The 56,414-nt window shown below is 70.0% G+C and carries 49 protein-coding genes, 1 tRNA gene and 1 riboswitch (1 of these 51 only partly in view); of the genes, 34 read left to right on the forward strand and 16 right to left on the reverse strand.

Annotation, left to right across the window (positions count from 1 at the left end):
• Positions 1-122 precede the first annotated feature (122 nt).
• The gene (locus BWO91_RS06665) at positions 123-974 is read left to right on the forward strand and encodes a sulfurtransferase (RefSeq protein WP_079001949.1); all 852 of its coding nucleotides are present in this window, start codon (positions 123-125) and stop codon (positions 972-974) included.
• 85 nt (positions 975-1,059) lie between these two features.
• On the opposite strand, the gene hrpA is transcribed toward BWO91_RS06665, so the two are convergent.
• Positions 1,060-4,935, reverse strand: coding sequence for an ATP-dependent RNA helicase HrpA (gene hrpA / locus BWO91_RS06670; RefSeq protein WP_079001951.1), 3,876 nt, complete (start codon positions 4,933-4,935; stop codon positions 1,060-1,062).
• 201 nt (positions 4,936-5,136) lie between these two features.
• On the opposite strand from hrpA, the gene BWO91_RS06675 reads away from it, so the two are divergent.
• From BWO91_RS06675 to BWO91_RS06725, 11 genes are all read left to right on the forward strand, one after another.
• The gene (locus BWO91_RS06675; RefSeq protein WP_139205399.1) at positions 5,137-5,799 is read left to right on the forward strand and encodes a hypothetical protein; all 663 of its coding nucleotides are present in this window, start codon (positions 5,137-5,139) and stop codon (positions 5,797-5,799) included.
• 3 nt (positions 5,800-5,802) lie between these two features.
• Positions 5,803-6,114 carry a transcriptional regulator gene (locus tag BWO91_RS06680; protein WP_071261138.1) on the forward strand — a complete coding sequence of 104 codons (312 nt, stop codon included), beginning with the start codon at positions 5,803-5,805 and terminating at the stop codon, positions 6,112-6,114.
• The gene (locus tag BWO91_RS06685) at positions 6,111-7,022 is read left to right on the forward strand and encodes an ABC transporter ATP-binding protein (protein WP_079001953.1); all 912 of its coding nucleotides are present in this window, start codon (positions 6,111-6,113) and stop codon (positions 7,020-7,022) included. The genes BWO91_RS06680 and BWO91_RS06685 overlap by 4 nt, the downstream gene beginning before the upstream one ends.
• Entirely contained in the window at positions 7,022-7,777 is a 756-nt protein-coding gene (locus BWO91_RS06690) for an ABC transporter permease (RefSeq protein WP_079001954.1), read from the forward strand. The genes BWO91_RS06685 and BWO91_RS06690 overlap by 1 nt, the downstream gene beginning before the upstream one ends.
• A 200-nt stretch (positions 7,778-7,977) precedes the next feature.
• Positions 7,978-9,477 carry an aromatic amino acid lyase gene (locus tag BWO91_RS06695; RefSeq protein WP_079001955.1) on the forward strand — a complete coding sequence of 500 codons (1,500 nt, stop codon included), beginning with the start codon at positions 7,978-7,980 and terminating at the stop codon, positions 9,475-9,477.
• Between the two features lie 217 nt (positions 9,478-9,694).
• On the forward strand, positions 9,695-10,564 hold the full coding sequence (locus BWO91_RS06700; protein ID WP_079001957.1) for an ABC transporter ATP-binding protein: 870 nt from the start codon (positions 9,695-9,697) through the stop codon (positions 10,562-10,564).
• On the forward strand, positions 10,561-11,271 hold the full coding sequence (locus tag BWO91_RS06705) for an ABC transporter permease (RefSeq protein WP_064296511.1): 711 nt from the start codon (positions 10,561-10,563) through the stop codon (positions 11,269-11,271). The genes BWO91_RS06700 and BWO91_RS06705 overlap by 4 nt, the downstream gene beginning before the upstream one ends.
• Entirely contained in the window at positions 11,268-12,074 is an 807-nt protein-coding gene (locus tag BWO91_RS06710) for an ABC transporter permease (protein WP_064296510.1), read from the forward strand. Before BWO91_RS06705 ends, BWO91_RS06710 begins: the two co-directional genes overlap by 4 nt.
• A gap of 89 nt (positions 12,075-12,163) precedes the next feature.
• Complete coding sequence (locus BWO91_RS06715; RefSeq protein ID WP_064296509.1) at positions 12,164-13,099, forward strand: ABC transporter substrate-binding protein; 936 nt, start codon at positions 12,164-12,166, stop codon at positions 13,097-13,099.
• Positions 13,100-13,231: 132 nt separating this feature from the next.
• Positions 13,232-14,011 (forward strand): DUF1684 domain-containing protein, encoded by a 780-nt coding sequence (locus BWO91_RS06720; protein ID WP_079001959.1) that lies wholly within the window; start codon positions 13,232-13,234, stop codon positions 14,009-14,011.
• A 21-nt stretch (positions 14,012-14,032) separates the two neighbouring features.
• Positions 14,033-15,979, forward strand: coding sequence for a thioredoxin domain-containing protein (locus tag BWO91_RS06725; RefSeq protein WP_079001961.1), 1,947 nt, complete (start codon positions 14,033-14,035; stop codon positions 15,977-15,979).
• Between the two features lie 34 nt (positions 15,980-16,013).
• Here BWO91_RS06725 and BWO91_RS06730 read toward each other — a convergent pair whose 3' ends face one another.
• Together BWO91_RS06730 and BWO91_RS06735 are read right to left on the reverse strand one after the other, a co-directional pair.
• Positions 16,014-16,475, reverse strand: coding sequence for a rhodanese-like domain-containing protein (locus tag BWO91_RS06730; RefSeq protein ID WP_153303409.1), 462 nt, complete (start codon positions 16,473-16,475; stop codon positions 16,014-16,016).
• Positions 16,476-16,547: 72 nt separating this feature from the next.
• Positions 16,548-17,921: an L-serine ammonia-lyase gene (locus BWO91_RS06735; protein ID WP_071261125.1), complete on the reverse strand. Its 1,374-nt coding sequence runs from the start codon at positions 17,919-17,921 to the stop codon at positions 16,548-16,550.
• 179 nt (positions 17,922-18,100) lie between these two features.
• Here BWO91_RS06735 and BWO91_RS06740 point away from each other — a divergent pair, with 179 nt between their 5' ends.
• On the forward strand, positions 18,101-19,114 hold the full coding sequence (locus BWO91_RS06740; protein WP_079001964.1) for an ATP-binding cassette domain-containing protein: 1,014 nt from the start codon (positions 18,101-18,103) through the stop codon (positions 19,112-19,114).
• The gene (locus tag BWO91_RS06745; protein WP_064296503.1) at positions 19,111-19,926 is read left to right on the forward strand and encodes an ABC transporter permease; all 816 of its coding nucleotides are present in this window, start codon (positions 19,111-19,113) and stop codon (positions 19,924-19,926) included. The genes BWO91_RS06740 and BWO91_RS06745 overlap by 4 nt, the downstream gene beginning before the upstream one ends.
• Before the next feature lie 24 nt (positions 19,927-19,950).
• Here BWO91_RS06745 and BWO91_RS06750 read toward each other — a convergent pair whose 3' ends face one another.
• The 3 genes from BWO91_RS06750 to BWO91_RS06760 form a co-directional block, all read right to left on the reverse strand.
• On the reverse strand, positions 19,951-23,226 hold the full coding sequence (locus BWO91_RS06750) for a BTAD domain-containing putative transcriptional regulator (RefSeq protein ID WP_079001966.1): 3,276 nt from the start codon (positions 23,224-23,226) through the stop codon (positions 19,951-19,953).
• Between the two features lie 101 nt (positions 23,227-23,327).
• Positions 23,328-23,819 carry a CoA-binding protein gene (locus BWO91_RS06755; RefSeq protein ID WP_430929548.1) on the reverse strand — a complete coding sequence of 164 codons (492 nt, stop codon included), beginning with the start codon at positions 23,817-23,819 and terminating at the stop codon, positions 23,328-23,330.
• 151 nt (positions 23,820-23,970) lie between these two features.
• Positions 23,971-25,260 (reverse strand): O-acetylhomoserine aminocarboxypropyltransferase/cysteine synthase family protein, encoded by a 1,290-nt coding sequence (locus BWO91_RS06760; protein WP_071261122.1) that lies wholly within the window; start codon positions 25,258-25,260, stop codon positions 23,971-23,973.
• 108 nt (positions 25,261-25,368) lie between these two features.
• Positions 25,369-25,432, forward strand: a riboswitch (guanidine-III (ykkC-III) riboswitch).
• Between the two features lie 14 nt (positions 25,433-25,446).
• Between BWO91_RS06760 and BWO91_RS06765 the strand changes: the two genes are divergently transcribed.
• Positions 25,447-25,770, forward strand: a complete 324-nt coding sequence (locus BWO91_RS06765; protein WP_079003866.1) for a DMT family transporter — start codon at positions 25,447-25,449, stop codon at positions 25,768-25,770.
• 28 nt (positions 25,771-25,798) lie between these two features.
• Here the strand turns inward: BWO91_RS06765 and BWO91_RS06770 are convergent, their stop codons facing one another.
• Entirely contained in the window at positions 25,799-26,818 is a 1,020-nt protein-coding gene (locus tag BWO91_RS06770; protein WP_071261120.1) for a YeiH family protein, read from the reverse strand.
• 13 nt (positions 26,819-26,831) lie between these two features.
• Positions 26,832-28,358, reverse strand: coding sequence for a dolichyl-phosphate-mannose--protein mannosyltransferase (locus BWO91_RS06775; protein ID WP_079003867.1), 1,527 nt, complete (start codon positions 28,356-28,358; stop codon positions 26,832-26,834).
• A 104-nt stretch (positions 28,359-28,462) separates the two neighbouring features.
• Between BWO91_RS06775 and rsmI the strand changes: the two genes are divergently transcribed.
• The 6 genes from rsmI (at position 28,463) to BWO91_RS06805 (ending at position 34,827) form a co-directional block, all read left to right on the forward strand.
• Entirely contained in the window at positions 28,463-29,320 is an 858-nt protein-coding gene (rsmI, locus tag BWO91_RS06780; RefSeq protein WP_079001970.1) for a 16S rRNA (cytidine(1402)-2'-O)-methyltransferase, read from the forward strand.
• 41 nt (positions 29,321-29,361) lie between these two features.
• Positions 29,362-30,942, forward strand: a complete 1,581-nt coding sequence (metG, locus tag BWO91_RS06785; RefSeq protein ID WP_079001972.1) for a methionine--tRNA ligase — start codon at positions 29,362-29,364, stop codon at positions 30,940-30,942.
• Entirely contained in the window at positions 30,939-31,844 is a 906-nt protein-coding gene (locus BWO91_RS06790; RefSeq protein WP_079001974.1) for a TatD family hydrolase, read from the forward strand. Before metG ends, BWO91_RS06790 begins: the two co-directional genes overlap by 4 nt.
• A gap of 75 nt (positions 31,845-31,919) precedes the next feature.
• Positions 31,920-32,771 carry a 16S rRNA (adenine(1518)-N(6)/adenine(1519)-N(6))-dimethyltransferase RsmA gene (rsmA, locus tag BWO91_RS06795; protein WP_071261112.1) on the forward strand — a complete coding sequence of 284 codons (852 nt, stop codon included), beginning with the start codon at positions 31,920-31,922 and terminating at the stop codon, positions 32,769-32,771.
• A 9-nt stretch (positions 32,772-32,780) separates the two neighbouring features.
• On the forward strand, positions 32,781-33,848 hold the full coding sequence (mgrA, locus tag BWO91_RS06800; protein WP_064296494.1) for an L-glyceraldehyde 3-phosphate reductase: 1,068 nt from the start codon (positions 32,781-32,783) through the stop codon (positions 33,846-33,848).
• Positions 33,849-33,888: 40 nt separating this feature from the next.
• Complete coding sequence (locus BWO91_RS06805) at positions 33,889-34,827, forward strand: 4-(cytidine 5'-diphospho)-2-C-methyl-D-erythritol kinase (RefSeq protein ID WP_064296493.1); 939 nt, start codon at positions 33,889-33,891, stop codon at positions 34,825-34,827.
• Between the two features lie 71 nt (positions 34,828-34,898).
• Here BWO91_RS06805 and BWO91_RS06810 read toward each other — a convergent pair whose 3' ends face one another.
• From BWO91_RS06810 to BWO91_RS06820, 3 genes are read right to left on the reverse strand one after another with little or no spacing between them, the layout of a single operon-like run.
• On the reverse strand, positions 34,899-35,693 hold the full coding sequence (locus BWO91_RS06810; RefSeq protein WP_056007527.1) for a hypothetical protein: 795 nt from the start codon (positions 35,691-35,693) through the stop codon (positions 34,899-34,901).
• Positions 35,683-38,094: an SDR family oxidoreductase gene (locus tag BWO91_RS06815; RefSeq protein WP_079001976.1), complete on the reverse strand. Its 2,412-nt coding sequence runs from the start codon at positions 38,092-38,094 to the stop codon at positions 35,683-35,685. The genes BWO91_RS06810 and BWO91_RS06815 overlap by 11 nt, the downstream gene beginning before the upstream one ends.
• Positions 38,091-38,993, reverse strand: a complete 903-nt coding sequence (locus BWO91_RS06820) for a hypothetical protein (RefSeq protein ID WP_079001978.1) — start codon at positions 38,991-38,993, stop codon at positions 38,091-38,093. The genes BWO91_RS06815 and BWO91_RS06820 overlap by 4 nt, the downstream gene beginning before the upstream one ends.
• A 79-nt stretch (positions 38,994-39,072) precedes the next feature.
• Between BWO91_RS06820 and BWO91_RS06825 the strand changes: the two genes are divergently transcribed.
• Genes BWO91_RS06825 through BWO91_RS06835 form a run of 3 tightly spaced genes read left to right on the forward strand, consistent with a single transcriptional unit; the run spans position 39,073 to position 42,232 of the window.
• A complete protein-coding gene (locus BWO91_RS06825; protein ID WP_079001980.1) occupies positions 39,073-39,870 on the forward strand; it encodes an SDR family NAD(P)-dependent oxidoreductase in 798 nt (265 codons plus the stop codon).
• Positions 39,867-40,571 (forward strand): lysophospholipid acyltransferase family protein, encoded by a 705-nt coding sequence (locus tag BWO91_RS06830; protein WP_071261107.1) that lies wholly within the window; start codon positions 39,867-39,869, stop codon positions 40,569-40,571. Before BWO91_RS06825 ends, BWO91_RS06830 begins: the two co-directional genes overlap by 4 nt.
• Positions 40,568-42,232 (forward strand): FAD-binding oxidoreductase, encoded by a 1,665-nt coding sequence (locus tag BWO91_RS06835; RefSeq protein WP_071261106.1) that lies wholly within the window; start codon positions 40,568-40,570, stop codon positions 42,230-42,232. The genes BWO91_RS06830 and BWO91_RS06835 overlap by 4 nt, the downstream gene beginning before the upstream one ends.
• A 109-nt stretch (positions 42,233-42,341) precedes the next feature.
• Here the strand turns inward: BWO91_RS06835 and BWO91_RS06840 are convergent, their stop codons facing one another.
• From BWO91_RS06840 to BWO91_RS06850, 3 genes are all read right to left on the reverse strand, one after another.
• On the reverse strand, positions 42,342-43,373 hold the full coding sequence (locus BWO91_RS06840; RefSeq protein ID WP_079001982.1) for a diacylglycerol/lipid kinase family protein: 1,032 nt from the start codon (positions 43,371-43,373) through the stop codon (positions 42,342-42,344).
• Positions 43,370-43,936 carry a TetR/AcrR family transcriptional regulator gene (locus BWO91_RS06845; RefSeq protein WP_121289883.1) on the reverse strand — a complete coding sequence of 189 codons (567 nt, stop codon included), beginning with the start codon at positions 43,934-43,936 and terminating at the stop codon, positions 43,370-43,372. Before BWO91_RS06845 ends, BWO91_RS06840 begins: the two co-directional genes overlap by 4 nt.
• Before the next feature lie 116 nt (positions 43,937-44,052).
• A complete protein-coding gene (locus tag BWO91_RS06850) occupies positions 44,053-44,928 on the reverse strand; it encodes a spermidine synthase (RefSeq protein ID WP_079001986.1) in 876 nt (291 codons plus the stop codon).
• A gap of 61 nt (positions 44,929-44,989) precedes the next feature.
• Between BWO91_RS06850 and BWO91_RS06855 the strand changes: the two genes are divergently transcribed.
• The 4 genes from BWO91_RS06855 (at position 44,990) to BWO91_RS06870 (ending at position 49,628) form a co-directional block, all read left to right on the forward strand.
• A complete protein-coding gene (locus BWO91_RS06855; RefSeq protein ID WP_071261101.1) occupies positions 44,990-46,789 on the forward strand; it encodes an ABC-F family ATP-binding cassette domain-containing protein in 1,800 nt (599 codons plus the stop codon).
• Positions 46,790-46,926: 137 nt separating this feature from the next.
• Positions 46,927-47,835 carry a MetQ/NlpA family ABC transporter substrate-binding protein gene (locus BWO91_RS06860; protein WP_064296485.1) on the forward strand — a complete coding sequence of 303 codons (909 nt, stop codon included), beginning with the start codon at positions 46,927-46,929 and terminating at the stop codon, positions 47,833-47,835.
• 103 nt (positions 47,836-47,938) lie between these two features.
• Positions 47,939-48,967, forward strand: a complete 1,029-nt coding sequence (locus tag BWO91_RS06865) for a methionine ABC transporter ATP-binding protein (protein ID WP_079001988.1) — start codon at positions 47,939-47,941, stop codon at positions 48,965-48,967.
• A 1-nt stretch (position 48,968) separates the two neighbouring features.
• Entirely contained in the window at positions 48,969-49,628 is a 660-nt protein-coding gene (locus BWO91_RS06870; protein ID WP_064296483.1) for a methionine ABC transporter permease, read from the forward strand.
• Here BWO91_RS06870 and BWO91_RS06875 read toward each other — a convergent pair whose 3' ends face one another.
• Positions 49,629-50,123: a MarR family winged helix-turn-helix transcriptional regulator gene (locus BWO91_RS06875; protein ID WP_064296482.1), complete on the reverse strand. Its 495-nt coding sequence runs from the start codon at positions 50,121-50,123 to the stop codon at positions 49,629-49,631. It abuts the gene before it with no gap.
• A gap of 114 nt (positions 50,124-50,237) precedes the next feature.
• Between BWO91_RS06875 and BWO91_RS06880 the strand changes: the two genes are divergently transcribed.
• From BWO91_RS06880 to BWO91_RS06890, 3 genes are all read left to right on the forward strand, one after another.
• Positions 50,238-50,309: transfer RNA gene (locus BWO91_RS06880), tRNA-Gln, on the forward strand.
• A 46-nt stretch (positions 50,310-50,355) separates the two neighbouring features.
• Positions 50,356-51,837, forward strand: coding sequence for a bifunctional UDP-N-acetylglucosamine diphosphorylase/glucosamine-1-phosphate N-acetyltransferase GlmU (gene glmU, locus BWO91_RS06885; protein ID WP_079001991.1), 1,482 nt, complete (start codon positions 50,356-50,358; stop codon positions 51,835-51,837).
• A gap of 35 nt (positions 51,838-51,872) precedes the next feature.
• Entirely contained in the window at positions 51,873-52,850 is a 978-nt protein-coding gene (locus BWO91_RS06890; RefSeq protein WP_064296480.1) for a ribose-phosphate diphosphokinase, read from the forward strand.
• 74 nt (positions 52,851-52,924) lie between these two features.
• Here the strand turns inward: BWO91_RS06890 and gndA are convergent, their stop codons facing one another.
• The gene (gene gndA, locus BWO91_RS06895; RefSeq protein WP_079001993.1) at positions 52,925-54,385 is read right to left on the reverse strand and encodes an NADP-dependent phosphogluconate dehydrogenase; all 1,461 of its coding nucleotides are present in this window, start codon (positions 54,383-54,385) and stop codon (positions 52,925-52,927) included.
• 266 nt (positions 54,386-54,651) lie between these two features.
• Here gndA and BWO91_RS06900 point away from each other — a divergent pair, with 266 nt between their 5' ends.
• From BWO91_RS06900 to pth, 3 genes are all read left to right on the forward strand, one after another.
• Positions 54,652-55,155 (forward strand): gluconokinase, encoded by a 504-nt coding sequence (locus BWO91_RS06900; RefSeq protein ID WP_240555704.1) that lies wholly within the window; start codon positions 54,652-54,654, stop codon positions 55,153-55,155.
• 174 nt (positions 55,156-55,329) lie between these two features.
• Positions 55,330-55,944, forward strand: a complete 615-nt coding sequence (locus BWO91_RS06905; RefSeq protein WP_064296478.1) for a 50S ribosomal protein L25/general stress protein Ctc — start codon at positions 55,330-55,332, stop codon at positions 55,942-55,944.
• Between the two features lie 128 nt (positions 55,945-56,072).
• Positions 56,073-56,414, forward strand: the 5' portion of a protein-coding gene (gene pth, locus BWO91_RS06910; RefSeq protein ID WP_079003868.1) for an aminoacyl-tRNA hydrolase. The gene runs 240 nt beyond the window's last position; 342 of the gene's 582 nt are visible here — the first part of the coding sequence; it begins with the start codon at positions 56,073-56,075; its stop codon lies beyond the right edge, outside the window.

The raw sequence follows: 56,414 nt of genomic DNA on the forward strand, positions 1-56,414 counted from the left end.
GTGGACGCTGCACAGGCTACGTTTCGCTCATCCGGCCGGAGCTGCAACTCTGTTACCCGGTGTGACGGTGACCGAGCGGTCGGGCGCAGGTCTCGTCGGCCTCGCGTGCGTACGCTGGACGCATGCCCATCCTCATCACCCCGGACGACCTCGCCGCCTTGATCGCCTCCGAGACGCCGGTGCGCGTCCTCGACGTGCGGTGGCGACTCGACGCACCGGACGGACGGCCCGCCTACCTCGAGGGACACCTGCCCGGCGCCGTGTACGTCGACCTCGACCACGAGCTGGCCGACCACGTGCCGCCCGGAGAAGCGGCCGTCCGAGGCCGCCACCCCCTGCCCGATCGCGAGGCGCTCCAGGCGTCCGCGCGATCGTGGGGCGTCGACGACGGTGACGTGGTCGTGGTCTACGACGACCTCAAGAGCCTGTCGGCGGCGCGCGCCTGGTGGGTGCTGCGGAACGCCGGCATCGCGGACGTCCGCATCCTCGACGGCGCGTTCCGGGCGTGGACGGATGCCGGACTACCCGTGGAGCGTGGCGAGGTCGTCCCAGAACCCGGGACCGTCACGCTGACGACGGGTGTCCTGCCGAGCATCGACATCGACACCGCAGCGACGTGGGCGGGCGAGGGGCGGGTCCTGCTGGACGCGCGCGCCGGCGAGCGGTACCGGGGTGACGTCGAACCGATCGATCCCCGGGCCGGTCACATCCCCGGAGCGCTCAACACACCGACGACCGCCAACGTCGGCGCCGACGGCCGGTTCCTCTCGCCTGAGACCCTCCGCGAGCAGTTCCTCGCCGCGGGCGTACCGGAGGATGCGACGGTCGCCACCTACTGCGGCAGTGGGGTGACCGCGGCGCACAACGCGGTCGCACTCACCCTGGCCGGCTTCGAACCGGCGCTGTACCCGGGGTCGTGGAGCGAGTGGGCGAACCACCCGGAGCGTCCGGTGGCGACAGGACCCGAGGCCTGAGCCGTCGACCCGGTCATCGAGCTTGTCGAGATCCGGCCTTCGACAGGCTCAGGGACCGGCGTCCATCGTCAGGGATCAGGGAGGGCTAGCCCGCGAGGACCTTCTGCAGGCGCTGCAACGACACCGATTCGGCCGTGCCCAGCTGCTGGGCGAACAGGCTGATCCGGAGCTCCTCGAGCATCCACCGGGCCTTCACGAGGTGCTCCGGAGCCTCGGCGGGCAGTGGGATCGTGCCGCCGGCGGCCTCGAACCGTGCCGACGCCGTCTGCGCCTCCGTCATCCACACCCGGTCGCGGTTCGGGTTGTCCGTCAGTCGCTCGGCGCGGTAACGGATGCCCGCGAGGTAGCGGGGCAGATGCTCGAGTCGTCCTGAGCCCGTCCGGGAGACGAAGCCCGGGAAGACCAGTCCGTCGAGCTGGCCCCGCATGTCGGTGAGGGCCGCGAGCAGCGTCATGCTCGTCGCCGCCTTCATGGCCTTCTCCGTGTCGCGCGCGGCTTGCAGGATGCGGGCGACGATGGCGACCGTCTGGAACATGCGGTCCATGACCGAGGCGGAGACGCGGTCGCGAAGCGTCTCGTACTGCAGCCGCGAGAACACCTGTCCGTCGGGCACCACGCGGAACAGGACATCGTCGATGCAGGCGGCGAGGCAGTCCTCGAACAACGCCGGCGTCGATCGGTACGGGCTCGTCGCGAGCGCCAGCTTCTCATTGGCCTTGAGGTGCTGCTGCACGTACGCCGTCGGGGACGGGATCGCGAGCAGGAGGAGGCGGCGCACGCCGGCGGGCATGGCGCGGGCCTGGTCGGCCTCCGTGCTCATGATCCGGATCGACACGCTCGTGCCGTCGTCGACGATCGCGGGGTAGCCGCGGATCACGCCGTCCTCTTGGCGGATGTCGATGAAGCGGGGGAGGTCGTCGAAGTCCCATCTGGTGAACCCGGAGCGCTCGATGGCGTTGGGCACTCTGGCGGCCGCGACCTTGGCGACGCTCGCACGGGTGCGCTGCTTGAGGCGCTGCTGCAGCTCGACGAGGTCCTTGCCGCTCGCGAGCGTGCGGCCGCGCTCGTCGATGACGCGGAAGGTCACGAGCAGGTGCTCGGGGACGCGTCCCATCTCGAAGTCCGAGGCGTTGATGTCCATGTAGGAGAGCCGCTTGATCGCGTTCGCGAGACGGGTGGCGAACGAGTCCTCGGCGGAGGGACTGCCGGGGGCGACCGCCGGGACGTCGGCGGGGAGCTCGGCGAGCAGCTTCGCCGCCCAGTCGGCCGCAGGCACGATGTTCCGACGCAGGGCCTTCGGGAGCGCTTTGATCATCGCGGTGATGAGGTCTCGACGGAGCCCGGGGACCTGCCAGTCGAAACCCGCGGGCGAGAGCCGGTCGAGCAGGGCGAGCGGGACGATGACCGTCACGCCGTCGTCGTCGCTTCCGGGCTCGAAGCGATAGCTGAGCTTCAACCGCTGGTCGGCCTGCACCCACTCGGCGGGGAAGCGGTCCTCGTCCACCGCCGGAGCGTCCTCGGGGAGGAGGTCCTCCTGGCGCATCGTGAGCAGCTCGGGCTGGTCGACGCGCGTCTTGCGCCACCAGGACTCGAAGCCCCGCGTCGTCGAGATCTCGGCGGGGACGCGGGCGTCGTAGAAGTCGAAGACGGCTTCGTCGTCGAAGAGGATGTCGCGGCGTCGCGTCCGCTCCTCGAGCTCACTCAGCTCCCTGCGTAGTCGTCGGTTCGCGCGGTGGAAGTCGAACAGCTTGTCGCGACCGATGTCGTGGGTCCACTCGCCGTCGACGAGCGCGTGCCGCAGGAACAGTTCACGGGCCTGCTCCTGGTCGATGCGACCGAACTGCACCCGGCGGCGCGGCACGATCGGCACGCCGAAGAGGGTCACCTTCTCGAACGCGACGGCGGAGCCCTGGTTCTTCTCCCAGTGCGGCTCGCTGTACGAGCGCTTGCAGAGGTCGCCGGCGATCTGTTCCGCCCACGCCGGGTCGATCGAGGCGTTGGTGCGGGCGAACAGCCGACTCGTCTCCACGAGTTCCGCGCTCATCACGGCGTTCGGCTGCTTCTTGGCGAGCGCGGACCCGGGGAAGAGGACGAAGCGCGTCTGGCGAGCGCCGATGTAGTCGCCCTTCTTCGCGGTCTTCGTCGCCGGGGGAGCGTTCCGGCCCTTCACGACCGGAGCGACGGTCTGGTCCTTCAGCCCGATGTGGGAGAGGAGCCCCGCGAGGAGCGACTTGTGGATGCCGTCGGGGTTCACCGCCGGCTCGTTGATCGTCAGCCCGAGGGGCTTCGCGAGCTGGCGCAGCTGGCGGTAGACGTCGTGCCACTCGCGGACGCGGAGGTAGTTGAGGAACTCGTTCTTGCAGAGCCGACGGAACGCGCTCGACGACAGCTCGTCCTGTTTCTCCTCGAGGTAGTTCCAGAGGTTCAGGAGGGCGAGGAAGTCGCTCGTCGGGTCGACGAACCGGCGGTGCAGTTCGTCGGCTTTCTGCCGGTGCTCGAGCGGTCGTTCGCGTGGGTCCTGGATGGTGAGCGCCGCGACGATCGCGAGCACCTCCCGCGACACCCCGTGCCGCTTCGACTCCACGACCATGCGCGCGAACCGCGGATCGATCGGCAGGCGGCTGAGGTCGCGCCCCACCCGCGTGAGGCGTGGACCGCCGCCGCGAGGTGACCCGTCGGCGAAGGTGCGCGTCTCGATCGCGCCGAGTTCGGACAGCAGGTCGACGCCGTCCTTGATACCGCGGGCGTCCGGCGGCTGGAGGAAGGGGAAGGCGGCGATGTCGCCGAGGCCGAGGGAGATCATCTGCAGGATCACCGCGGCGAGGTTCGTGCGGAGGATCTCCGGTTCGGTGAACTCCGGGCGCTTCGCGAAGTCGTCCTCCGAGTAGAGGCGGATGGCGATGCCGTCGCTCGTGCGGCCGGAGCGACCCGAACGCTGGTTCGCCGACGCCTGCGAGATCGCCTCGATGGGGAGCCGCTGCACCTTGGAGCGCACGCTGTAGCGCGAGATGCGGGCGGTTCCGGCGTCGATGACGTACTTGATGCCGGGCACCGTGAGGCTCGTCTCGGCCACGTTCGTCGCGAGGATGATGCGCCTGCGGAGGCCTGCCACGGTCGACGGCTGGAACACGCGGTGCTGGTCTGCGGAGGAGAGCCGGCCGTAGAGCGGGAGCACCTCGGTGCCGGGCAGGTTGCGGCCGCGGATGGCGTCGGCGGCGTCGCGGATCTCCGTCTCACCGGACAGGAAGACGAGGACGTCGCCCATCGACTCCCGCGCCAGCTCGTCGAGGGCCGCGTTGATGCCCTCGAGGTAGTCGCGGTCGGCGGTCTCGGACTCGGGGGCGTCCTGATCGTCGTCCGTGGGCTCGTCGGCCACGAGCGGCCGGTAGCGGATCTCGACCGGGTAGGTGCGGCCGGAGACCTCGACGATGGGCGCCCCGTCGAAGTGCTTCGAGAAGCTCTCCGGGTCGATCGTCGCGGACGTGATGATGACCTTGAGGTCGGGGCGCTGGGGGAGGAGCTGCTTGAGATAGCCGAGCAGGAAGTCGATGTTGAGACTGCGCTCGTGCGCCTCGTCGATGATGATCGTGTCGTACTTGCGCAGCATCCGGTCGCGGTGGATCTCGTTCAGCAGGATGCCGTCGGTCATCAGCTTGATCTTCGTCGCCTTCGACGCCTGATCGGTGAAGCGGACCTGGTAGCCGACGATGCCGCCGAGCTCCTGGCCGAGCTCTTCCGAGATGCGTTCGGCGATCGTGCGCGCGGCCAGTCGTCGGGGCTGCGTGTGCCCGATGGACTCGCGACCGAGCTCGAGGCAGATCTTCGGCAGCTGGGTGGTCTTGCCGGAACCCGTCGCTCCCGCGACGATGACGACCTGGTGCTCGCTGATGGCACGCGCGATGTCCGCGCGAGCGGCACTGACCGGCAGCTCGGGCGGGTAGGAGATTCGGAGGTCGGACATCAGCCCTCCATCGTATCGGGCTGGGCGGGTTGTGCTGCCGTTCCGGGCCTCCTGATCCCGCGAACCCTGAGCCGCCTTCCCCGGTCCCTGAGCCTGTCGAAGGGCAGTCGGGCTGCGGCGCCTCGGTGCGAAGCGGGGATATTCATGCGCGGTATCGCAAACAGGGTTGCCTTGCAGAGTGGTTTGCGTTACAAAGTAGGTATGACTTCACCGATGGAACCCACCGACGGCTCGGACGCGCTCGACCCGGCCGCCATGCTCGCTCTGCAGGAGCGACAGGCGAGCCGTGTCGACGACATCTTCACGAGGCCCACCATCGCGATCGTGTACGTCTGGGGTGTCGCGTGGACCGTCGGGTTCCTCGCCCTCTGGTCCGCGAGCGACGAGAACCCCTGGTTCACCACGCCGCCGGCGGTCGCCGGATGGCTCTTCGGGATCCTCATGGTGGGCGGCATCGTCTCGTCGTCGATCATCGGCTCCCGCGTGTCGCGTGGGATCCAGGGAGCACAGCAGGTGCAGGGGACGATGTACGGCATCGCCTGGGCGATCGGGTGCACGGCAGCGGCGGTGTTCGGCGGCGCACTGTTCGCTGCGGGGATGGCACCCGCACTCGCCGCCATCTTCTACCCGGCGATCTACAGCCTCGTGGTCGGTCTGCTCTACCTCGCAGGTGGAGCAGTCTGGCGCGACCGCCTCATGTACGGCATGGGCATCTGGATCATCGTGGTCGGCATGGCCGCGCCGTTCTTCGGCTCGCCGGGCAACGCGCTCATCATGGCCGTCGCCGGCGGAGGCGGGTTCCTCGTGTACGCGACCTTCCTCGAAGCGACCCGCCGCCGGCGTGCCCACCGATCGGCGGCGTGACCGATGGACGAACTCGACCCCCTCATCCACGCTCAGGCCCGCCTGCGCATCATGTCGACGCTCGCGGCGATCGATGCGCACAGCAGTATGTCGTTCCCCCGCCTGCAGGAGATGCTCGACATGACCGCCGGGAACCTCTCCACGCATCTGCGGAAGCTCGAGGACGGCGCCTACGTCCTCGTCACGAAGACCCACCGGGGACGCACCCCGGTCACCTACCTGGAACTCACCACGCTCGGGCGCCGCGCGTTCGAGGACTACATGACCGGGCTCCGAGCGATGCTCGGCGGCGCGTCGGGAACGGGGACATCATGACGATCACACCACTGGCCACCCTCGAGGGCGTGACACGACGTTACGGCGACGTGACCGCGCTGCACGACGTCGACCTCAGTGTCGAGCCGGGCTCGCTCGTCGGGCTCCTCGGGCCCAACGGCGCCGGCAAGTCCACCGTGCTCTCCCTGCTGCAGGGCACCCGACGTCCGACGACCGGCACGGTGACGCTCTTCGGCGGCGATCCCGCCCATGCGGTCAACCGCACCAGGCTCGGATCGACCCCGCAGGAGACGGCACTGCCGCCCACGCTCCGGGTGGGAGAGGTCGTCGACTTCGTCGGACGCCACTTCGCGGACCGCGTGCCGACGGCCGCCCTGGCGGAGCAGTTCGGTCTCGGTGACCTCCTCCGACGCCAGACGGGCTCGCTCTCGGGCGGCCAGCAGCGCCGCCTCGCGGTCGCGCTCGCGTTCGTCGGCAGACCGCGTCTCGTGCTCCTCGACGAGCCGACGACGGGCCTCGACGTCGACGCCCGCCGAACCCTCTGGGACGCGATCCGCCGGCAACACGAGCTCGGGGCGACCATCGTCCTCACCAGTCACTACCTCGAGGAGATCGAAGCGCTCGCCGAGCGCGTCGTGGTCCTGGGTGGCGGACGGGTCATCACCGACGCCCCACTGCGCGACGTCCTCGGGCTCGTCGGTATCCACCGGGTGCGGCTCCGGACCACCGACCCCGGAGCGGTGGAGCGGCTCACCGGGGTCGTCCAGGCGAGTCGTGACGGTGACGCCGTCGAACTGGACGTCCGTGACGCCGACGCGTTCGTGCGCGAGCTCGTCCGGTCCGAGGCCCCGTTCACCGATCTCGCCGTGCGCGGAGCGACCCTCGAGGAGGCGTTCCTGACCCTCACCGCGGATGCCCGGGCGGACGTCGAACGGAGCGCCGCCTGATGGCCACCACCGTCCAGCTCACCGCCCTGCACGCGCGGTACTCCCTGCTCGAGACCGTGCGCGTCCCGATCGCGCTGATCGGCTCGCTCGTCTTCCCGGCGCTCTCGCTACTGTTCTTCGTCGTCCCGCAGGCGCAGGTCGCCGGCGATCCCGTCATCGCGACCCAGGCGGTCATCTCCCTCATCGTGTTCGCCGTGCTCGCCAACTCCCTGTTCGGCTTCGGCCTGACCATCGCCCAGGCGAGGGAACAGGCGTGGGATCCGTACCTCCGCACGCTTCCGGTGACGAGCGTCGCCCGTGTTCTCTCGCACCTGTGCTCGGTCGGCCTCCTCGGGTTCGCGGCCGTCATACCGGTCGTCGTGCTCGGCGCGTTCCTGACCGCAGCCACCACGACTCCGATGGGACTGCTCGGCGGCATCGTGGCGCTCCTGGTGGGTGCCCTGCCGTTCATGCTCCTCGGCACCGCGATCGGGTACGCCCTCCCGAGCAAGGCCGCGATCGCCGTGGTGCAGGTGGTCATGTTCTCCCTGGCCTTCGCCGGCGGACTGTTCATCCCACCGTTCCTCTTCGCCCCGTGGCTCGACCGGCTGTCCATGTTCCTCCCGAGCCGTCAGACCCGGGAGCTCGTCGTCTGGGCGGTCCAGGGTGGCGAGTTGCCGTGGTGGTCGTGGGTCGGCGTCCTGGCGTGGACGCTCGTCCTGACCGTCGTCGTCCTCGCCCTCTACCGCCGCGACGAGGGCCGCCGCTACCGCTGAGGTCGACGGACACCTCGCCGAACACCGGCCGTTCCCGCGTGCCGTCATACGTCGACACACACCGTGCACCGGCCGCGAGGCGCTCGTACGCTGACGTCCATCCCGGCCGGTCCACGGCCCCTCGACGAGCGGATGGAGCGACCCGTGTCCAGCAGCGCAGACCAGACGAACGCCGCCGACCGATCGACGGGCGCGCACTGATGGGAGCGCCCGTCGTGTTCGGCACCGGCCCGATCTCGGTCGACGACCTCGTGGCCGTGTCCCGTGACGACGCCATCGTCGTCCTCGACACCCCGGCGCTCGACCGCATCGGCGCCGGCCGGGCCATCATCGACCGGCAGACGACGCCGGTCGGAGTCGGCGCTCAGGGTTCTCGGCCCCATGGTCCACGGATCCCTGGGACCGCCGGGGGACGAGCGGCTCCGCGCACCGCGACGCTCGACGTCTCGGCAGTGGAGGAGCGCGTCGTCCATGACCGCCGTGGCGGCATCGGACTGCCGCTCTCGGTGGACCGTGCTCGGGCGGTGGTCGCCGCCCGGCTCGCCGGCTGGACCCGTGGGGCATCCGGGATCCGCCTCGAGACCGCCGTGTTCGTCGCGGAACTCCTCAACCGTGGGGTGACCCCGGTGATCCCGTCCATCGGCTCCCTCGGCGACGGCGACGAGACCCACCTGGCATCCGTCGCGACGCTCGTGATCGGACAGGGGGAGGCGGTCCTCGCGGGCGAACGGCTCCCCGCGCAGGTCGCCCTGTCACGGGTCGGGCTCGCGCCGCTCGACCTCGCTGTGCACGAGGGGCTGGCGTTCGTCCACCACAACGCCTACTCCCTCGGCGTCGGCGCGCTCGCCCTCCACCGGCTCGGCGCGCTCAGTCGACTCGCGGACACCACGAGCGCACTCTCGTCCCGGGCGGCTGCGCGGCCCGGGCGCGGCGGGCGAGGACCGGCGTTCGACGCGACGGTCCTCGCGGGCACCCCGTCGGCCGGCACCCGGGCGAGTGGCGAGCGGATCTCCGAGTTGTTGGCGACGCCGGTCGGCCCGGAGGGTGCGCGCGGCGGAGGGGAACGAGACGGACTGCGGCTCCGGGCGACCCCACAGATCAACGGTGCCCTCGCCGACGAGGTCACCGCGGCCGTCCAGCTCGTGGAAGCGACGCTCGGAACGGCCTCGGAGGATCCACTCGTCGACCAGGCGTCGGGTGTCCTGCGGACCGGCGGGTTGCTCCACGGCGCGCGGCTCGCCCGCGCCTTCGACGGGCTGCGCGCGGCCATCGCGCACACCGCCGCTGCGGCCGAGCGACGGCTCAGACGCATCGGCGGAGGCGGGGCCGACCACCGGGGGACCGGGCACGGGCTCGCACCGGGTCGGCTCGGTCAGTCGGCCGCGGACCTCGTCGCCGAACTGCGCGTGCTCGCGACCCCGGTCGTCACCGCCGGCGTGCCGGATGAGGCCTCGGACGACCCGGCCTCCTTCGCCGGGACCTCGCTGCGACTGCTGGAACGCTCGACCGCCCTCTTCGCGGACGTGCTGGCGGTCGAGGCGATCGTCGCGGCGGACGCGCTCGGCCCGGGCGAGCACGACGAGTGGGCGGTCGGGTTCTCCGTCGCCCATGCCGGCCTCCGGTCGGCGATCAAGCAGGAGCTGCACGGTCAGCAGCTCGTCACGGCGGCCCTCGCCGCGTTGGGCGTCGACCGATCCTGAGCGACGGCGGCCGGCGGGTGACGGTGCGCGGGCGCACCCACGTCGTCGCATGCCATGTATTTCGACACGTGTCGAGGGGGTGGGCGATGTCGGTGCCCTCCGGTAGGTTCGGACCACCGACCGAGAGACGTTCAGCGAGCCACCGACCGCGGCGGCGACGACCCTTGGAAGACGACCTGTCACGAACAGCCGTGCAGAGAAGAGGCATCGGTCCAGCATGATCTCCTTCGAACACGTCTCCAAGCGCTTCGACGACGGCACCCTCGCGGTCGACGACTTCTCCCTCACGATCCCGTCGCGTTCCACCACGGTCTTCGTCGGGTCCTCAGGCTGTGGCAAGACCACGCTCCTGCGGATGATCAACCGCATGGTCGATCCGAGCGGGGGACGCATCGTCATCGACGACGAGGTCGTCTCCGCCGTCGACCCCGTCCGTCTCCGTCGCCGCATCGGCTACGTCATGCAGAACTCCGGTCTCCTCCCGCACCGCACCGTGATCGACAACGTGGCGACGGTGCCCATGCTCACCGGCGTCAACAAGAAGCAGGCCCGGGCGGACGCCCTCACCCTCCTCGACACCGTCGGACTCGATCGCGCGCTCGCCGACCGGTACCCGAGTCAGTTGTCCGGTGGCCAGCAGCAGCGCGTCGGCGTCGCACGAGGCCTTGCGATCGACCCGAACATCCTGCTGATGGACGAGCCGTTCGGTGCCGTCGACCCGCTCGTGCGTGCCGAGCTCCAGCGGGAGCTGCTCCGACTGCAGCGCGACATCGCGAAGACGATCGTGTTCGTCACCCACGACATCGACGAGGCCTTCCTCCTCGGCGACCAGGTCGTCATCCTGCAGAAGGGCGGCCACATCGCCCAGGTCGGCACGCCGGCCGAGATCGTCGCCAACCCGGCCGACGACTTCGTCGCCCAGTTCATCGGCGCCGATCGCGGCCAGCGGACCCTACACGTCGAGCGCGTCGACGGACGCGACGTCGTCGTCGACGAGTCGGGCCGCCCCGCCGGTGTCCTCGGAGCCGGGCCCGGCGCAGGCGACCGCACCGGCCTGGACGTCCGGAAGGACGGCGCATCCACATGAGCTGGGTCATCGCGAACTGGGACATGATCTGGGACCTCACCCTCACCCATGTCCAGCTGAGCCTGCCCCCGATCATCCTGGGCTTCCTCATCTCCCTACCCCTCGGCTGGCTCGCACACCGGTACCGGTGGTCGCGAGGCGTGCTGCTCACGCTGAGCGGCATCCTCTACGCGATCCCGTCCCTGCCGCTCTTCGTCCTCATGCCGTCCCTCATCGGCACGAAGATCCTCGATCCGGCGAACGTCGTGATCGCGCTCACCATCTACGCCGTGGCCCTGCTCGTCCGCACGGTCGCCGACGCGCTCGACGCCGTCGACGCCGGGGTCCGGCAGTCGGCCCAGGCCGTGGGGTTCTCCACCGGCCAGCGGTTCTGGCGGGTGGAGTTCCCACTGGCGGGTCCGCTCATGCTCGCCGGCGTCCGCGTGGTCTCCGCGAGCACCATCAGCCTGCTGAGCGTCGGCGCCCTCATCGGCGTGACGAACCTCGGCTACCTCTTCACCGACGGCTACAACCGGCAGTTCCCGATCGAGATCCTGACCGGCATCGTCGGGACGGTCGTGATCGCGATCGTGTTCGACGTCCTGCTGGTGCTTCTCGGCCGAATCCTCATGCCGTGGACGCGGATCAGCTCGAAGGGTGCGATCCGTCGTCGTCGCGCGGCCACCGAAGCCCGTGAGCTGGCGACCGCCGGGGGAGGAGCCGCATGATCAACTTCCTCGCCGCCTTCGCCTGGATCCTCGACCCCGCGCACTGGGAGGGCCCGGGCGGCATCCCCGTGCGGGTGCTCCAGCACCTGGCCGTGACCGGCCTCACCGTCCTCATCGCCTGCGTCATCGCGATCCCGCTCGGGCTCCTCATCGGGCACACCGGGAAGGGACGAGAGGTCGCGGTCGCGATCACCGGCGCGCTCCGGGCGCTGCCCACGCTCGGTCTGCTCTCGCTCCTCGCCCTCATCACCCTCGGGTGGGGCTTCTCCAGCACGAGTCTCGTCCCCGCGATCACGGCCCTCGTCGTGCTCGCCGTCCCGCCGGTCCTGGCCGGTGCGTACGGAGGGGTCGAGGCGATCGACCGCCAGACCATCGACGCCGCGCGTGCCGTCGGGATGAACGAGTGGCAGATCCTCGGCAAGGTGGAGATCCCGCTCGCGCTCCCGCTCATGATCGGTGGCGTGCGCTCGGCCGTCCTGCAGACGATCGCGACCGCGACCGTCGTCGCGTTCCTCACCAACGGCCCCGGTCTCGGTCGCTACATCCTCGACGGTCTGCCCGTACGGGACTACGCGCAGATGCTCGCCGGCTCGATCATCATCATCGTGCTCGCCCTCCTCCTCGAGGGCGTCTTCTCCCTGCTGCAGCGTGCCGTCGTGCCGCGCGGCGTCCAGGCGACCCACACACGGGTCGACGAGACCCGGGGTCACGCCACGAGCGGTGGCGACCGGTCCACCGCTCCAGACCCCGTCGTCGCAGAAGCGGAGGCGAACATGCAGACCGCGGCATACCGCAACGACTGAAGCGACCCACCACCCCGGGTGACAGCACCGCCCGGCTCCCAGACCCACAACGGCACCACCGTTCTCGCCCATCACAGATAGGAAACACCATGTTCACAGTTCGACAGGGTCGACGCCTCGCCGTCGGCATCGCCGCGACCGCGGTCGCGGCACTCGCACTCAGCGCCTGCTCCGCAGGCGACCCGACCGCCGGGGAGACCGCGGCATCCGACACGATCACGGTCGGCTCCGCCGGATTCCCCGAGTCGGAGATCATCGCGCAGATCTACATCCAGGCGCTCGAGGCCAACGACATCAAGACGGCCGAGTCCCTGAACATCGGCGCTCGCGACGTCTACATCGCAGCGCTCGAAGACGGCTCGATCGACCTCGTCCCCGACTACAGCGGCAACCTGCTGCAGTTCTTCGACGACTCCGCCACGGCCACCTCGAGCGACGAGGTCTACTCCGCCCTGCAGGAGGCCACGCCCAAGGGCTACGAGGTCCTCGACCAGTCCAAGGCGGAGGACAAGGACTCCTACAACGTCACGAAGGAGTTCAGCGAGGCGAACAACGTCACGAGCCTCGCCGACCTCGCGGCCCTCACCATCCCGCTCGCCATCGGCGGCGCACCCGAGTTGGCTGAGCGCCCGTACGGCCCGAAGGGCCTGACGGAGGTGTACGGCGTCCCCGCCGACAAGCTCACCTTCGTCCCGATCAGCGACGGCGGCGGCGCCCAGACCACCGCGGCCCTGCTCGACGGTACGGTCCAGCTCGCCGACATCTACACCACGACCCCGTCGATCACCGAGAACGACTTCGTCACGCTCGAGGACCCGGAGAACCTGATCCTCCCGCAGAACGTCCTGCCGCTGATCAACTCGGCCAAGGCCAGCGACAAGGTCAAGGAGGTCTTGAACGCCGTGTCGGCGGAGCTGACCACAGAAGACCTCATCGAGCTCAACGCCCGCAACCAGGGCGACGAGAAGGCAGCTCCGAAGACCCTCGCGGCCGACTGGCTGAAGGACAAGAAGCTCTTCGACTGAGCAGCAGCCACACGTCGATGGCGTCGTCCGGTTCTCCGGGCGGCGCCATCGCGCTGTTCGCGGGGAGCGCATCCGGCTGCAGCCGGATGTCCAGGGGGTTTCCGACACCTGAGGAGTTGGTAGCGTCTGGGTATGAGTTCCGAGACCCCCGCAGAGTTCATCGCGTCCTGGACCGCCTGGCACACCGCTCGCGAGCGTTCCGTCCGAGCACCCCACGGTATCGCCGCCCTCCGGTTCACCCACTGGCTGACCGAGGAGGCGACCGCCCTCGAGGGCGCGCCGGGCACCTGGCGTGCGGACGCGACCGGCATCGTCGGTGAGCGGCTCACGGGGACCGGACTGACCACGCCGAGTGGCGCCCAGATCATGACCGACCGCGTCGAGCTGGTCCACGGCGACGAACTGCACTTCGGCGACGCGCTGCTCCGAGGCATGGAGCGGGACGGCGTCTACGCCCTCCGCGTGCTCGATCCGGAGGCGCCGACGCGGACCTCGCTCGACGGCATCAGCGCCTTCGCCCCCGACGTCGCCTGGATCCGGCCGGCGCGGTTCGTGCCGTCCCCGGACGTCACGGTCGAGACCGAGTCGATCGACGGCCACGTCACGACCGAGACACCGGTCGGCCGGGTCGAGTTCGAGCTCGGTGATGAAGCGGTGACGCTGACGGTCACCGGCGGCCCGAACGGACTCTGGGCGGTGTTCTCCGACGGCACGAGTGGCGACGAGAGCTACCGGTTCCGTTTCATCAGCATGCCGGCCCCGACCTCGGACGGCCACGTCCTCGTCGACTTCAACCGCGCGTACCTGCCGCCGTGCGCGTTCAGCGACCACTACGTGTGCCCGCTGCCGGCGCCGAACAACCGGCTCCGTACGCGGATCACGGCGGGCGAGCGACTGCCGCTCGGCCAGTAGGTCCCGGGCCACGGACCCCGCATGACCAACCGGCTCGCCGAGGCGATGAGCCCGTACCTCCGATCGCACGCCGAGCAGCCGGTCGACTGGTACCCGTGGGGGCCTGAGGCCTTCGCCGAAGCGGCCCGCCGCGACGTCCCCCTGCTCGTGTCGATCGGCTACTCGACGTGTCACTGGTGTCACGTCATGGCACGCGAGTCGTTCTCGGACGAGCACATCGCCGAGCTCCTCCGACGCGACTTCGTGGCGGTGAAGGTCGACCGCGAGGAGCACCCCGACGTCGACGCCAGTTATCTCGCCGCCGCCGGCGCGTTCACCCGTGACCTCGGTTGGCCGCTGAACGTGTTCGTGACGCCGCGCGGACACGTCTTCCACGCGGGGACCTACTCGCCACCGGTGCCGCTCCGAGGGCATCCCTCGTTCCCGCAGGTGCTCGAGGCGGTTCGCGTCGCGTGGACCGAGCGACGGGAGCAGGTCGTCGCGAGCGCCGACGGACTCGCGCGGGCGATCGCCGAGACGATGTCGTCCACGGATGACGCGCCGCTGCCGGAGACCGGCGAGCTCGATGCGGCGGTCGAGGCGGTCGAGGCGCTCGAGGACCGGGAGCTCGGCGGCTTCGGCACGGCTCCGAAGTTCCCGATGGCCCCGCTGTTCGACTTCCTGCTCACGCCGCGCGAGGGGGACGCCGCTCGCCGCGGTGTCGACCTCGCGCAACGGACCCTCAGGACGATGGGGGCATCGGCGCTCCGTGACCCGGTCGAAGGCGGGTTCTTCCGGTACGCGGTCAACCGGGACTGGAGCGAGCCGCACTACGAACGCATGCTGACGGACAATGCGCTCCTCCTCACCGCCTACACGCGGGCCTGGGCCGAGCGCCCGAGCTCGTGGGCGGCCGGTGTCGCCGCCGGGATCGCCGAGTTCCTCATCGGCACGCTGCAGCAGCCGAGCGGCGGCTTCGGGTCGGCGCAGGACTCCGAGAGCATCGTCGACGGCGTCGGATCGGAGGGTGGCTACTACCGACGTGATGCGGACGGCCGGGCGACGCTGACCCCGCCGGCCGTGGACCGCAAGGTGCTCACCGGCTGGAACGGGCTCGCGATCGGCGCGCTGGCGGAGGCCTCGACGGTCTTCGACCGTCCCGAGTGGCTCGAATCGGCGAGGTGGGCGGCGGACGCGGTGGTCGAGAACCACCTCGGCTCGGATGGCACGCTCGCCCGGGCCTCGCTCGATGAACGGCGGTCGGATGCGTCGGCGACCCTCGAGGACTACGGGATGCTCGCGGAGGGGCTCCTGCGCCTCGGCCTCGCGACGGGCGAGGTCCGCTACGCGGAGGTCGCCCGCGACCTCGTCGACCGGTGCTTGTCAGACGAGACCGTGACCGACGAGACCCTGCCCGACGACACCGTGACCGACGCCCCCTCCGCCACGGTGGCCGGCTTCATCCTGCCTGGTGGTGGCGACCCGGTGCTGTCGGCCCAGGGCATGCGGATCGACGGCGACCCGTCGGAGGGCGCGTATCCCTCGGGCATCTCGTCGCTCGGACGCGCGTCGCTGCTGCTGTTCCAGCTGACGGCTGACGGCCGGTTCCGGGACGCCGCCGAGGGCGCGGTCCGGTTCGCCGCGTCGGCTGCGCTGTCGGCACCGACCGCGTTCGGCGCGAGTCTGGCCCTGGCGGCATCGCTCGCCGGTCCGGCGTCGCAACTCATCGTCGTCGGGCCGGATCGGGTGGACCCGGACGAGGACGAGGATCGCGCGACGGCGGATCGGGCGATGCGCGACGCGGTCAGGACGCGCCGGGACGACGTCGTGGCGGTGGTCTCCGAGCGGCAGGCGGCGGCTTGGGCGGCGAGCGGGTTCGACGTCTTCGCCGAACGGACGAGTCGCGACGGCCGGTTGACCGCCTACCAGTGCCGGGACTTCGTCTGCCGTCTCCCCGTGACGGATGCGGCGCAGCTCGACGCCCGCTGATCCAGCGCACCCGTCGACCCGACACGCGGATGGGTCAGGCTCCGAACGAGCCGTCCGGACGGCCGAACCGCAGCTCGCGTGCTTCGGAGCGCCAGCGCCCGAGTCCACCGTCGAGGAGCGCGACGCGCTCGTACCCGGCTCCGGTCAGCGCCGCCCGCAGGCGCTCGGCGGAGCGCCCGTCCATCTGGTCGTACAGGACGAGCGTGTGCTGCTCCGTGACGCCGATGGCGGCCGCACCGCGTCGGACCTCGTCCGCTGAGGACGCTCCGAGCCCCCGGCCTGTATCCAGCAGCTCGACGAACACGGCGCCGGGTACGTGCCCGTCGAAGAGGTACAGGTCGTAGCCGCTCACCAGTCGCACCGGGCCGCCGTCCAGCGCAGGCAGCTCGACGACACTCGCATCGAGGACGATGAGGCTCTCGCTGCCGAGATGGTCCGCGAGCCACTGGGTGGAGACGAGCGGGTCCACCAGGAACGGCGCGTGCGTGGAGGTCATGCGCCCACCGTAGGAGGCCGCGGCCCGGATGACCACGGTGGTCGGCAACACGCGGTCACACGACGCCGGCGTTCAGCACTCGATGACGTTGACCGCGAGACCGCCCTCGCTCGTCTCCTTGTACTTCGTCGACATGTCGACGCCGGTCTGGCGCATGGTCTCGATCACGGTGTCGAGCGACACCAGGTGTGTCCCGTCGCCGTGCAGCGACAGGCGTGCGGCGCTGACGGCCGTCGAGGACGCGATCGCGTTGCGTTCGATGCACGGGACCTGGACGAGCCCGCCCACCGGGTCGCACGTGAGGCCGAGGTGGTGCTCCATCGCGATCTCCGCGGCGTTCTCGACCTGACGTGGTGTGCCGCCGAGGACGGCGCACAGGGCACCGGCGGCCATGGCGCAGGCCGAGCCGACCTCGGCCTGGCAGCCGCCCTCGGCCCCGGAGATGGACGCGTTCGCCTTGAAGAGCGAGCCGATGGCGGTCGCCGTGAGCAGGTAGCGACGGATACCGTCGAGCGAGGCGCCCGGCACGAACCGCAGGTAGTAGCTTCCGACGGCCGGGATGATCCCCGCGGCCCCGTTCGTGGGTGCGGTCACGACCCGCCCGCCGGAGGCGTTCTGCTCGTTGACCGCCAGGGCGAACGCGTGCAGCCACTCCGTGGGGAGCTCACGCCCGCTCTCGGCCTCGGCCACGTCGAGGCGCTCACGGACGGCACGTGCCCGGCGCTTGACGCCGAGACCGCCCGGGAGGGTGCCGGTGTCGGCGAGCCCGGCGGTCACGCACTCGTGCATGGCCGTCCAGATGGCGTCGAGGCCGGCGTCGACCTCGACGGCTGGCCGCAGGGCTTCCTCGTTGCGTCTCGCGATCGCGTCGATCGGGAGTCCCGTCTCGTCGCAGAGCCCGATGAGCGCTTCAGCGGTCCGGAACGGCATCGGCACGGGTGTCGACGGCAGCACCGTGCTCGGGTCGTCGCCGTCACGACGGATGAAGCCGCCGCCGACGGAGTAGTACGTCTCGGAGCGCACCGGGAGGTCGCTCCGCTGGTCCCAGGCGTGGAGGGTCATGGCGTTCGGATGGCCTGGCAGCCTCGTCCTGGGCACGAACGAGACGTCGTCCTTCGAGAACGCGATGGCCCGCGTCCCGGCGAGCGTGAGCGGAGCGCCGTCGGGGTGATCGCTCCAGGCCCGTCGGACCTCGGCGGGATCGCACCCTTCGGGGGTGAGCCCCTGGAGTCCCGCGACGACGGCGTCGGGGGTGCCGTGGCCGATGCCGGTCGCGCCGAGCGATCCGTACAACGAGCACGTGACGCGGTCGACCCGGTCGAGCAGGCCGTCGTCCGCGAGCCCGGTGGCGAAGGCCAGGGCCGCCCGCATCGGTCCGACCGTGTGCGAGCTGGACGGCCCGATCCCGATGGAGAAGAGGTCGAACGCGGACACGTATGCGGTCACTGGACGACCCCCTTCGGTGCGACTGGCTCCTCTCACTCTAAGCGTCTTCAGCGCCGGGTGCGGTGTCAGCGGGTGTCAGCGGGTGTCAGCTGTGGGTGAGCGCTCCGTGAGTGCCCCAGCCCACACTGTTGTCCGGGTCGCCCACCGGCGGTCCACACCTGATTTCGAAAGGCATCCGCATGAGCATCAGCTCCGACTGGGCGATCGAAGCCCACGGCCTCGTGAAGACCTTCGGCGACAACCGGGCGGTCGACGGTGTCGACCTCTCGGTCCGCACCGGCACCGTCTACGGCGTCCTCGGCCCGAACGGCGCCGGCAAGACCACCACCATCAGCATGCTGGCGACGCTCCTGCGTCCTGACGCCGGCACCGCCACCGTCTTCGGTCACGACATCCAGCGGGAGTCGCAGGTCGTGCGTCAACTCATCGGCGTGACCGCGCAGTTCGCGTCGGTCGACGAGAACCTCTCGGCCACCGAGAACCTCGTCATCTTCTCGCGACTGCTCGGACTCGGCCGCGCGGAGGCGAAGCGCAAGAGCGCGGAACTCCTCGAGGAGTTCGGCCTGAGCGACGCGGCGTCGCGACCCTTGAAGAAGTTCTCCGGCGGCATGCGTCGTCGTCTCGACCTCGCGGCGAGCCTCATCGCCCAGCCGCCCCTCATCTTCCTCGACGAGCCGACCACGGGCCTCGACCCGCGGACCCGCGCGCAGATGTGGGACACGATCCGCCGCCTGGTCGCGACGGGCTCGACCGTCCTCCTGACCACCCAGTACCTCGACGAGGCGGATCAGCTCGCCGACCGGATCGCCGTCATCGACCGCGGTCTCGTCGTCGCCGAGGGCACCTCCGACGAGCTGAAGGCCTCCGTCGGCGAGTCGTCGCTGCAGCTGCGGCTCGCGGACCCCGCCGACCTGGAGGATGCACGACGGGTCATCTCGAGCGTCCTCGGCGTGGACACCGTCGTGTCGCCGGAGGCCACCCGCATCACGGCCCCGATGCGCGACCCCGACGCCGTGACCGACCTGTTCATCACGCTCCGGGAAGCCGGGATCCGGCTCGCGGAGATGAGCGTCCAGAAGCCGACGCTCGACGAGGTCTTCCTCACCCTCACCGGGCACGGCGTCGAGGCGGACGACGCCGACGCCGTGTCCGACACCGATTCCCTCGACACCGCAGAGCAGGTCCACGCATGAGCACGATCACCATCACCCCGGCCGCAGACCGGTCCCTCCGGAACCACGTCAGCCTCTCGCAGACGGTCCGCAACTCCTTCACCATGGCGTACCGCGGACTGCTCAAGATCAAGCGCACGCCCGAGCAGCTGATCGACGTGACGGTCCAGCCGATCATCTTCACGCTGATGTTCACGTACATCTTCGGCGGCGCGATCGCCGGCGACGTCGCGAGCTATCTGCCGATCATCATCCCGGGCATCCTGGTCCAGACCGTCATCACGACCTCGGTCGTGACCGGCATCCAGCTCCGCGAGGACATGGACAAGGGCGTGTTCGACCGCTTCAAGTCGATGCCCATCGCCCGCATCGCACCGCTGGCCGGTGCCCTCCTCGCCGACACGGTGCGCTACACGATCGCCACGACGCTCACCTTCGCGATGGGCTTCGTCATGGGGTACCGACCGGAGGGCGGCATCGGCTTCGTGGCCCTCGCCGGCCTTCTCGTGATCGTCTGCGCCTGGGCCATCAGCTGGATCTTCGCGTTCTTCGGGGTCATCGCCCGGAGCGCGAGCAGCGTGCAGGGCATCTCCTTCCTCGTCCTGTTCCCGCTGACGTTCCTCTCGAACGCCTTCGTGAACCCGGAGACGATGCCGAGCTTCCTCCAGGGCTTCGTGGACGTGAACCCCGTCTCGCACCTCGTGACCGCGGTCCGCGACCTCGCGAACACGGGTGTCTTCGGCGGTGACGCCTGGCTGGCGCTCCTCGGCGCCGCCGTCATCGTGGCGGTCTTCGCACCGCTCACCGTGCGGGCGTACATGCGGCGCGCCTGACGACGAGACGACCGCAGCGACCGATCAGCGCGCCGCCAGGGCGGGACTGCCGAGCAGTTCGAACGCCCTGGCGGCGCTCTCGTGCGCCTGCAGGGGGAGGGTCCGCTCGGCGAGGCGGTCGCGCTCGGTCGCCGTGAGGCGCGCCGCCGCTGCTGCCTCGTGTGGTGTGCGGACGAGCGATGGGATGTCCTGACGGGAGGCGAGCGCACTGGCGAGCGCGACGAGCTCGGCGCCGACCAATCGCACTTCGTCGTCGTCCGAGCGGACGTACCAGGCGCCGAGGGCGACGACGGTGGAACCGAGCACCGGTCGGTCGAACCGGTTCGGGAGGAGGCGTCCCAGCGCGAGGGTGCGGGTGCGGACCCGCCGCACGAGACGCTGGACCTCGGTGGCGTCCGGGACGCCGTCCAGCACGGCGGCGGCGATCGCGGCGGAGCCGACGAGGGTGAACCACGGCGATCGTCGCGACTCACCCGGAGCGAACGCGACGAGCGCCTTCCCGTAGAGCTCGGCTCCCCGTGCGGCGTCGCCCTGGGCCCGTGCGATCTCGGCGAGACCGGCCCAGCCGATCGACCGGCGTTCGGGGAGCGGGGCGAACGCGGAGAACGAGACGTCGTCCGAGAGGAACCGGTCGAGCACGGTGGCGGCGGCGGCGTGGTCACCACGGGCGATGTCGCCGATCGCGATCAGCCACTCGAGTTGACGGAGGTCCGCCTCGGCACCGATCGCGGTCAGCCCCTCGGCAGCGCGGGCCGCCCAGATGAGCGCCTCCTCCGGCTCGTCGTTCTGGCTGTGCAGTTGGGCGAGCATGTGCGCACTCATGGCGGCGCCCCAGACATCTCCGAGCGTGAGCGAGAGGTCGTTCGCGCGCAGGGCGGCCGCTTCGGCGGCGGGGGGGTCGCCGTCGTTCTCCGCCGCCTGTGCCGACATGAGGTTTCCGAGGTTCGCGACGTGCGGGTCGGTCGACCGGGAGTACTCGCGGAGGAGGGCCTCCGCGCGTTCGGGGCGACCCGCGACCAGCAACAGGCTGACCATCGCGCGCATCCGTGGGGCCTGTGTCGTCCGCGCCCGTTCGAGTCGGCGGAGGACGCCGATCGCCCGCGCGGACGTGCGGGGATCGGTGGCGAGGGACGTCACGGTGATGATGGCGACGGCGATGGCGGGGGTGTCGGTCGACACCGACTCCGGGTCCTGGTGGCGGAGCACGTCGAGGACGGCCGCACCGAAGACCAGGACCTCCTGATGCGCGCTGCGGATCGTCCAGAAGAGGGCGAGTGCTGCGAAGACCGGGGCGACGACATCGGCGCGATCCTCGGCGACGGCCCCGCGGAGCACGTCCACCAGGGTGTCCTGTTCGACGGCGAGGCGCGCGAACGCCGCCACCTGTCGAGGCCCTTGCATGGCGGGGAGGAGCGTCTCGGCGAGTGCGACCGCCCATGTCCGCGTGCGGTCGAGTACGAGGTCGTCCTCGTGCGCCTCGGCGGACTTGATCGCGCCGAACTCGCGGACCGTCTCCAGCATCCGGAATCGGACGGTCCCGGTGGCCGGGTCGTCCTGCACGGTGAGCAACGACTGGCCGACGAGCGCGTCGAGCGCCTCCACGACCTCGACCTCAGGCGCGAGCGCCGCCACCGCCTCCAGATCGAAGCCGTCGGGGAACCTGGACATGCGACGGAGGACGACACGTTCGTGCTCGCCCAGGAGGTTCCAACTCCAGTCGATGACGGCGAGCAGGGTGCGGTGGCGCTCAGGAGCACTGCGATCACCGGCGGTCAGCAGGGTGAAGCGGTTCCCGAGTCGTCGCTCGATCTCCTCGACCGACATGGATCTGGTGCGCGCCGCCGCGAGTTCGATCGCCAGCGGGAGGCCGTCGAGTTTCGCGCACAGACGCGCCGCGACGTCGAGTGGCACATGGAGACCCGGACGGGCTGCGCGGGCACGCTCGACGAACAGCCGCACCGCCGGGCCCGCGTGTTCGAGGTCGGTGCCGTCCACGGCGGCGTCCAGCGGGTCGAGCTGGTAGACGTGCTCGGCGGCGATCGACAACGGGCTCCGACTCGTCGCGAGGACGCGGAGGTCGCCGGCCCAGGCCAGCGCATCGGCGATCCAGCGTGCCGCCGCGTCCACGAGGTGCTCGCAGTTGTCCATCACGAGCAGCGTCGGCCGTTCCGAGAGTCGGTCGATGATGCGCTCGCGCAGTTCGACCGGTTGCACCATGATCGCTTCGCTCAGCCGACGCGGGGTCGGGGCCTCGCGGATGCCGAGTGCGGTCGCGACCGCGAGTGGCAGATCGTCCGGGTCCCGCACGCTCGCCAGTTCCACCACGACGACGCCGGGTGTGGTCGTGGTGGCACGTCGGGCGACCTCCTGGGCGAGTCGGGTCTTCCCGAGGCCACCGGGGCCGAGGATCGTGGTCAGGCGGACCTCGGACACGAGCGTGCCGATCGCGTCGAGGTCGGTGTCGCGACCGAGGAGTTCGTTCGGCGCCGTCCGGAGCCCGAGCACCATGCTGGAGACCCGGGTGGTCACCGGAGTGGCCACCGGCGGAGGCGCCTCGACGGCGTCCTGCAGGAGCGCCGTGTGCGCCGCGACCAGTGCCGACGTCGGGTCGGCACCGAGTTCGTCGCGGAGCCGGTGACGGTGATCGGCGAAGAGCTGCATCGCGTCGGAGCGACGTCCGCTCTGCGCGTAGGCGTTGAAGAGCATCAGCTGGGTGGCGTCGTCGAGCGGGTCGGCGGCGACGAGCGTCTCGAGGTCGGTGATCACGGCCGCGCCGTCGCCGAGCTCGAGGCGGCTCTGAGCACGCACCCGACGCAGCTCGTCGCGGAGTCGCGCCGCGCGGTGCGCCAGCTCCTCGCCGATCGGACCGTCCAGTTCAGCGCCGGGATCACCCGTCCAGAGGAGGAGCGCGTCCCGGGCGAGCATGTCGGCGGTGTCCGGGTCTGCGGCGCGGATGGCCGTCGACGCCGCATCGGCCGCCCGCGCGGCGACGTGGAGGTCGACCAGGGGCTGGTCGACCGACAGTCGATAGCCGGCGGCCGAGGAGTCGATGAGGTCGGGTGCCGACACGGCGCGCACCCGTGAGACCAGGGTCTGCAGTGCAGCTTTCGCACCCGCGGGCGGTGCGTCGTCCCACAGCTCGTCGATGAGGGCGGCCGTCGACACGGCGCGCCCGTCCGCGAGCACCAGGATCGTCACCAGCGCTTTGGCGAGCCGGCCACCGGGTTGGACGAGCCGGCCGGTGCGTCCCTCGACGAGCACCGGCCCCAGGACGGTCACTCGGAGGTTCGACGCAGGCACGTCACGAGTGTATCCAGGGCCGTATCCCGTACCACCGAGCCGTCCCCGGTCACTGAGCCTGTCGGAGTGCGACCTGCCGACGAGTTCAGGGAACCGAGGCGTCAGCGCAGGGTCTTGCGGGCGGTGATCTGGCCGGTGTCGAAGCCGAGCAGGTGGAGTCCACCGTGGAACCGGGCGTGCTCCACCTTGATGCAGCGGTCCATCACGACGTTCAGGCCCTTCGACTCTCCGTACTCGGCTGCCTCCTGGTTCCAGATGCCGAGCTGCACCCAGACGGTCGGAGCTCCGACGGCGACGACCTCGTCGATGACCTGGGGGATGTCGCTCGCCTTGCGGAAGACGTCGACGATGTCGGGTACCTCCGGCAGGGAGGCGAGGTCGGGGTAGGCGGGCTGTCCGAGGATTTCCGTAGCGTTCGGGTTCACGAAGTAGATCCTGAAGTCGCTCGACTGCTGGAGGTAGGTGCCCACGAAGTACGAGGAACGCGCCGGGTTCGGGGAGGCGCCGACGATCGCGACGGACTTCGCCTCGCGGAGGAGCTTCAGACGGGACTTCGCGTCGGGGCCCGCCCAGGTGCGCTGCGAACGCAGCAGCTTCGCGAGCGGCGAATCGGCGGGCAGCGCGCAGGTGAGGCCGTTGGTGAGCCGGACCGTCTCGGTCGTGTCCTGGTCGGTCACGGTCGCGTCCACACCGTTCACGGTCGCGCCCTCACCGGTCACTGAGCTTGTCGAAGTGCTCATGCCACTACTCCTTCACCGCGGCGGCGAGCGCCTGGTCGAGGTCGTAGATGATGTCGTCCGGGTCCTCGATGCCCACGCTCAGCCGGACGATACCCGGCAGCACACCGGCGTCGACGAGCTGCTGGTCGGAGAGCTGCGCGTGCGTCGTCGATGCGGGGTGGATGATGAGCGTCTTCGCGTCGCCGATGTTCGCCAGGTGGCTCGCGAGGTCGACGGACTCGATGAGCTTCTGGCCGACCTGACGGCCACCCTTCACCTCGAAGCTGAAGACCGAGCCCGGCCCCTTCGGCAGGTACTTGTCCGCGCGCTCGTGGTGCGGGTGATCCGGGAGTCCGGCCCAGTTGACGGCGGCGATGCGCGGGTCGGCGTCGAGCCACTCGGCGACGATCCGCGCGTTGTCGACGTGGGCCTGGATCCGGAACGGCAGCGTCTCGACCCCCTGGGCGAGGAGGAAGGCCGAGTGCGGTGCGAGCGCCGGACCGATGTCGCGGAGCTGCTCGGCGCGCAGCCGGGTGAGGAAGGCGTACTCGCCGAAGTTGCCCGACCACTGCAGGCCGCCGTAGCTCGGGACGGGTTGGCCGAACAGGGGGAACTTGTCGGTGTTCCAGTCGAAGCGCCCGCTCTCGACGACGACGCCACCGAGGGTCGTGCCGTGGCCGCCGAGGAACTTGGTGGCCGAGTGCGTGACGATGTCGGCACCCCACTCGATCGGGCGGTTGAGGTAGGGCGTCGCGATGGTCGAGTCGATGATCAGCGGAATGCCGTGTGCGTGCGCCACGTCCGCGAGGCCCTCGATGTCGGCGATCTCACCCGAGGGGTTTGCGACCGTCTCGGCGAAGACGAGCTTCGTGTTCTCCTGGATGGCGGCGGCGTAGTCGGCGGCGTCGGAGGACTGCACGAAGGTGGTCTCGATACCGAACCGGCGGAGGGTGACGTCGAGCTGCGTGATCGAGCCGCCGTAGAGGTTGGCCGAGGCGACGATGTGGTCGCCCTGTCCGGCCAGCGAGGCGAAGGTGATGTACTGCGCGGCGAGACCGGAGGCGGTCGCGACGGCACCGAGGCCGCCCTCGAGGCTGGCGATGCGCTCCTCGAAGCTCGCGACCGTCGGGTTGGCGAGGCGGGAGTAGATGTTCCCGTACTTCTGCAGGGCGAAGCGGGCGGCGGCGTCGGCGGTGTCGTCGAAGACGAAGGCGCTCGACTGGTAGATGGGCAGCGCCCGTGCGCCGGTCACCTGGTCGGGGATGTTGCCCGCGTGGATCGCACGCGTGCGGAAGCCATACTCACGATCTGCCATGCGTTCACGCTACCGGAGCACCGTCGAGCGCTTCACCGTGCTGCAACATTGCGTCGCATTCGACCGCACTGCACAGGGCCTGCCCAGGGCGTCGGCGTATCGTGTGGGGCACAGCCCTGATCGGGCTGCCGGACGAGGGCGCAGTACCCGGAACGCGACAAGACTGACCACTTGGGAGTGATCGTCATGTCGTGGATCGTACTCATCGCGTCCGGTGTCCTGGAAGCCGTCTGGGCCACCGCGCTCGGCAAGTCCGAGGGCTTCACGAAGCTCTGGCCGACCGTGACGTTCGCGGGGGCGCTCGTGCTCAGCATGGCCGGACTCGCCTGGGCCATGCGCGACATCCCGGTCGGCACCGCCTACGCGGTCTGGGTCGGGATCGGCGCAGCGCTCACCGTCGGCTACGCCATGACCTTCGGTGGCGAGCAGCTGTCGGTGGTCAAGGTGCTCCTCATCCTCGGGCTCATCGGCTGCGTCATCGGCCTGAAGATCGTGGGCGGCGAGCACTAGTCACGCTGGTCGGACACGCACGCCTGCCTCAGGCCAGGTGCACCGCTCCGAGCGCGAGCACCGCGATGAGGAGCCAGGAGACGAGCCCGACGACGAGCGCGCGCCACCCGGTGGTGACGAGTGTGCGGACGCGGATCGCGGCACCGAGCGCGAAGAGCGCCATCGCCAGCAGTGCGGTCTGCACGCCGTCGGCGAGGTCGAGGACGAGCTCGGGCACCGGGAGCAGGGTTCGGACGAGCACCGCGGCGATGAAGCCCGCCACGAAGAGCGGGACGATCGGCGGTCGGGCTGCGGTCGCGGTTCCGTCGGTGTCGACCTGCGCACCGGCGCCGGCCGACACCGCCAGGAGTCGGCGGCGTTCGATCGTCGCGGCGGCGGCGACCATGGGGGCGAGGAGTACGACGCGGGTGAGCTTGACGACGACGGCGATCGCGAGTGCGCTCGTGCCGGCGATCTGGGCGGTCGCGACGACCTGACCCACGTCGTGCACACTCGCCCCCACCCAGTGGCCGAACTGCTCGTCGCTGAGACCGAGGGGGCCGCGGAGTGCAGGGAGGACGAAGATCGCGAGGGTCCCGCAGAGCGTGACGAGCGCGACAGGCGTCGCCTGCTCCTCGTCCTTCGCCTTCACGACACCGCTCATCGCGCCGATCGCGGAGGCGCCGCAGATGGAGAAGCCCGTGGCGATGAGGAGCGGTTCGGGGCCCGCGAGCCCGAGCCTCCGGCCGAGCCAGAGGGTGACGAAGAAGGTGACGACGACGATCGCCACCGTGGTGGCGAGCGTGACCCACCCCAGGCCGGCGATGTCGACGAGGCTCAGCTTCAGCCCCAGCAGGACGACACCGATCCGCATGAACCGCTTCGCGCTCATCCCGAGTCCCGGCTTCAGGACGCCCGCCGCGAGCCGCTGGAACGGCGGCAGCTGGCCCACCACCATGCCGAGCAGGACGCTCGCGGTCAGGAGCGGGACGACCGGCAGGAGGGTGTGGAGGCCCAGGGCGGCGAGCGCCGCGGCACCGGCGGCGAGCACCCCGGGGAGCGCCTTCATCGTCGTCCTCCCGTCACACCCATGACGGCAACCAGGCGTGCAGGTGCCAGAACCAGTAGGGCACGGTGATCGCGGTCCAGAGCGGATACCAGAAGATGCTCAACAGCGTCGTGATGGTCACGAACACCCCGATGACGCCGACGCCGGCGAACCGTCGTTCCTCCGGGTCGTCGCGGGACCCGAGGATCTTCCCGATCGCGAAGACGAGGGCCAGGATGAGGTACGGCTCGAAGACGATCGTGTAGAACTGGAACACCGTCCGGTTCAGGTAGAGCAGCCAGGGCAGGTACCCTGCTGCGACTCCGAGGACGATGAGCCCGACCTGCCACTCGCGGTACCGGACGAGCCGGTAGACGCAGTACCCGAGCGCGACGGCGGCGCCCCACCAGATGAGCGGGTTGCCGATCGAGGTGATCGCGGAGGAGCAGGCGTCCCACGCGCAGCCGTCGGTCCCGGTGGCGGGGGACTGGTAGTACATGCTCGTCGGCCGGATCATGAGCAGCCAGCCGAGCGGGTTCGCGGCGTAGGGGTGCGGGGTGCTGAGGCCGACGTGGAAGCTGTAGGCGCTCTGGTGGTAGTGGAGGAGGCTCTGGAACCAGTGGGGGACCCACGCGAAGGTGCCGGTCCACGCGTTCCCCACCGCGTCCGCCCATTGGCGGTCGTACCCGCCGGACGTCCTGATCCACCCGGTCCAGCTGGCGAGGTACACCACGGCGGCCACGGGGACGAGGGTCACGAAGGACACGGGGCCCTGTTTGAGGACCGCCGCGCTCGCCCACAGGCTGAGGCCCAGTCGGCGTCGGAGCAGGAGATCCGTGACGATCACGTACACGCCGAACGCGGCGAGGAAGTACAGTCCGTTCCATTTGACCGCGGTGGCCGCGCCGAACGCGACCCCTGCGGCGAGCAGCCACGGCCGCCACCAGAGGACGGGACCCCAGGCCGGATCGGCGCCCCTCGCCCGGGCTGACGCGACCTTCGCCGCCAGGCGTGACGCGTGCCACGACCGGTCCAACAGGATCGCGCCGAACCCCGCCAGCACGAAGAACATGACGAAGTTGTCGAGCAGCGAGACCCGGGCCATGACGATCGCGTGCCCGTCGATCGCGAACAGGAACCCGGCCAGGACGGCGAGGATCGAGGAAGTGAACAACCGCTTGGCGATGAGCGTGACGAGCAGGACCGCGAGCGTTCCGGCGATCACGGTGGAGATGCGCCACCCGGTGCTGTCGTCGATGCCGAACACGGCGATGCCGAGCGCGATCAGCCATTTGCCGAGCGGTGGGTGCACGACGTAGGAGGGGTTCGTGCTCGGGCTGCCCGCGTCGCCGTTCGCGAAGCCCTCGTCCGCCCCGTCCGGCCAGGTGCTCTCGTAGCCGTTCAGCCACAGCGACCACGAGTCCTTCACGTAGAAGGTCTCGTCGAAGACGAGCGAGTGCGGGTGACCGAGGTTCCAGAACCGCAGCACGAACGCGAGGAGCGTCACGGCGGCCGGGCCGCCCCAGATCCAGAGCTTCCTGCGGCGTTCGGTGCGAAGCATCCGCTCCCACCATCGGTCGAGGCGGGATCCCGTCTCAGGGGCTTTCACGAGATCGACCGACACCGTCTCATCTAACCACCCCGACCGGATGGGAGACTGGTCCGGTGATCATCCTCGGAGCGACCCCCATCGGCAACCTCGGCGATGCGTCGCCACGACTCCGGGAGGCGCTGGCCGCGGCTGAGGTCATCGTCGCCGAGGACACCAGGACGGCCATCCACCTGCTGCGCGCCCTCGGTGTGGAATCGCGGCCGCGGCTCATCGCCATGCACGACCACAACGAGCGCGAACGTGCGGCCGAGATCGTCGAACTGGCCCGCGAGACCGACGTCCTCGTGCTCAGCGACGCCGGCATGCCGACCGTGTCCGACCCCGGCTTCCACCTCGTCGACGCGGCGGCGGCCGCAGACGTCCAGGTCACCGCGATCCCCGGGCCGTCGGCGGTGGTGACGGCGCTCGCCGTGTCCGGTCTCGCGACGGACCGCTTCACCTTCGAGGGGTTCCTCCCGCGGAAGCCGGGCGACCGGCGCAGCAGCCTCCGAGCGCTCGCGACCGAGCCGCGCACGATGGTGTTCTTCGAGTCGCCCAACCGACTGGCCTCCTCCCTCGAGGACATCGCCTCCGTGCTCGGTGCCGATCGTCGCGTGGCGGTGTGCCGTGAGCTCACCAAGCTGTTCGAGGAGGTCAAGCGGGGGACGGCCGCTGAACTGGCCGAGTGGGCGTCCGGCGGTGTGAAGGGCGAGATCTGCATCGTCATCGCCGGTGCGGAGGCCGTCGAAGCCGATCCGGCCACCGCGCTCGAGCAGGTGCTCGCGCTCGTGGCCTCGGGCACGCGCCTGAAGGACGCTTCGAACGAGGTCGCCGAGGCCACCGGTCTCTCGAAGCGCGACCTGTACCAGGCGGCTCTCGCAGCCCGGCCCCCGAAGGCGTCGCCGGACGCGAGGGTGCGTCCCGCACCGTAACAGGCACGGTGGCGGCGCCCGCTCGTCCTAGGATTGACCCCATGGCCGACGGCACCTCGTTCTACATCACCACGCCCATCTTCTACGTCAACGACGCCCCGCACATCGGGCACGCCTACACGGAGGTGGCCGCGGACGTCCTCGCGCGCTGGCACCGTCAGGCCGGCGACCGCACCTGGTTCCTGACCGGGACCGACGAGCACGGCCAGAAGATCCTGCGCACGGCGACCGCGAACGGCGTGACGCCGAAGGAGTGGGCCGACAAGCTCGTCAGCGAGTCCTGGTATCCGCTGCTCGACACGATCGACATCTCGAATGACGACTTCATCCGCACGACGGACGTGCGGCACGAGCAGAACGTCCAGCTCTTCCTCCAGCGTCTGTACGACGCCGGCTTCATCTACACCGGTGAGTTCGAGGGGTACTACTGCGTCGGCTGTGAGGAGTACAAGCAGGAGAGCGACCTCGTGCAGGGCACCGGCGAGTACGTCGGGCAGCTCGTGTGCGCGATCCACTCGAAGCCGGTCGAACTGCTCCAGGAGAGCAACTACTTCTTCCGCATGAGCGACTTCGCCGAGCGCCTGCTGGCCCTCTACGAGGAGCGACCGGAGTTCGTGCAGCCGGAGTCGGCGCGCAACGAGGTCATCCAGTTCGTGCGCCAGGGGCTCAAGGACCTGTCCATCTCCCGCTCGACCTTCGACTGGGGCATCAAGGTCCCGTGGGACGAGAGCCACGTCGTCTACGTGTGGTTCGACGCCCTGCTCAACTACATCACCGCCGCCGGGTACGGCTCCGACGAGGAGGCGTTCGCCGAGCGCTGGCCCGCCACGCAGATCGTCGGCAAGGACATCCTGCGGTTCCACGCGGTCATCTGGCCGGCCATGCTCATGGCCGCCGGGCTCGAGGTGCCGAAGCGGGTCTTCGGTCACGGCTGGCTGCTCGTCGGCGGCGAGAAGATGTCGAAGTCGAAGCTCACCGGTATCGCACCGAGTGAGATCACCGACACCTTCGGCTCCGACGCGTTCCGCTACTACTTCATGCGCGCCATCGCCTTCGGGCAGGACGGTTCGTTCAGCTGGGAGGACCTCTCCGCGCGGTACCAGGCGGAGCTCGCGAACGGCTTCGGCAACCTCGCGTCGCGCGTGCTCGCCATGGTGACGCGGTACTTCGACGGCGTCGTGCCGGCGAGTGGCCCTGCCGAACCGGCCGACGTGGCCATTCAGGAGACGGTCGCCCGGGCTGCTGCGGACGCCGACGCCGCGATCGAGCGCCTCGCCATCCAGGACGCGCTCGCTGCCATCTGGCGGATCGTCGACGAGCTGAACGGCTACATCACCGAGCAGGAGCCGTGGGCGCTCGCGAAGGACGAGGCCAAGCGGGAGCGGCTCGGCACCGTGCTCGCCACGGCGGTCGAGGGCCTGCGCGCCCTGTCGGTCCTGCTCCACCCCTTCGTCCCGAAGGCGACCACCAAGCTGTGGTCCGCCCTCGGCGCCGAAGCCGCCCTCGGCGAGCTCGGGGCACAGCGCATCGGCGATGTCGGCACCTGGGGGCAGCTGCCCGCGGGCACCTCGGTGGCAGGGCTCGAGCCCCTGTTCCCGCGGATCGAGGCCGTCGCCGAATGAGCGGGGGCGTCGCGCCGGATCCGGCCGCCACACCGCACCTGCGGCAGCGCGAAGCGGGGGAGCGGAAGCAGCTGAGCTACCCCGAGGCACCTGCGGCGCTGCCGGTCGCGGTCTACGACAACCACACGCACCTCGAGCACGCCGACGGCGACGCCCCGCTGACCCCGTCGGAGCACTTGGACCGCGCGGGCTCCGTCGGGGTCCGAGGCATCGTGCAGGTCGGCACCGACGTCGAGACCTCCCGTTGGTCGGCTGCGATCGCCGCTCGTGACCCCCGTGTGCTCGCGGCGGTCGCGATCCATCCCAACGACGCGCCGGACCTCGACCGCGCGGGCACCCTGGACGAGGCGCTGGCCGAGATCGACCGTCTGGCGGCGGAGCCTCGCGTCCGCGCCGTCGGCGAGACCGGCCTCGACTTCTTCCGCACCGAGGAGGACGGCCGAGCGGCGCAGTTCGCGTCGTTCGAAGCGCACATCGCCATCGCGAAGCGCCACGGTGTCGCGCTGCAGATCCACGATCGCGACGCCCACGACGAGGTCGTCGAGACGCTCCTGCGGGTGGGCGCCCCGGAACGCACCGTCTTCCACTGTTTCTCGGGCGGCCCGGAGCTCGCCCAGCTGTGCGCCGAGCACGGCTGGTACGCCTCCTTCGCCGGGACGGTGACGTTCAAGAACGCCGCACCGCTGCGTGAGGCGCTCGCGATCATGCCCCGCGAGTTGATCATGGTCGAGACCGACGCGCCCTACCTCACGCCCGCCCCGTTCCGCGGTCGGCCGAACGCGCCGTACCTCCTCCCGTACACGGTGCGCGGCATGGCCGAGCACCTGGGTGAGGACGTCGCAGCGTTCGCGACGCAGCTCGCGACGAACACCGAGCGCGTCTACGGCTCCTGGGCCGACTGAGCGACTGAGCCCGTCGCCGAGCCGCGCGCCCGTCGCCCGACGAGGACCGGCTCCCCGATCAGGGATACTGGAGGGATGACCGCCTCCGTCGCCCTGCTCGGCCCCGCCGAGATCCGAGATCTCGCCACCCTGCTGGACGTGACGCCGACGAAGAAGCTCGGTCAGAACTTCGTCATCGACGCGAACACCGTCCGCAAGATCGTGTCGGTCGCGCACGTCGCTCCGGGCGACGTCGTCGTCGAGATCGGCCCCGGCCTCGGCTCGTTGACCCTCGGCCTGCTCGAGGCCGACGCGAGCGTCGTCGCCGTCGAGATCGACGGTCGGCTCGCCAAGCAGCTGCCGCTCACCGTGGGGGAGATGGCACCGGGCATGATCGACCGGTTGTCGGTCGTCCACGAGGACGCGATGCGCATCGAGGAACTCCCCGCGCAGCCCAACCGACTCGTCGCCAACCTGCCGTACAACATCTCCGTTCCCGTCCTCCTGCACTTCCTGGAGCACTTCACCTCGCTGACGGCCGGTGTCGTCATGGTGCAGGCCGAGGTCGGCTACCGACTCGCCGCGGTCCCCGGCAGCAAGGTCTACGGCGCCCCGAGCGCGAAGGCCGCCTGGTACGGCGCGTGGCGCATCGCCGGCCAGGTGAGCCGCCAGGTGTTCTGGCCCATCCCGAACGTCGACTCCGTGCTCGTCGGATTCGAGCGACGCAGCGACGTCATCGGCACCGAGGAGGAGCGTGTCAAGACCTTCGCGCTCATCGACGCGGCGTTCCAGCAGCGTCGCAAGATGCTCCGGCAGGCACTCGGGAGCGTCCTCGGCAGCTCCCAGGCCGCGACGGAGCAGATGGAGGCCGCCGGGGTGAAGCCGACGGCGCGCGGCGAGGAGCTCACGGTCCACGACTTCCTGTCGATCGTGCGTGCGGGACGATAACGTTGGCGCATGACCGCTGATGCTCGATTCCCGCTGAACGTCCCCGACATCCACCGCCCGTACGCTGCGGCGGACGACCGCTACGCGCGGAACGACTACCGCCAGGTCGGCACCTCGGGCCTCTTTCTCCCGCCGATCTCGCTCGGCCTCTGGTACAACTTCGGCGACAACCGGCCGTTCGACGGGCAGCGCGCGCTGCTGCGCCACGCGTTCGACCACGGCATCACCCACTTCGACCTCGCGAACAACTACGGCCCGCCCTATGGTTCCGCCGAGACGAACTTCGGTCGCATGATGCGCGAGGACTTCGGTCCGTACCGCAACGAGCTCATCATCTCCTCGAAGGCCGGCTACGACTTCTGGCCAGGCCCGTACGGCAACTTCGGTTCGAAGAAGTACCTGACCGCGAGCCTCGACGAATCGCTCGAGCGGATGGGTCTCGACTACGTCGACATCTTCTACTCGCACCGGGTCGACGAGGTCACGCCCATCGAGGAGACCGTGGGCGCGCTCGACGCGATCGTGCGCTCCGGCAAGGCCCTGTACGTCGGCATCTCCTCGTACTCGGCCGAGCGGACCGCCGCCGCGCACGCCGTCGCTCGCGAGCTCGGCACGCCGCTCGTGATCCACCAGCCGTCGTACTCGATCCTCAACCGCTGGGTCGAGGACGGCCTCACCGAGGTGCTGACCGAGACCGGCCTCGGCGCGATCGCCTTCGTGCCGCTCGCGCAGGGCCTGCTCACCGACAAGTACCTCGGCGACGGCCCGGCCGAACGCGCGACGAACCGTCCCTCCCTGCCCGACCGCCAGGTGAGCGAGGAGATGGCGACCCGCCTCCGGTCCCTCAACGACATCGCCGTGGAGCGTGGGCAGACCCTCGCGCAGATGTCGCTCGCCTGGGTCCTCAACAACCCCGCGATCACCTCCGCCCTCATCGGCGCCTCCCGCCCCGAGCAGCTCGACGAGAACCTGGCGGCGCTCGACGGCCCCGCGTTCACGACCGAGGAGCTCGAGGAGATCGACCGACTCGCGGAGGGCGCCGACGTCAACATCTGGGCGGACTCCTCCGACAAGTGACGCGGTCTGAGGCGCCTGCTCGATCGACTAACTTGGAACAATGACCACCGAGGCCATCCTCAAGCACGTCCACGTGCGAGCACCGGGGAAGATCAACGTCTTCCTCAAAGTCGGCGAAGTGATGGACGACGGCTACCACGACGTCGCGACCGCGTACCAGGCGATCTCCTTGTACGAGGACGTGCACGCGTACCCGGCCGACGACTTCAGCGTGTCGTTCTCCGGCTCGGTGGACGTGTCGGGTGTGCCGACCGACACGAGCAACCTCGCCATCCGCGCCGCGAAGGCCCTCGCGCGCCGGACGGGGTACCGCGGCGGTGTCCGGCTCGAGATCGAGAAGCACGTCCCGGTCGCCGGCGGGATGGGCGGCGGCTCAGCCGACGCGGCGGCCACGCTGCTCGCCTGTGACGCCCTCTGGGGGACCGAACGCAGCCGCGACGACCTCCTGGCGCTGGCGGCGCGCCTCGGCGCGGACGTTCCCTTCGCGCTGCTCGGCGGCACCGCGGTCGGCACCGGCCGCGGCGACCAACTGAGCAGTGCGTTGGCCAAGGGGCAGTTCGAGTGGGTGCTCGCCCTCGCCGACTTCGGGATGTCGACCCCGCAGGTCTACCAGGAGCTCGACGCCCACCGGGCACGGCACATCCTCGACATCTCGCCGTCCGGTCGTCAGCCGACGGTCGACGCCGCGGTGCTCCAGGCATTGCGGGCGGGCGACGCCCACCTCCTCGGCGAGGTCCTCTACAACGACCTGCAGGCCGCCGCGCTGCAGCTGCGCCCGGTGCTGGGCGAGGTGCTCGAGTTCGGCGACTCCCAGGGCGCCCTCGGCAGCCTCGTCTCCGGCTCCGGGCCGACGATCGCCTTCCTGGCGGCCGACACCGACGACGCCGTCGAACTGCAGGTGACGCTCGCCTCGTCCGGGCTGAAGGTCATCCGAGCCCACGGGCCGGTCCACGGCGCCCGCATCGTCTCGCAGAGCTGAGACACGGCCCGCACGAACGAAGCAACCCCGGTCGGAGATCCGACCGGGGCTGCTGTCCGAGGTGGTGCGGTTCAGGCAGCGACGCCGCGCACGCGGAGCGAGTTCTCGATGATCGTGAGCCCCTCCATGCCGGGGAGCTTCGCGATGTGCCCGTCGATGCGGCGCACCTCGGCCAGGCCGTCCTCGTCGCCGAAGAGGTGTCCCATGACGTGCGTGACCTCGGAGTCGGGCATGACGCCGGAACCGACGGGGCCCCACACCTTGCGGAGGAGGAACCGGGTGAGTCGACGGGCGCTCTTCGACGACTCCAGGCGTGCCCTGGCCTGGCTCGCGTAGAACGCCACGTGACGGGTCTCCTGCTTCGCGATCCGCTTGAGGAGGACCGAGAGCACCGGGTGCCGCTCCAACTGTGCGAGGCGGGTGTACGCGGCGGTCGCTGACCACTCGTTCGCCGCGCCCCAGCTCATGTGCACCGCGATGAAGTCGGTGCCCACGAGGTTGCCGAGGATCGACTGCTTGATGGGGTCGAGGCGGTCCTTCCAGCCGAGCTTCAGGCGCGTCGCCTTGAGCTCGTCGAAGTCGACCGTGATGTCGTGGGCGGCTAGGACGGCGGCGAGCGCCTCCCCGTGCCAGAACTCCTCACGGTTCCACATCGTCATGAACGCGCCGACCTCGTCGTCCTCATGGGACGGCGTCATGAGCATGTCGCGCAGGTAGCAGACCGTGTGGTACTCGATGTCGCACATGTAGCGCAGGCTGCGCAGGGTGGAAGCGGGGAGCGGGTTCGTCTTGAACTCGTCGAAGTCGAGGTCGCTCCAGTTCACCGAGACACTCGTCTCGGTGAACTTGTCGATGTCAAACGCCATGTGCGGTGGGGCGGTCGGGGATCGTGTCCTCGGCCGTCCGCTCTCCTCTCGGCTGTGCGGGGCGCGGTGCGCGGGTCAGTTCGTCTTCGGAGCGGACGCCTCCGGTGGTTCGTGCCCATTCTCGCACCGTCCACCGCCCGGCCTGCGCCAGCTTGTACAGGGTGTGGTCGGGGTTGACGGCGACCGGGTTCCCGACCAGCTGCAGCCAGGCGGCGTCCGCGTGGGAGTCGCCATAGCCGTAGGAGTGCGCGAGGTCCATGCCGTGCTGCTCGGCGTACTGGGTGAGCCAGGCGCCGCGCGCTTCGTCGACGAGCGGCGGGCTGTCGAGGTAGCCCGTGAGGCGTCCGTTCTCGGCGTGCATCGCCCCGGCCACGACCTCGTCGAAGAACGGTTCGAGCGGAGCCGTCATGAGGTCGATGGTGCCGGTGACGAGGATCGTCCGGTGACCGGCTGCCCGGTGCGCGGCGATCTGCTCGAGCGCCTGGGGGAGGAGGCGGGACCGGACGGCCTTGCCGAAGCCGCCCCGGACGATCTTCTCGAGCTGCGCCACGTCGACGCCCTCGTAGCGACGCATGAACGTGCGGATGAACTCACCGCGGTCGCGGAGTTCAGCACCGATGTACCCCGGCATGGACGCGCCGAGTGCAGCGATCTCGATGGGCCAGCGCGACCGCGAGGTCGCGGCGAGCCGCAGCCAGAGGTACTGCTCGATGAGGTTCCAGGCGAGCACCGTGCCCTCGAGGTCGAACACCGCGAGGACGTCGTCGCGCACGGGCAGGATCTTCTGCTGCTTCGCGGCGCCCGCCTTGCGGTTGGCGAAGGCGCGGGTCAGGGTCGTGACGGCGGGGAAGTGGATGCGCTGGAAGTAGTCGTCCCAGTCGATCGTCGTGACGTCGAACCCGCGGTCCGCCTGCTGCTCGGGCGTCAACGAGGCGTGCAGGGCACGGGTGCGCTGGTCGTCGAAGACGATCTCGCTCTGCACGTAGGAGCGGTAGAGCCCGGTGAAGTCGCGGAGCGAGCCGAGGTCGCTCGACGCCTTGCGGATCCGGTCCTGCCACCCGCGGGTGGTCGCGTTCGCCGGCAGGTGGGAGACGACCCGGCCGGCAGCCGTTGTCGCCTTCTGCCGCCGGTCGATGGAGCGCTCGATCGCGCGCCCGCCGGGGAAGTTCCAGGTCGGCACGCTGATGTCGCCGGCGTCCGCCGGGATCGGGTGCTCGGTGAAGTAGCTGTGCACGTTCGCGTACATCTTGTGGAACGGCAGCGGGTTGCTGGCTCCTGAGCTCACGTGGAAGTAGCGCGCCGCAGCCGGCTCCGGCGGGGTCTGCGCAGCAGCGAGGATCGCGTTGACGACGAAGTCGACGGGGATGATGTCGAGCACGCTGTCGGGGAGGCCCGGGAAATCGGGCAGCTGCCCGCGGCCGTAGGCGATGATCAGCGGGTCGGCGACCTTGTAGCCGTCGATCCAGCCGGGGAAGGGGTGCGCGAGCGCGCTCTCGATGATCGAGGGGCGCACGACGGAGAGTCGGTTGCCCTCGCCGGCCCAGCGCTCTTCGGCGACCCGCTCGGCCATGGCCTTCGTGAAGGTGTAGACGTCGGTCCAGCCGAGGCTCTCGGCGCGTGCGCGGCCGTGGGCGACGAGTCGGGCGTCGACCCAGGCGATGCGTGCGGCCTCGGCGGCGTTCGAGACGGCCTGGGGGCCGGCCTTGCCGTGCTCGCGGCGGGCGGTCTGCATGAGCTTGCGCAGGACCTCCGGACGACGGGACGACTCCTCGGTGCGGACGCGCGCCGAGCGGGCTGCCTCGGCCTCGACGCGCCAGTCGACGTCGTGTGCGAGGCTGCGTTCCGGCTGGATGCCCTTCCGGGTGCCACCGACGTAGGCGGTGGAGACGTGGACGACGTGCGGGGTCGCGCCGCTCTTCGCGAGCGCCGCGTACAGCGTGGTCGCTCCGCCGACGTTCGTGGCGAAGGCCTCGTCGATCGGCGGGTCGAAGGAGACGGTCGACGCGCTGTGGATGACGACGTCGAGGTCGGCCGGCAGTGCCATCTCGTCGAGGCCACCCTCGATCACGCTGACGCGTTCGGCCACGATCGCCGCAGCGGCTTCGGCGCCGACGCGTTCGCGCCAGGCCTTGAACACCGGCTTGCGGAGCAGGGTCTGGAGACGGTCGCTTCCGCGCACCGACCCCTTCTTCCGGATGAGCAGGCTGACACGGGTGGTCGGGTGATCGGCGAGCAGGCGCTCGAGCACCGCCTGACCGAGGAAACCGGTTCCACCGGTGACGAGCACGTGCGCGCCGTCGAGGGCGTCCGGGGCGGTGGCGGGCTGCTCAGCGGCCGGCTGCTGAGCCTCGGGCTCCTGCGTGTCGGGCTGCTCGGCGTCTGGCGTGGGGGTGTCGGTCATCGGTTCTCCTCGAGGCTGCCGCGGCGTCCGCGGCGGGCGAGTCTTGCGGCGAGATGGAGGCCCGACTGACCGGGCAGCGCGTCGATCGACGCGTCGATGCCGAGGACGGCGGGGTCGCTCCAGGTGGCGGTACTGCGGAACACGAGCGCGGCGAACCGTGCCGTCTGTCGGGGGCCGTTCGCATCGGAGCCGGTGGGCCACACGGCGTTCCGGATGCGGCGACGGGTGATGCCCTGCGCACGGGGCGACGCGGCGAGGCGGTCGCTCGCTTGTGCGGTGAAGAATTCGAGGTGCCTGGCCTTCGTCTCGAGGATCTCGTCGACGAGGCGGTCGAGCACGGGGTGCGGCTCGCGCTCGCGCACCGTGCGGTACGCCGCGTGGGTGATGAGGTCGTCGATCGTCCCGATCGTCATGTGCCAGGCGATGATGTCCTCGCCGAGCACGTTCGCGACGAGGGCCTGACCGATGGGCGCGAAGCGGTCGCGCACGCCGTGGACGGTGCGGCGGAGACCCGTCGAACGCGTCTTGTCGCGAGGGGTCCCGTTCGCCTTGAGCACGGTGTCGAGGGTGTCGGTGATCCAGTACTTCTCGTACGCCCAGGTGATGAGGAACGCGGTGACCCTGGCGTCCTTGTGGGTGGGGGTGACGAGCACTCCGCGGAGGTACTGCATGGTCGCGCGCTCGATGTCCGACAGGGCCCGGAGGAGCGCGACCGTCTCAGCACTCAGCGGCGTTTCGGCGAACGCCTCGGCGTCGATCTCCTTGCGACGACTGCCGACGGCGGACTTCGCGTAGTCGCGGACGCTGAACCCGTGGGCAGGCCGCAGCATGGCGCTCTCCTGCTCCGCGTCCTCGAGGGCTGCGGGTGCTGTTCCGCGCGGCGAATCCCGGTTCACCATGGCGTCTCCGTTCCGTGACGATCCGACCTCATCACTGTAGCTTGCAACGATACGCAACGCGTAGCGTATTCTGATCCCCATGGCTACAGCTCTCGTCACCGGTGGGACGTCCGGCATCGGTGCCGCGTTCGCCACGGCGCTCGCCGGACGGGGCTTCGATCTGGTGCTCGTCGCCCGTGACGTCGAGCGGCTCGAGCGATCGGCCGAGCGACTGCGCGCGACCGGTCGCACCGTCGAGGTGATCAGTGCCGACCTCTCGGACCGCGCCGACGTGGCGAGACTCGCCGCACGGATCGAGGACCACGCGTCGCCGATCGAGGTCGTCGTGAACAACGCCGGGTTCGGCGTGCACGCCCGCCTCACCGATCCCGACACGAGCGAGCTCGACAACGCGATCGAGGTCATGTGCCGGAGCGTCACCACCCTCTCGGGCGCCGCGGCCCGCGCCATGCGGGAACGCGGACGCGGCACCATCATCAACGTCTCGAGCACGGCGGGGTACATCACCACCGGCGGCTACTCCGCGGTGAAGGCGTTCGTCACCACCTACACCGAGGCGCTCGCCGTCGAGCTCGCCGGCTCGGGTGTCCGCGTGACGGCCCTGTGCCCCGGATGGGTCCGCACCGAGTTCCACGATCGCGCCGGCATCAGCACCCGCTCGATCCCGTCGGGTCTGTGGATCGATGTGGACCGGCTCGTCGCCGACGCCCTCCGCGACGCCGGGAGGGGGGTCGTCGTCTCCATCCCGAGCTTCCGCTTCAAAGCCCTCATGGCCCTCGTCAAGTTCGCGCCCCGTGCGTCCATCCGGTGGATCTCCGGCCGGATGTCCTCGAGCCGTCGAGCCGCCAACGCCGCCCAGTCAGGAGCCCGCCGATGACCGCAGAGCCGCGGTTCACCTCCTCCCTCCACGCCAACGCGCGCTTCGTCGCCCAGCGTCTGCTGCTGAAGCCCCTCGTGTGGTCGCTGACCCGCGTGACGGTGACGGGTCGCGAGCGCCTGTCGGGCGTGACCGGGCCGTACATCGTCGTCGCCAACCACCAGTCGCACCTCGACGCACCGCTCGTCGTCGGGGCCATGCCTCGTCGGCTGTCGCGCTACCTCGCCGCAGGCGTGGCGGCCGACTACTTCTTCGACGTCCCCGCCCGTCGGATCTTCGCCGCGCTCTTCTTCAACGCCTTCCCGGTGGACCGCTCGGGCGACCGCAAGCGTGCGGGCGTGTCTCGGCAGCTGCTCGAGAGCGGCGTCCCGATCCTGATCTTCCCCGAGGGCGGCCGGTCGCGGACGGGCGAGCTCGGCCGGTTCAAGCCCGGTGCCGCGGCACTCGCCACACGCCAGGGCATCCCCTGCCTCCCGGTGGCCGTCCTCGGCACCCACTCCGCCATGCCGAAGGGTCGCAACTGGCCCGTCCCCGGACGACCGCCGGTGCGCGTCGTCTTCGGGCAACCGATCCACCCGCAGCCGAACGAGACGCCCGTCCAGCTCATGGACCGCGTCGTCGCCGAGATCGTCGCGCTGCGCGCCTCGGTCGAGCCGGGAGCACACGTTTCGATCGACACACCACGAAAGGAAGCCGGATGACGTCTGTGGAGCACATGAAGTGGTGGGGCTGGGGAGTCGAAGGGGTCGCCTTCGAGCACAGCAACAAGCCGGACTTCGCGCCGTTCGTGAAGCAGGCCGTCGGTCTCGACCTCCGGAAGCCGGCGCAGTCACACCTCAGCTTCGACGAGCTCACCGTCCCGGCGTCCCGTGCGTCCGAGGAGTTCATCGCCGAGCTCTCGACGCTCGTCGGCCAGGGTCACGTGACCACGGACGACCAGGAGCGCGTCGTCCACACCTACGGCAAGAGCATCCGCGACCTGCTGCGGATCCGCGCGAACGACCTGCCCCGCACGCCCGACCTCGTCGTGTACCCGGCTGACGAGGCCGAGGTCGCGTCGGTCGTCGCTGCAGCCGTCGACGCAGACGCCGTGATCATCCCGTTCGGCGGTGGCACCAACATCGCCGGCTCGCTCGACCCCCAGCCGACGGAGGAGCGGGTCATCATCTCGCTCGACCTCGGTCGGCTCGACCGCGTCCTGTCGATCGACGAGGGCTCCGGTCTCGCCACCATCCAGGCCGGTGCGCAGGGGCCCTCGATCGAGGAGCAGCTCGGCGCCAAGGGCTGGACGATGGGCCACTTCCCCGACAGCTTCACGCACTCCACGCTCGGCGGATGGGTCGCGACCCGCTCCTCGGGCATGCAGTCCGACAAGTACGGCGACATCGCCGACATCACCAAGGGTCTGCGGATGGTGCGCCCGAACGGCATCGTGGCGATCCGCCCCGTCCCGAGCGCGTCGACCGGACCGAGCGTCCGCGAGATGATCATCGGCAGCGAGGGTCGACTCGGCATCATCACCGAGGTCACCGTGCAGGTCCACCGGACGCCGGCCGTCCGCGAGGTCCTCGGCTACTTCTTCCCCACCTGGGAGGCAGGGCTCGCGGCGATGCACGAGATCGCGGAGAGCGACGCCAGCCCCTCGGTCACCCGGGTGTCGAACGCCCGGGAGAGCGGCTTCTCGCTCGCGACCCGCAAGGCCAGCACCGGCGTCTCGGCGCAGGTCACCAAGGGGCTCATGAAGGTGCTCACGGCCAGGGGTTGGGACCTCGAGCAGCTGTGCCTCTCCTTCATCGGCTACGAGGGCAGCGCGTCGCACGTGCGATACGAGAAGGGCCTCGTCGGCTCGATCGTCCGGAAGCACGGCGGCATCGGCGTCGGCAAGGGCCCCGGCGCCCTCTACGACCAGAAGAAGTTCGACACCCCGTACCTGCGCGACTTCCTCCTCGACCGCGGAGCCGCGGCGGACGTCTCGGAGACCGCAGCGCCCTGGTCGCGCCTGCAGGAGGTCTACGACGCCGCGAACGACGCCGCCAACGCCGCGTACGACAAGCTCGGGGTGCATGGATGGATCATGTGCCACCTCTCGCACTCGTACCACTCCGGCGCGTGCCTGTACTTCACGTTCGCGTTCATCACCGGCGACGACCCGATCGGCGAGTACGAGCAGGTCAAGTCGGCGATCCAGCAGTCCTTCGTCGACCACGGTGGCACCCTCTCGCACCACCACGCGGTCGGCGTCGAGCACTCGCCGTGGATGGAGCAGGACATCTCGACCGAGGGCGTCGCGATCATGCGCGGCCTCTTCGACAGCGCGGACCCCGGCTCGAACTTCAACCCCGGCAAGATCCTCGCGGACTGAGCCCGGTCGCTGAGTGGTCCTCCGGTCCTGAGTGATTCCTCCGGTTTCTGAGTCGCTCCTCCGGTCCCTGAGCCGTTTCTCCGGGCCCTGAGCCTGTCGAAGGGCGGGCTCAGGGCCGGAGCCGTCCCGATCGCACCGCAGTCGCCGGCAGCCGGACGATGAGTGCACCAGGGTCGACGGTCAGCCGGGCCGCAGAGACCAGGCCGATCCCGTCGCCGTCCGCCTGGAACTCGGCGGGCGGTGAGACCGTCACGTCGATACGGCGCACCCGCAGGTAGCGGAGCGCACCTCCGGCGGAACCGGCCGTCTCGACGGCACTCGGCTGCACGCGGCGGCCCCGCGTCCGTCTGCCCTTGGAGAACCGGGCGACGGGATTGTTCGCGCGGTGCAGCCAGCGCGTGACGCGGACCCCGTCCCACCCTTCGAGGGAGCGCACCATGAGGACGTCGAGCACACCGTCGTCCAGGAGTGCGTCGGGCAGGACGTCGAGGCCCGCTGAGACGGTGCCGCAGTTCCCGACGAACATCGTGTGCGTCCGTCCGCTCCGGATCGGTCCGCCGTCCTCCTTCCAGGAGACGCGGGGCCGATCGCGCCGGAAGAGTCCGCGGATGATCGGGACGACGTAGGCGATCCAGCCGAAGCGGCGCTTGAGCACCGGGTCGGCGTGGGCCACCATGTCCGCGTCGACACCGAAGCCCGACATGACGAGGAACGGGGTGCTGCGCCGGACGCCCTCGGGGTTCCGGTACTCGATCAGGCCGACGTCGACGCTGCGGTCCTCGCCGATGAACGCGGCCCGCACCGCGGCGACCGTGTCGATCGGGATCCCGGCGTTCCGCGCGAAGAGGTTCGCGGTACCGACGGGGACGACGGCGAACGGCGTCCGGGTGTGACGCATCGCCCCGGCCACCTCGCGGACCGTCCCGTCACCGCCGGCGGCGATCACGAGCGCCGCACCGCCCCCGAGCGCCTCCGCGACCTGGTCGACCGCGGTCGACCGCTCGCGGGTCGGGATCCAGCTGGTCGGGCCCCAGCCGGCCTCGGCGGCTGCGGCGTCGACGAGCCTCGTCACGCGCTCGAGCTGGATGCGCGTCGGGTTGTAGATCACCGCAGCGTGCGGCGGGGTGCTGCCTCGCGTCATGCGGCCAGTGCCGGCCAGAGGACGGACAGGACCTGTTCCGCCCAGTCGTCGTCCATGTCGGCGCCGCGGACGAGCTGTCCGAGGACCGCGCCGAGGAGCAGGGTCGCGACGAGCCGGCCGTCGAGTCCGGGCTTCAGATCGCCGGTGGAGATCCGTTCGTCGACCAGGTTGGACAGCGCGCGCGCCCGGTTCCTCGTGAGGTCGCGGAGCAGCGTCGAGAACTCGGGGTCGTCCTGGAGCAGGATCGACGCGATCGTGCCCCGGCCCACCACGTCCTCGATCATCGCCCGGGCTTCGTGGAGCAGCCAGGTGAAGGTGTCGTAGGTCGAGAGGTTCTCGGGGATCTCGACCGGAGTCTCCATGGCGCGGGCGACGGCCGCCGTGAGCAGCTCCGAGCGGTTGCGGTACCGCCGATAGATCGTCGTCTTCGCCACGCCGGTGGTCTCCGCGACCGCCTCGATGTTGACGGCGACCGAGCCGCGCGAGCGCATGAGGTCGAGGGCTGCGTCGAGGATGCGGTCGCTCATCTGCTGAGCGCGGGAGACGCGTCGGGAGACGGGCACCGACCAACCTCCTCCGCGCGACGCCGGAGTCCGGTCGGATCGGTCCATTGCGCTACGCCCACCGTAGCGCAATGGGCTGTGCGCGCATAGGGACGGCCCCGGTGACGGTCCGGTCGTCAGTCCCAGCGAGGGTCGTCCGGGTCGGGGGAGTCCTCGCCGTCGGCGTCGGTCATGATCGTCGCGCCGTCGATCCAGGCCGTCAGGGCGTCACCGTGTAGCTGCTCGGGGGCGGGAGCGCCGAAGAGCTGCGGGTGCGTCACGGCCGCGAGCGGTGCGTCGCTCGCGAAGACGACGACGTTGCCGAGCGGCCCCTCGTCGTCGACCGGATCGAAGTCGAGGACGACGGCGACGTGGGCGAACACGGCTCGCAGCGTCGCCGCCTGGCGTCGCGAGTAGTCGAACGGGCTGCCGTCGAGCAGGTTCACCGCGATCACGCCGTCGTCCGCCGAGCGCGCCGCCACGCGGCGGTAGAACTCGAGGCTCGCGACCCGACGGTGGATCACCGCCGCATCCCAGAGGTCGACGACGGTCACCTTCGCGTCCCGCCACGCTGTGACGTCCGCGCCGGTGGTGGCGGCTTCGTCGATCAGCTCGTCCGCGACGGCCCTGGCGTCACCGAAGCGGACCTCGACCCGATGACCGTCCGGGAGCGGCAGCGCCTCCAGCATCCCGGTGAACAGCTCCGGTTCAAACTCGACGACGAGCTGCGGCGATCCCGGACGCGTCGCCTGGACGTAGCGGGGGAGCGTCAGCGCTCCGGCTCCGAGGTGGACGACGAAGAGCTCCTCGCCCGCCGGGGCCTCGGCGTCGATCACTCGTGCGATGTGCCGGATGTACGGGTACTCGAGCGAGCGGGGATCCACGAGGGAGACCACCGACTGCGGGATGTCGTCGACGCTGAGTTCGTAGCGCAGTGTCCGCTTGTCGAGGAGGGTGATCCGGGCGTCGCGGCCGCCGAACGGCAGTCGGCGGGAACGGGAGAACAGAGGCACCCGTGCAGCCTACGGTGCACGGGCGGTGCTCGACGCCCGGGCCCGGTATCGTTGACCGGATATGGCACACCTTCTCGGCGCTGAAGCGCTCCACCTCGAGTACCCGACCAAGGTCGTCTTCGACGGCATCACGATCGGGGTGAACGAGGGCGACCGCATCGGCATCGTCGGCCGCAACGGCGACGGCAAGTCCACGCTCCTCGGCCTCCTCGCCGGCCGCAAGGAGCCCGACTCCGGCCGCGTGACGGTGCGCAACGGCGTCACGGTCGGCGTGCTCGACCAGTCCGACACCCTCGACCACGACAAGACCGTCGGCCAGACCATCGTCGGCGGCTTCGACGAGCACGAGTGGGCGGGCGACCCGAAGGTCCGCGACGTCATCTCCGGCCTCGCCTCCGACATCGCCTGGGACGCCCTCGTCGCCGACCTCAGCGGTGGGCAGCGTCGCCGGGTCGCGCTCGCCGCCCTGCTCGTGGGCGACCACGACATCCTCTTCCTCGACGAGCCCACGAACCACCTCGACGTCGAGGGCATCACCTGGCTCGCGCAGCACCTCAACCGCCGCTGGTCGAAGAACTCCGGCGGCCTGCTCGTCGTGACCCACGACCGGTGGTTCCTCGACGCCATCTGCACGGCCACGTGGGAGGTGCACGACCGCGTCGTCGAACCCTTCGAAGGCGGGTACGCGGCCTACGTCCTGCAGCGCGTCGAGCGCGATCGCTCCGCCGCGGTCTCCGAGGCCAAGCGCCAGAACCTCATGAAGAAGGAGCTCGCCTGGCTGCGCCGCGGCGCTCCCGCCCGGACGGCCAAGCCGAAGTTCCGGATCGAGGCCGCCAACGCGCTCATCGCCGACGAGCCGCCCGTGCGCAACACGGTCGAGCTGGCCGGCATGGCGACCGCCCGCCTGGGCAAGGACGTCGTCGACATCCTCGACGTCACCGTGTCCTACGGCGACCGGACAATCATCAAGGACGTCGAGTGGCGCATCGCCCCGGGCGAGCGCACCGGCATCCTCGGCGTGAACGGCGCCGGCAAGTCCACCCTGCTCGGGCTCGTCACGGGCGAGGTCGAAGCGACCGAGGGTCGTGTCAAGCGTGGCAAGACCGTCCAGGTCGCGACACTCACGCAACAGCTCGACGAGCTCGCCGAGTACGAGCAGGACCGCGTGAGCGACGTCATCGGGCGGAAGCGCACGAGCTACGTCGCCGGTGGCAAGGAGATGACCCCGGGGCAGCTGCTCGAACGCCTCGGCTTCACGAGCGCTCAGCTCTCCACCCCCGTGAAGGACCTCTCGGGTGGTCAGCGCCGCCGCCTGCAGCTCCTGCTCATCCTCCTCGACGAGCCGAACGTCCTCGTGCTCGACGAACCGACCAACGACCTCGACACCGACATGCTCGCCGCCATGGAGGACCTCCTCGACTCGTGGCCGGGCACGCTGCTCGTCGTCTCGCACGACCGGTACTTCCTCGAGCGGGTGACCGACCAGCAGTACGCGATCATGGACGGCCACTTCCGGCACCTGCCCGGCGGCATCGACCAGTACCTGGAGCTCAACGCCGGGACGGCCGGCAGTCGCTCGCAGGAGCACGACCGACCGACGGCCTCCGGCGGCGGCCCGACCAAGAAGACGCCGAAGCTGAGCGGTGCGGAGCTCCGGAACGCGCAGCAGGAGATCAAGGCGATCGACCGCAAGCTCCACAAGCTCAACGGCCAGATCGAGCAGGCCCACGAGAAGGTCGCGGTCCACGACCAGAGCGACTTCGCCGGGATCACCGCGCTCGGTGCCAAGATCCAGGCCATGTACGGCGAGATCGCCGACCTCGAAGTCCGCTGGCTGGAGCTCTCCGAGCTCGTCGAGTAGCCCACTCGGCGCACGCCGATCCGTCGATCGTCGCTCTGTTCCGAAGTGTTACGCACCGGTTCGTCATCCCTGCTAGGCCGACGTACCGTCGAATCAGCGTCCACCGGCGCGCACCACCCGAAAGAGGAATCACAGCAATGACCTTCTCGAAGAAGCTTCTGGCCGGACTGGCCATCATCCCCGCCCTCGCGCTCCTCGCCGGATGCGCCGGCGGCGCAGGCTCAGGCGCCGCCGCCGAAGACAAGGGCACCGAGGCGAACCCCGTCAAGATCGGTGTCGTCGGCGCGAGCGACCCCTACTGGGAGACGTACAAGGAGGCCGCCGAGAAGGAGGGCATCTTCGTCGACATCGTCGACTTCGGCGAGTACACGCAGCCGAACCCGGCGCTCACCGAGGGCGAGATCGACCTCAACCAGTTCCAGCACATCGTCTACCTCGCGCAGTACAACGAGGCCTCCGGTGAGGACCTCACGCCCATCGGCTCGACGGCGATCTACCCCCTCGGCCTCTACTCCACTAAGGTCGACAGCGTCAAGGACATCAAGAAGGGCGACACGATCGCCATCCCGAACGACGAGAGCAACCAGGCTCGTGCGCTCCTCGTCCTGCAGTCCGCAGGCCTGCTGGAGCTGAAGGACGGCGGCAACATCTTCTCGACGCCCGACGACATCATCGCCGACAAGTCGAAGGTCACCGTCACCTCGCTCGAGGCCTCACTGACGCCGACCTCGCTGCCCGACGTCACCGGCGCGATCATCAACAACGACTTCATCAACGACTCCGGTCTGAAGGCGTCCGACGCGATCGCGGAGGACGACCCGTCCGACCCGAACGCGCTGCCGTACGTCAACATCTTCGCCGCGAAGGCCGCCGACGCCGACAACGAGACGTACGCGAAGCTCGTGAAGATCTACCAGGACACGAAGTCCGTCGTCGACGGCGTCGTGGAGAACTCCGGCGGTACCGCGGTTCCGCTCAAGACCCCGGTCAAGGACCTCGTGAAGTCGCTCGAGACCGTCCAGAAGGACATCAAGGCCAAGGGCTGATCCGACGTTCAGCGCGTTCCTGTGGGAGGCTGTCATCCGCTCCCACAGGAACGCTTCGTCGTTCCACCGCCTCCTGATCACCCGACACACCGAGGACACCCCCATGCCACTCGTCAGCCTCCGAGACGTCGCCAAGCGCTATCCGTCTCCGCAGAAGGGCGCCGCGCCGATCGCCGCGATCGACGGCGTCGACCTCGACATCGAGGCCGGTGACGTCTTCGGGATCATCGGCTACTCGGGAGCCGGGAAGTCGACGCTCGTCCGCCTCATCAACGCGCTCGAGCCCGCGACGTCGGGGAGCATCGTCGTCGACGGCACCGAGGTGACGACGCTCTCGGAGCGCGGCCTCCGCGACCTCCGACTCGGCATCGGGATGATCTTCCAGCAGTTCAACCTCTTCAACTCCAAGTCTGTGCGGAAGAACATCGCGTACCCGCTCGAGGTCGCCGGACGCCCCCGCGCGGAGATCCGCACCCGCGTCGAGGAGCTGCTGAAATTCGTCGGGCTGGCCGACAAGGCCGACAACTACCCCGACCAGCTCTCCGGCGGACAGAAGCAGCGCGTCGGCATCGCTCGCGCGCTCGCGACCTCGCCCCGGATCCTGCTCGCGGACGAGGCGACGAGCGCCCTCGACCCCGAGACCACGCAGGAGGTCCTCGCGCTGCTCAAGCAGGTGAACCGCGATCTCGGCGTGACCATCGTCGTGATCACCCACGAGATGGAGGTGATCCAGTCGCTCGCGACGAAGGTCGCCGTCATGGAGCGCGGCAAGGTCATCGAACAGGGCGACGTCTTCGAGGTGTTCTCCGACCCGCAGCACGCCGCGTCCAAGCGCTTCGTGTCGACGGTCATCAAGGGCGTCCCGTCACCGGCCGAGCTGTCGGTGCTCAAGGAACGACACGTCGGGCGCATCGTCACCCTGTCCTTCCGCGACGGCGACGCCTCGCAGGCGGGCGTCTTCCTCACGCTCGCGCAGGCGGGCGTCGACTTCGAGCTCGTGTACGGCGGGATCAACGACATCCAGGGTCGCGCGTTCGGCCACCTGACGCTCGCCCTCCGCGGCGACGACCAGACGATCGACGGAGCGCTGACCGCCATCGGATCCCAGGCGACCGTGACGGAGGTGCGCTGACATGGACGCACTGATCGATCTGCTCCCGAAGCTCGGCGACGCGACCGTCGAGACCCTCTACCTCGTCTCCTTCAGCCTGCTCTTCGGTGGGATCGCCGGACTCGTCGTCGGCACCGGGCTCTACGTGACGCGGCCCGGCAACCTGTACTCGCACCCGGTGCTCTACGGCGTGCTCAACGTGATCGTGAACATCTTCCGGCCGATCCCGTTCATCATCTTCCTCGCGGCCGCCCAGCCGCTCTCACGACTCGTGATCGGCACCGGCATCGGTGCGAACGCCTTCATCTTCATCATCTCCCTGGCGGCGACCTTCGGCATCAGCCGCATCGTCGAGCAGAACCTGCTGACCGTGTCGCCCGGTGTCATCGAGGCCTCGCGTGCCGCGGGAGCGAGCCGGCTCCGGACGCTGCTGAGCATCGTCCTCCCGGAGGCGCTCGGTCCGCTGATCCTCGGCTACACCTTCGTGTTCGTGGTCATCGTCGACATGTCGGCGGTCGCGGGCTTCATCGGCGGCGGTGGGCTCGGTGCCTTCGCCATCCAGTACGGCTTCCGCCAGTTCGAGCCGGTCGTCACGTGGGCCGCGGTGATCATCATCATCCTGCTCGTGCAGCTCATCCAGTTCTTCGGCAACTGGCTGGCCCGGAAGATCCTCCGCCGCTAGCTAGTCGAAGTCGAGGCTGAGCTTCCGCAGGAGGACGGTCAGTCGGGCCTGTTCGGTCGAGCTCAGCCCGTCGAGCAGGTCCGCCTCGGCGTCGACGAGGCGCGTGATGGCCGCGTCGACCGTGTTGAGTCCCGCGTTCGTCATCTGCACGAGGATGCCGCGGCCGTCGTTGGGGTCGCCCTGGCGTTCGACGAGTCCGCGCTCGACGAGGCGGTCGATGCGGTTCGTCATCGTGCCGCTCGAGACGAGCGTCTGGAGCAGGAGGGCCTTCGGACTCAGCCGGTAGGGGGAGCCGGCGCGACGGAGCGCCGCGAGGACGTCGAACTCCCACGGCTCCAGGTTCGACCGGGTGAAGGCCGCCCGCCGCGCACGGTCGAGGTGGCGTGACAGCCGGGCGACACGGGAGAGGATCTGGAGGGGCGAGAAGTCGAGGTCCGGGCGCTCGCGGTTCCAGGCGTCGACGATCCGGTCGACCTCATCGGTGCTAGCTGGCATCCCACCATTATCGAGGCACGGAAGCCGGTCGGCCTGAATCGGGCGACGGGTGCTGAATCGATGGTCGTCCATCCATGGCAGAATTGACCACGCCGCCCGGCCTCCGGGTGGTGGTCCGCCATAGTGTAACGGCAGCACGGCAGCCTTTGGAGCTGTTCGGTCCAGGTTCGAATCCTGGTGGCGGAGCGACCGATCACCGACCGGGCGAGTCCCGGACCGAGGGGGAGCACACGTGACCGACGACCGTCTGGCCATCATCATCCTGGCCGCTGGCCAGGGAACCCGCATGAAGTCGGCGCTGCCGAAACTCCTGCACCCACTCGGCGGCGTGCCGATCGTCGGGCACGTGCTGGCGACCGCCCGCTCGCTCGACGCCGGGCACGTCATCGCCGTGGTCCGCCACGAGCGCGACCGCCTCGTCGAGGCCATCGAGTCGGAGCTCCCCGGTGCGACCATCGTCGACCAGGACGAGGTGCCCGGCACCGGTCGCGCGGTGGAGCAGGCGCTCCTGGCACTGCCCGACGACTTCGACGGCGACGTCCTCGTGGTCAACGGCGACGTCCCGCTGCTGAACGCGGCCACGCTCACCACGCTCATCGAACGCCACCGCAACCACGACGTCGCGGCGACGATCCTCTCGGCCATGCCCGACGACGCGACCAGCTACGGACGCATCATCCGCACCGAGGCCGGCGCCCTCGACTACATCGTCGAGCAGAAGGACGCGACCGACGCCGAGCGGGCCGTGAACGAGATCAACGCCGGCGTGTACCTCTTCGGTGTGAGCCAGCTCCGCGACGCGCTCGCCGAGGTCACCACCGACAACGCCCAGGGGGAGAAATACCTCACGGACGTCATCGGCCTCCTGCGACGCGCGGGCTCCGAGGTCTCTGCGCTCCCCGTGAGCGACTCCTGGCTGGTCGAGGGCATCAACGACCGCGCCCAGCTGAGCGCCGCCGCGGCCAAACTGAACGCCCTCCTCGTGCGCGCCTGGCAGCTCGCCGGCGTGACCGTCCAGGACCCGGCCACGACGTGGATCGACATCAAGGCGCGGCTGCACGCCGACGTCACTCTGCTTCCCGGGACGCAGATCCTCGGCGCGACGGTCGTCGAGTCCGGTGCGACGATCGGTCCGGACACCACGCTCATCGACACCGAGGTCGGCGCTGGCGCGCGCGTCCGCCGCACGGACGCGACGCTGTCGGTCATCGGTGCCGGCGCCGAGGTCGGGCCGTTCGCCTACCTGCGACCCGGCACGGTGCTCGGCGAGCGCGGCAAGATCGGCACCTTCGTGGAGACGAAGAACGCGCAGATCGGCGAGGGCAGCAAGGTCCCGCACCTCAGCTACATCGGCGACACCGAGATCGGCGTCGAGTCGAACGTCGGTGCCGGCACGATCACCTCGAACTACGACGGCGTGCACAAGCACCGCACGACCATCGGATCGCACGTCCGCACCGGCGCGCACAACACGCTCGTCGCCCCGGTCAGTGTCGGGGACGGTGCCTACTCCGGCGCCGGCACCGTCATCCGCAAGGACGTCCCGGCGGGTGCGCTCGCCCTGACGGTCGCGCAGCAGCGGAACGTCGAGGGCTGGGTCGAGCAGAAGCGCCCGGGCACGGCGGCTGCGACGGCAGCCGGCGCCGCCTCGGCAGCACCGACCGCGGATGCCGTGTCGGACGACGCGGCTGCGGCTGGTAACGTCGACTCGTGAGTGAGGCCGGAGGACTCCGGCAGAAGGCAGGGTCTGTGTCAGGCATCACGGCGGACAACAAGAAGCAGCTGGTCCTCGTCTCCGGACGAGCCCACCCGGAGCTCGCCGAGGCGATCGCGGCGGAGCTCGACTCCGAGCTCCTCCCCACCGATGCCAGGACCTTCGCCAACGGCGAGATCTACGCCCGGTACGACGAGAGCATCCGCGGCACCGACGTCTTCGTCATCCAGTCGCACACCGCTCCGATCAACGAGTGGCTCATGGAGCAGCTCATCATGGTCGACGCGGCCAAGCGCGCGAGTGCCAAGCGCATCACCGTGGTCGCCCCGTTCTACCCGTACGCGCGCCAGGACAAGAAGGGTCGCGGACGCGAGCCCATCTCCGCCCGCCTCGTCGCCGACCTCTTCAAGGCCGCCGGTGCCGACCGCATCATGTCGGTCGACCTCCACGCCGCGCAGATCCAGGGCTTCTTCGACGGTCCCGTCGACCACCTCTTCGCCATGCCGGTCCTCCTCGAGCACTTCCGCGCGAAGCTCGACCCGTCGACGCTGACGGTCGTCTCGCCCGACATGGGCCGCGTCCGCGTGGCCGACATCTGGAGCGACAAGCTCGGCGCACCGCTCGCCATCATCCACAAGCGCCGCGACCCGCTGGTCCCCAACCAGGTCAGCGTCCACGAGATCGTCGGCCAGGTCGAGGGCCGGGTCTGCCTGCTCGTCGACGACCTGATCGACACCGGACGCACGATCGTCAAGGCTGCCGAGGCCCTCAAGAACGCCGGCGCGATCGGCGTCGTCGTCGCGGCCACCCACGCGGTGTTCTCCGACCCGGCGGTGGAGCTCCTGCAGAGCGACGCCATCGACTCGGTCGTCGTCACCGACACCCTCCCGGTCGACGAGGCCAAGCGCTTCGACAAGCTGACCGTCCTCTCGATCGCGCCGCTTATCGCCCGTGCGATCCACGAGGTCTTCGACGACGGCTCCGTGACGAGCATGTTCGACGGCGCCGCGTAGCCCGTCACCTTCCGCTGGTACGCAGAACGCCCGGTCCGATTCGGACCGGGCGTTCTGCGTGTGCAGGCCGCGAGCTAGTGGCTCGAGCCCGCCTGCTCGACCTCACTGCGGTCGCCCGACCAGAGGGTGTGGAACGTGCCGTCGAGGTCGACGCGCTTGTAGGTGTGCGCGCCGAAGAAGTCGCGCTGGCCCTGGACGAGCGCTGCGGGCAGACGCTCGGCGCGGAGGCCGTCGTAGTACGACAGCGACGACGAGAACGCCGGCGAGGGGATGCCCGCCTGCGCGGCCGCGACGACCACGCGGCGCCAGCTGTCCTGCGCCTCCGCGACGGCGTCGCTGAAGTAGGGCGCCGTCACGAGGGCGACCAGCTCGGGGTTCTCCTCGTACGCCTCGGTGATGCGGTTGAGGAACTGCGCACGGATGATGCAGCCGCCGCGCCAGATCTTCGCGATCTCGCCCTTCTTGATGTCCCAGCCGTACTGCTCGGCACCGGCGACGATCTCGTCGAAGCCCTGCGAGTAGGCGATGATCTTCGACGCGTAGAGCGCCTGGCGCACGTCCTCGACGAACTGGTCGGGGTCGGCGACGGTCCACTCCTCGGAGGGACCGGCGAGCTCGCGGGCCGCTGCGCGCTGCGCCGGCTTCGACGACAGCGAACGGGCGAACACCGCCTCCGCGATGCCCGACACCGGGATGCCGAGGTCGAGGGCCGTCTGCACAGTCCACGCGCCGGTGCCCTTGGCGCCGGCCTGGTCGAGGATGACGTCGACGAGCGGCTGCCCGGTCTTCGCGTCGACCTGCTTGAGGACCTCGGCGGTGATCTCGATCAGGTAGCTCTCGAGCGTGCCGCGGTTCCACTCGGCGAAGATCTCCGCGATCTCGGCCGGCGACTTGCCGGTGCCGCGACGGATGAGGTCGTAGGCCTCGGCGATGAGCTGCATGTCGGCGTACTCGATGCCGTTGTGGATCATCTTGACGAAGTGGCCGGCACCGTCGGTTCCGACGTGGGTGACGCAGGGCTCACCCTCGGCGATCGCGGCGATCGACTTGAGGATGGGGCCGAGGGTCTCCCACGCTTCGGCGGAGCCACCAGGCATGATCGACGGTCCCTTGAGCGCACCCTCCTCGCCGCCGGAGATACCGGCGCCGACGAAGTTGATGCCCGTCTCGCGGACGGCCTTCTCGCGGCGGATGGTGTCGGTGAAGAGTGCGTTGCCTCCGTCGACGATGATGTCGCCGGGCTCGAAGACCTCGGTGAGCTGCTGGATGACGGCGTCGGTGCCCTTACCCGCCTGCACCATGATGATCGCGGTGCGGGGCTTCGAGAGCGACGCGGCGAACTCCTCGATGGTCTTCGACGCGACGAAGCCGGCCTCGGGGTGCTCGCTCACGAGCAGGTCGGTGCGTTCGGGGGAGCGGTTGTACACGGCGACCGTGTTGCCCTCGCGGCTCGCCAGGTTGCGAGCGAGGTTGCTGCCCATGACGGCCAGACCGACGACGCCGATGTTGGCGCGAGCTTCGGCGGTGTTCACCATGTGGTTCTCCTTCAGAGTGGGTGATGCGGGAAGCGTTCCGAGTGCTCAGGAGTCGACGGGGCGGCTGCAGGACAGCGGCGACACCCTCGTCGATCCGGGCACGGCCCGTCCTGCAACCGTAGCAAAGGGAGGTGTCGCTCCACCGCTTGATGACCCCGCGTGCGGGTGAGGTCCGAGCGGGCCGTGCGGGCGTGTCCGGTATCGTGCTGTGCGGGTCGGACGAGCCGGCCGACCGGCCAACGGCCGGAGACCGCAGGGGGTTCCGTGTGAATGCACCGCTCGTCGTCGTCATGGGCGTGTCCGGGTCCGGGAAGAGCACGACCGGAGTGCTGATCGCCGACCGGCTCGGGGTGCCCTTCGTCGACGCCGACGCCCTGCACCCGCTCGAGAACGTGCGGAAGATGGCCGCCGGCACGCCGCTCGAGGACCCCGACCGCTGGCCCTGGCTTGCCCTCGTGGGCAAAGCGCTGGCAGACGCCTCGGACACCGGGCTCGTGATGGCCTGTTCCGCCCTCCGACGGGTCTACCGGGAGGCGATCCTCGCGGAGGCGCCAGGGGTGCGGTTCGTGCTCCTCCACGGCTCGCGCGAGGTGCTCGGACGCCGGATGGAGGGCAGGAGCGGTCACTTCATGCCGCCGTCGCTCCTCGACTCCCAGTTCGCACTCCTCGAGGACCTGGACGCCGACGAGCCGGGGTTCGTCGTGGACGTCGACGCCACCGTCGACGAGATCGTGGACGAGGCGGTCGCGGGCCTCAGCGCGGTGCGATAGACTCTCCCACTGAACTTCGGCGAGGGAAGCGGCCCGTGGCAGCTTCCGTGATCGACGCGGTGGTCTGGCTTCCGGCTTTTCCTCACGCAGATACGCGTTCGAGTTGACTCATCCATTCCGCCGCGCACCGTCGCGGCACGACCAACCGGGTGCAAGACCCGTGAGGAGAACATCATGTCCGATGACCTGAAGGTCACCGCGGAACTCCGCGAATCGTTCGGCAAGGGCGCAGCCCGCAAGCTCCGTGCCCTCGGCAAGATCCCGGCCGTGCTCTACGGCCACGGCACCGAGCCCGTGCACGTCTCGCTGCCCGGCCACCAGATGCTGCTCATCCTCCGCAAGTCCAACGCGGTGCTCGAGCTCGACATCGACGGCAAGGGCCAGCTCGCGCTGGTCAAGGACGTCCAGAAGGACCCCGTGCGCCAGATCATCGAGCACCTCGACCTCATCGTCGTCAAGAAGGGCGAGAAGGTCCAGGTCGACATCCCCGTGCACGTCGAGGGCGAGTCCGCCGCCGGCACCATCCTCAACCAGGACGCCACCACGGTGAGCCTCGAGGTCGAAGCGACCCACATCCCCGAGCGCGTCACCGTCAGCGTCGAGGGCCTCGAAGAGGGCGCCCAGATCCTGGCCGGCGACCTCGAGCTCCCGAAGGGCGCGTCGCTCATCACCGAGGCCGACGTCCTCATCGTCGCGATCGCCGTGCCGGCCGCTCCGGTGGACGAGGAGACGGAGGCCGCTGAGGCCGCCGCCGAGGAGACCGCAGCCGAGGCCGAGGCCGCCGAGTAGTCACCACTCCAGCAGACGAACCTGTCGCCCGCCCGCCCCGATAGTCTCGGAGCATGGCAGGCGGCAGGTTCGCTCGGTTTCTGGCCGGTCTCACCGGACGGGCCGAGGCGTTCGATCAGGAAGGCAGCATGGCTGCAGACACGTGGCTCATCGTCGGGCTCGGGAACCCGGGCGAGCAGTACGCCCGCAACCGGCACAACGTCGGGCAGATGGTCCTCGACGAGCTCGCGAAGCGCATCGGCGGGACCTTCAAGACCCACAAGGGCAACGCGCGCGTGGCTGAGGGGCGTCTCGTGCCCGGCGGCCCGAAACTCGTGCTCGGCAAGCCCAACAGCTACATGAACCTCTCCGGCGGCCCGACCGCTGCGCTCGCCCAGTTCTTCTCCGTCGACCCCGACCATGTCATCGCCGTCCACGACGAGCTCGACATCCCGTTCGACTCGATCAAGCTCAAGCAGGGCGGCGGGCAC

Origin of the sequence: Plantibacter flavus (genome assembly GCF_002024505.1) — a bacterium.
Lineage (GTDB): Bacteria > Actinomycetota > Actinomycetes > Actinomycetales > Microbacteriaceae > Plantibacter > Plantibacter flavus_A.

Excerpts from the sequence above, each read along its gene's own strand:
- BWO91_RS06820 (WP_079001978.1), bottom strand. The coding sequence starts at position 38,993 with ATGGTGAACCGGGATTCGCCGCGCGGAACAGCACCCGCAGCCCTCGAG.
- gndA (WP_079001993.1), bottom strand. The coding sequence starts at position 54,385 with ATGGTGAACACCGCCGAAGCTCGCGCCAACATCGGCGTCGTCGGTCTG.
- BWO91_RS06905 (WP_064296478.1), top strand. The coding sequence starts at position 55,330 with ATGTCCGATGACCTGAAGGTCACCGCGGAACTCCGCGAATCGTTCGGC.
- BWO91_RS06875 (WP_064296482.1), bottom strand. The coding sequence starts at position 50,123 with ATGCCAGCTAGCACCGATGAGGTCGACCGGATCGTCGACGCCTGGAAC.
- BWO91_RS06870 (WP_064296483.1), top strand. The coding sequence starts at position 48,969 with ATGGACGCACTGATCGATCTGCTCCCGAAGCTCGGCGACGCGACCGTC.
- BWO91_RS06770 (WP_071261120.1), bottom strand. The coding sequence starts at position 26,818 with ATGAAGGCGCTCCCCGGGGTGCTCGCCGCCGGTGCCGCGGCGCTCGCC.
- rsmA (WP_071261112.1), top strand. The coding sequence starts at position 31,920 with ATGACCGCCTCCGTCGCCCTGCTCGGCCCCGCCGAGATCCGAGATCTC.
- BWO91_RS06835 (WP_071261106.1), top strand. The coding sequence starts at position 40,568 with ATGACGTCTGTGGAGCACATGAAGTGGTGGGGCTGGGGAGTCGAAGGG.
- BWO91_RS06685 (WP_079001953.1), top strand. The coding sequence starts at position 6,111 with ATGACGATCACACCACTGGCCACCCTCGAGGGCGTGACACGACGTTAC.
- BWO91_RS06710 (WP_064296510.1), top strand. The coding sequence starts at position 11,268 with ATGATCAACTTCCTCGCCGCCTTCGCCTGGATCCTCGACCCCGCGCAC.
- BWO91_RS06860 (WP_064296485.1), top strand. The coding sequence starts at position 46,927 with ATGACCTTCTCGAAGAAGCTTCTGGCCGGACTGGCCATCATCCCCGCC.
- BWO91_RS06765 (WP_079003866.1), top strand. The coding sequence starts at position 25,447 with ATGTCGTGGATCGTACTCATCGCGTCCGGTGTCCTGGAAGCCGTCTGG.
- BWO91_RS06680 (WP_071261138.1), top strand. The coding sequence starts at position 5,803 with ATGGACGAACTCGACCCCCTCATCCACGCTCAGGCCCGCCTGCGCATC.
- metG (WP_079001972.1), top strand. The coding sequence starts at position 29,362 with ATGGCCGACGGCACCTCGTTCTACATCACCACGCCCATCTTCTACGTC.
- BWO91_RS06730 (WP_153303409.1), bottom strand. The coding sequence starts at position 16,475 with ATGACCTCCACGCACGCGCCGTTCCTGGTGGACCCGCTCGTCTCCACC.
- BWO91_RS06695 (WP_079001955.1), top strand. The coding sequence starts at position 7,978 with ATGGGAGCGCCCGTCGTGTTCGGCACCGGCCCGATCTCGGTCGACGAC.
- BWO91_RS06775 (WP_079003867.1), bottom strand. The coding sequence starts at position 28,358 with ATGCTTCGCACCGAACGCCGCAGGAAGCTCTGGATCTGGGGCGGCCCG.
- BWO91_RS06720 (WP_079001959.1), top strand. The coding sequence starts at position 13,232 with ATGAGTTCCGAGACCCCCGCAGAGTTCATCGCGTCCTGGACCGCCTGG.
- BWO91_RS06865 (WP_079001988.1), top strand. The coding sequence starts at position 47,939 with ATGCCACTCGTCAGCCTCCGAGACGTCGCCAAGCGCTATCCGTCTCCG.
- BWO91_RS06745 (WP_064296503.1), top strand. The coding sequence starts at position 19,111 with ATGAGCACGATCACCATCACCCCGGCCGCAGACCGGTCCCTCCGGAAC.
- BWO91_RS06705 (WP_064296511.1), top strand. The coding sequence starts at position 10,561 with ATGAGCTGGGTCATCGCGAACTGGGACATGATCTGGGACCTCACCCTC.
- BWO91_RS06665 (WP_079001949.1), top strand. The coding sequence starts at position 123 with ATGCCCATCCTCATCACCCCGGACGACCTCGCCGCCTTGATCGCCTCC.
- BWO91_RS06740 (WP_079001964.1), top strand. The coding sequence starts at position 18,101 with ATGAGCATCAGCTCCGACTGGGCGATCGAAGCCCACGGCCTCGTGAAG.
- BWO91_RS06840 (WP_079001982.1), bottom strand. The coding sequence starts at position 43,373 with ATGACGCGAGGCAGCACCCCGCCGCACGCTGCGGTGATCTACAACCCG.
- hrpA (WP_079001951.1), bottom strand. The coding sequence starts at position 4,935 with ATGTCCGACCTCCGAATCTCCTACCCGCCCGAGCTGCCGGTCAGTGCC.
- BWO91_RS06855 (WP_071261101.1), top strand. The coding sequence starts at position 44,990 with ATGGCACACCTTCTCGGCGCTGAAGCGCTCCACCTCGAGTACCCGACC.
- BWO91_RS06725 (WP_079001961.1), top strand. The coding sequence starts at position 14,033 with ATGACCAACCGGCTCGCCGAGGCGATGAGCCCGTACCTCCGATCGCAC.
- BWO91_RS06825 (WP_079001980.1), top strand. The coding sequence starts at position 39,073 with ATGGCTACAGCTCTCGTCACCGGTGGGACGTCCGGCATCGGTGCCGCG.
- BWO91_RS06690 (WP_079001954.1), top strand. The coding sequence starts at position 7,022 with ATGGCCACCACCGTCCAGCTCACCGCCCTGCACGCGCGGTACTCCCTG.
- BWO91_RS06805 (WP_064296493.1), top strand. The coding sequence starts at position 33,889 with ATGACCACCGAGGCCATCCTCAAGCACGTCCACGTGCGAGCACCGGGG.
- BWO91_RS06700 (WP_079001957.1), top strand. The coding sequence starts at position 9,695 with ATGATCTCCTTCGAACACGTCTCCAAGCGCTTCGACGACGGCACCCTC.
- BWO91_RS06790 (WP_079001974.1), top strand. The coding sequence starts at position 30,939 with ATGAGCGGGGGCGTCGCGCCGGATCCGGCCGCCACACCGCACCTGCGG.
- BWO91_RS06810 (WP_056007527.1), bottom strand. The coding sequence starts at position 35,693 with ATGGCGTTTGACATCGACAAGTTCACCGAGACGAGTGTCTCGGTGAAC.
- BWO91_RS06715 (WP_064296509.1), top strand. The coding sequence starts at position 12,164 with ATGTTCACAGTTCGACAGGGTCGACGCCTCGCCGTCGGCATCGCCGCG.
- BWO91_RS06815 (WP_079001976.1), bottom strand. The coding sequence starts at position 38,094 with ATGACCGACACCCCCACGCCAGACGCCGAGCAGCCCGACACGCAGGAG.
- BWO91_RS06760 (WP_071261122.1), bottom strand. The coding sequence starts at position 25,260 with ATGGCAGATCGTGAGTATGGCTTCCGCACGCGTGCGATCCACGCGGGC.
- mgrA (WP_064296494.1), top strand. The coding sequence starts at position 32,781 with ATGACCGCTGATGCTCGATTCCCGCTGAACGTCCCCGACATCCACCGC.
- BWO91_RS06830 (WP_071261107.1), top strand. The coding sequence starts at position 39,867 with ATGACCGCAGAGCCGCGGTTCACCTCCTCCCTCCACGCCAACGCGCGC.
- BWO91_RS06675 (WP_139205399.1), top strand. The coding sequence starts at position 5,137 with ATGACTTCACCGATGGAACCCACCGACGGCTCGGACGCGCTCGACCCG.